The organism is Streptosporangium heterodermiicola, assembly GCF_051390675.1.
Lineage (GTDB): Bacteria > Actinomycetota > Actinomycetes > Streptosporangiales > Streptosporangiaceae > Streptosporangium.
In genome coordinates this window covers 284367-339814 of record NZ_JBPJSR010000004.1, presented here as the reverse complement: position 1 = coordinate 339814, position 55448 = coordinate 284367, and the positions used below count along the sequence as shown (strand labels likewise).

55 protein-coding genes and 1 pseudogene (2 of these 56 cut by a window edge) are annotated in these 55448 nt (G+C 70.9%); 34 read left to right on the top strand and 22 right to left on the bottom strand.

Annotated elements, in window-relative coordinates:
* From ACSC1Q_RS11475 to ACSC1Q_RS11440, 8 genes and pseudogenes are all read right to left on the bottom strand, one after another.
* Nucleotides 1-48 carry the 5' portion of a hypothetical protein gene (locus ACSC1Q_RS11475; protein ID WP_436758644.1) on the bottom strand. It extends 1218 nt beyond the left edge of the window, so only the first 48 of its 1266 coding nucleotides appear in the window; it begins with the start codon at nt 46-48; its stop codon lies off the left edge, out of view.
* 264 nt (nt 49-312) lie between these two features.
* Nucleotides 313-2895, bottom strand: coding sequence for an ATP-dependent chaperone ClpB (clpB, locus tag ACSC1Q_RS11470; protein WP_436758643.1), 2583 nt, complete (start codon nt 2893-2895; stop codon nt 313-315).
* Nucleotides 2896-3094: 199 nt separating this feature from the next.
* Nucleotides 3095-3347, bottom strand: a pseudogene (locus ACSC1Q_RS11465) (heat shock protein transcriptional repressor HspR); the annotation flags it as partial.
* A 2-nt stretch (nt 3348-3349) separates the two neighbouring features.
* Nucleotides 3350-4549, bottom strand: coding sequence for a molecular chaperone DnaJ (gene dnaJ, locus ACSC1Q_RS11460; protein ID WP_436758642.1), 1200 nt, complete (start codon nt 4547-4549; stop codon nt 3350-3352).
* Between the two features lie 34 nt (nt 4550-4583).
* Entirely contained in the window at nt 4584-5216 is a 633-nt protein-coding gene (grpE, locus tag ACSC1Q_RS11455) for a nucleotide exchange factor GrpE (protein ID WP_436758641.1), read from the bottom strand.
* 28 nt (nt 5217-5244) lie between these two features.
* The gene (dnaK, locus tag ACSC1Q_RS11450; RefSeq protein ID WP_350968936.1) at nt 5245-7122 is read right to left on the bottom strand and encodes a molecular chaperone DnaK; all 1878 of its coding nucleotides are present in this window, start codon (nt 7120-7122) and stop codon (nt 5245-5247) included.
* Between the two features lie 469 nt (nt 7123-7591).
* On the bottom strand, nt 7592-8083 hold the full coding sequence (locus ACSC1Q_RS11445; RefSeq protein WP_436758640.1) for a hypothetical protein: 492 nt from the start codon (nt 8081-8083) through the stop codon (nt 7592-7594).
* Between the two features lie 72 nt (nt 8084-8155).
* Nucleotides 8156-8386, bottom strand: a complete 231-nt coding sequence (locus ACSC1Q_RS11440) for a type II toxin-antitoxin system VapB family antitoxin (protein ID WP_436758639.1) — start codon at nt 8384-8386, stop codon at nt 8156-8158.
* Between the two features lie 127 nt (nt 8387-8513).
* On the opposite strand from ACSC1Q_RS11440, the gene proC reads away from it, so the two are divergent.
* The 8 genes from proC to ACSC1Q_RS11400 all read left to right on the top strand — a co-directional run bounded on the left by proC (nt 8514) and on the right by ACSC1Q_RS11400 (nt 16200).
* The gene (proC, locus tag ACSC1Q_RS11435; protein WP_436758638.1) at nt 8514-9308 is read left to right on the top strand and encodes a pyrroline-5-carboxylate reductase; all 795 of its coding nucleotides are present in this window, start codon (nt 8514-8516) and stop codon (nt 9306-9308) included.
* 144 nt (nt 9309-9452) lie between these two features.
* Complete coding sequence (locus ACSC1Q_RS11430) at nt 9453-10694, top strand: MFS transporter (protein ID WP_436758637.1); 1242 nt, start codon at nt 9453-9455, stop codon at nt 10692-10694.
* 262 nt (nt 10695-10956) lie between these two features.
* Complete coding sequence (locus ACSC1Q_RS11425) at nt 10957-12120, top strand: acetoin utilization protein AcuC (RefSeq protein ID WP_436758636.1); 1164 nt, start codon at nt 10957-10959, stop codon at nt 12118-12120.
* Nucleotides 12121-12259: 139 nt separating this feature from the next.
* Nucleotides 12260-13099, top strand: a complete 840-nt coding sequence (locus ACSC1Q_RS11420) for a phosphatase (protein WP_436758635.1) — start codon at nt 12260-12262, stop codon at nt 13097-13099.
* Nucleotides 13100-13421: 322 nt separating this feature from the next.
* Nucleotides 13422-13625 carry a helix-turn-helix domain-containing protein gene (locus tag ACSC1Q_RS11415; protein ID WP_012887307.1) on the top strand — a complete coding sequence of 68 codons (204 nt, stop codon included), beginning with the start codon at nt 13422-13424 and terminating at the stop codon, nt 13623-13625.
* Nucleotides 13626-13931: 306 nt separating this feature from the next.
* Nucleotides 13932-14030 (top strand): 30S ribosomal protein bS22, encoded by a 99-nt coding sequence (locus ACSC1Q_RS11410; protein WP_018654693.1) that lies wholly within the window; start codon nt 13932-13934, stop codon nt 14028-14030.
* 20 nt (nt 14031-14050) lie between these two features.
* Nucleotides 14051-15076 (top strand): NAD-dependent epimerase/dehydratase family protein, encoded by a 1026-nt coding sequence (locus ACSC1Q_RS11405; RefSeq protein WP_436758634.1) that lies wholly within the window; start codon nt 14051-14053, stop codon nt 15074-15076.
* On the top strand, nt 15073-16200 hold the full coding sequence (locus ACSC1Q_RS11400) for a lysophospholipid acyltransferase family protein (RefSeq protein WP_436758633.1): 1128 nt from the start codon (nt 15073-15075) through the stop codon (nt 16198-16200). The genes ACSC1Q_RS11405 and ACSC1Q_RS11400 overlap by 4 nt, the downstream gene beginning before the upstream one ends.
* 36 nt (nt 16201-16236) lie before the next feature.
* Here ACSC1Q_RS11400 and ACSC1Q_RS11395 read toward each other — a convergent pair whose 3' ends face one another.
* From ACSC1Q_RS11395 to ACSC1Q_RS11385, 3 genes are all read right to left on the bottom strand, one after another.
* Nucleotides 16237-17136 (bottom strand): HAD family hydrolase, encoded by a 900-nt coding sequence (locus ACSC1Q_RS11395; RefSeq protein ID WP_436758632.1) that lies wholly within the window; start codon nt 17134-17136, stop codon nt 16237-16239.
* Nucleotides 17137-17407: 271 nt separating this feature from the next.
* The gene (locus tag ACSC1Q_RS11390) at nt 17408-18091 is read right to left on the bottom strand and encodes a DUF5667 domain-containing protein (protein WP_436758631.1); all 684 of its coding nucleotides are present in this window, start codon (nt 18089-18091) and stop codon (nt 17408-17410) included.
* 157 nt (nt 18092-18248) lie between these two features.
* Nucleotides 18249-18893, bottom strand: coding sequence for a sigma-70 family RNA polymerase sigma factor (locus ACSC1Q_RS11385; protein ID WP_435291168.1), 645 nt, complete (start codon nt 18891-18893; stop codon nt 18249-18251).
* Nucleotides 18894-19095: 202 nt separating this feature from the next.
* Between ACSC1Q_RS11385 and ACSC1Q_RS11380 the strand changes: the two genes are divergently transcribed.
* Nucleotides 19096-20994: a putative quinol monooxygenase gene (locus ACSC1Q_RS11380; protein WP_436758630.1), complete on the top strand. Its 1899-nt coding sequence runs from the start codon at nt 19096-19098 to the stop codon at nt 20992-20994.
* Nucleotides 20995-21222: 228 nt separating this feature from the next.
* On the opposite strand, the gene ACSC1Q_RS11375 is transcribed toward ACSC1Q_RS11380, so the two are convergent.
* A complete protein-coding gene (locus ACSC1Q_RS11375; protein WP_436758629.1) occupies nt 21223-21480 on the bottom strand; it encodes a glutaredoxin family protein in 258 nt (85 codons plus the stop codon).
* A 294-nt stretch (nt 21481-21774) separates the two neighbouring features.
* Here ACSC1Q_RS11375 and ACSC1Q_RS11370 point away from each other — a divergent pair, with 294 nt between their 5' ends.
* The 6 genes from ACSC1Q_RS11370 (at nt 21775) to ACSC1Q_RS11345 (ending at nt 28542) form a co-directional block, all read left to right on the top strand.
* Nucleotides 21775-22482 (top strand): redox-sensing transcriptional repressor Rex, encoded by a 708-nt coding sequence (locus ACSC1Q_RS11370; RefSeq protein WP_350968948.1) that lies wholly within the window; start codon nt 21775-21777, stop codon nt 22480-22482.
* Nucleotides 22483-22534: 52 nt separating this feature from the next.
* A complete protein-coding gene (locus ACSC1Q_RS11365; protein WP_436758628.1) occupies nt 22535-23875 on the top strand; it encodes a glutamyl-tRNA reductase in 1341 nt (446 codons plus the stop codon).
* Nucleotides 23872-24792 carry a hydroxymethylbilane synthase gene (hemC, locus tag ACSC1Q_RS11360; RefSeq protein WP_436758627.1) on the top strand — a complete coding sequence of 307 codons (921 nt, stop codon included), beginning with the start codon at nt 23872-23874 and terminating at the stop codon, nt 24790-24792. The genes ACSC1Q_RS11365 and hemC overlap by 4 nt, the downstream gene beginning before the upstream one ends.
* Nucleotides 24789-26369, top strand: coding sequence for a bifunctional uroporphyrinogen-III C-methyltransferase/uroporphyrinogen-III synthase (locus tag ACSC1Q_RS11355; protein ID WP_436758626.1), 1581 nt, complete (start codon nt 24789-24791; stop codon nt 26367-26369). The genes hemC and ACSC1Q_RS11355 overlap by 4 nt, the downstream gene beginning before the upstream one ends.
* 352 nt (nt 26370-26721) lie before the next feature.
* A complete protein-coding gene (gene hemB, locus ACSC1Q_RS11350) occupies nt 26722-27708 on the top strand; it encodes a porphobilinogen synthase (protein ID WP_436758625.1) in 987 nt (328 codons plus the stop codon).
* 192 nt (nt 27709-27900) lie between these two features.
* Entirely contained in the window at nt 27901-28542 is a 642-nt protein-coding gene (locus tag ACSC1Q_RS11345) for a bifunctional DNA primase/polymerase (protein ID WP_436758624.1), read from the top strand.
* Between the two features lie 68 nt (nt 28543-28610).
* Here ACSC1Q_RS11345 and ACSC1Q_RS11340 read toward each other — a convergent pair whose 3' ends face one another.
* From ACSC1Q_RS11340 to ACSC1Q_RS11330, 3 genes are read right to left on the bottom strand one after another with little or no spacing between them, the layout of a single operon-like run.
* On the bottom strand, nt 28611-29252 hold the full coding sequence (locus tag ACSC1Q_RS11340; RefSeq protein ID WP_436758623.1) for a response regulator transcription factor: 642 nt from the start codon (nt 29250-29252) through the stop codon (nt 28611-28613).
* The gene (locus ACSC1Q_RS11335) at nt 29249-31336 is read right to left on the bottom strand and encodes a sensor histidine kinase (RefSeq protein WP_436758622.1); all 2088 of its coding nucleotides are present in this window, start codon (nt 31334-31336) and stop codon (nt 29249-29251) included. The genes ACSC1Q_RS11340 and ACSC1Q_RS11335 overlap by 4 nt, the downstream gene beginning before the upstream one ends.
* Nucleotides 31333-32574, bottom strand: coding sequence for a sensor histidine kinase (locus ACSC1Q_RS11330; RefSeq protein ID WP_436758621.1), 1242 nt, complete (start codon nt 32572-32574; stop codon nt 31333-31335). Before ACSC1Q_RS11330 ends, ACSC1Q_RS11335 begins: the two co-directional genes overlap by 4 nt.
* Nucleotides 32575-32845: 271 nt before the next feature.
* Here ACSC1Q_RS11330 and hemL point away from each other — a divergent pair, with 271 nt between their 5' ends.
* On the top strand, nt 32846-34141 hold the full coding sequence (gene hemL / locus ACSC1Q_RS11325; RefSeq protein WP_436758620.1) for a glutamate-1-semialdehyde 2,1-aminomutase: 1296 nt from the start codon (nt 32846-32848) through the stop codon (nt 34139-34141).
* Between the two features lie 10 nt (nt 34142-34151).
* Here the strand turns inward: hemL and ACSC1Q_RS11320 are convergent, their stop codons facing one another.
* Nucleotides 34152-35111 carry a helix-turn-helix transcriptional regulator gene (locus tag ACSC1Q_RS11320; RefSeq protein WP_436758619.1) on the bottom strand — a complete coding sequence of 320 codons (960 nt, stop codon included), beginning with the start codon at nt 35109-35111 and terminating at the stop codon, nt 34152-34154.
* 63 nt (nt 35112-35174) lie between these two features.
* On the opposite strand from ACSC1Q_RS11320, the gene ACSC1Q_RS11315 reads away from it, so the two are divergent.
* The gene (locus tag ACSC1Q_RS11315; protein ID WP_436758618.1) at nt 35175-36365 is read left to right on the top strand and encodes an epoxide hydrolase family protein; all 1191 of its coding nucleotides are present in this window, start codon (nt 35175-35177) and stop codon (nt 36363-36365) included.
* Between the two features lie 21 nt (nt 36366-36386).
* Here the strand turns inward: ACSC1Q_RS11315 and ACSC1Q_RS11310 are convergent, their stop codons facing one another.
* On the bottom strand, nt 36387-36983 hold the full coding sequence (locus ACSC1Q_RS11310) for a Uma2 family endonuclease (RefSeq protein ID WP_436758617.1): 597 nt from the start codon (nt 36981-36983) through the stop codon (nt 36387-36389).
* 42 nt (nt 36984-37025) lie between these two features.
* Nucleotides 37026-37943 carry an EamA family transporter gene (locus ACSC1Q_RS11305; RefSeq protein ID WP_436758616.1) on the bottom strand — a complete coding sequence of 306 codons (918 nt, stop codon included), beginning with the start codon at nt 37941-37943 and terminating at the stop codon, nt 37026-37028.
* A gap of 74 nt (nt 37944-38017) precedes the next feature.
* Here ACSC1Q_RS11305 and ACSC1Q_RS11300 point away from each other — a divergent pair, with 74 nt between their 5' ends.
* Nucleotides 38018-38953 carry a LysR family transcriptional regulator gene (locus tag ACSC1Q_RS11300; RefSeq protein WP_436758615.1) on the top strand — a complete coding sequence of 312 codons (936 nt, stop codon included), beginning with the start codon at nt 38018-38020 and terminating at the stop codon, nt 38951-38953.
* 57 nt (nt 38954-39010) lie between these two features.
* On the opposite strand, the gene ACSC1Q_RS11295 is transcribed toward ACSC1Q_RS11300, so the two are convergent.
* Nucleotides 39011-39877, bottom strand: a complete 867-nt coding sequence (locus ACSC1Q_RS11295) for an EamA family transporter (RefSeq protein WP_436758614.1) — start codon at nt 39875-39877, stop codon at nt 39011-39013.
* Between the two features lie 187 nt (nt 39878-40064).
* Between ACSC1Q_RS11295 and ACSC1Q_RS11290 the strand changes: the two genes are divergently transcribed.
* The 5 genes from ACSC1Q_RS11290 to ccsA are packed head-to-tail and all read left to right on the top strand — an operon-like array spanning nt 40065 to nt 44617.
* Entirely contained in the window at nt 40065-40703 is a 639-nt protein-coding gene (locus tag ACSC1Q_RS11290) for a histidine phosphatase family protein (RefSeq protein WP_436758613.1), read from the top strand.
* Between the two features lie 56 nt (nt 40704-40759).
* Complete coding sequence (locus ACSC1Q_RS11285; RefSeq protein ID WP_436758612.1) at nt 40760-41329, top strand: TlpA family protein disulfide reductase; 570 nt, start codon at nt 40760-40762, stop codon at nt 41327-41329.
* Between the two features lie 27 nt (nt 41330-41356).
* Nucleotides 41357-42091, top strand: coding sequence for a cytochrome c biogenesis CcdA family protein (locus ACSC1Q_RS11280; RefSeq protein ID WP_436758611.1), 735 nt, complete (start codon nt 41357-41359; stop codon nt 42089-42091).
* Nucleotides 42091-43677 (top strand): cytochrome c biogenesis protein ResB, encoded by a 1587-nt coding sequence (resB, locus tag ACSC1Q_RS11275; RefSeq protein ID WP_436758610.1) that lies wholly within the window; start codon nt 42091-42093, stop codon nt 43675-43677. Before ACSC1Q_RS11280 ends, resB begins: the two co-directional genes overlap by 1 nt.
* Nucleotides 43667-44617 carry a cytochrome c biogenesis protein CcsA gene (gene ccsA / locus ACSC1Q_RS11270; RefSeq protein WP_436758609.1) on the top strand — a complete coding sequence of 317 codons (951 nt, stop codon included), beginning with the start codon at nt 43667-43669 and terminating at the stop codon, nt 44615-44617. The genes resB and ccsA overlap by 11 nt, the downstream gene beginning before the upstream one ends.
* Nucleotides 44618-44812: 195 nt before the next feature.
* On the opposite strand, the gene ACSC1Q_RS11265 is transcribed toward ccsA, so the two are convergent.
* Entirely contained in the window at nt 44813-45112 is a 300-nt protein-coding gene (locus ACSC1Q_RS11265; RefSeq protein ID WP_436758608.1) for a PLD nuclease N-terminal domain-containing protein, read from the bottom strand.
* A gap of 113 nt (nt 45113-45225) precedes the next feature.
* Between ACSC1Q_RS11265 and ACSC1Q_RS11260 the strand changes: the two genes are divergently transcribed.
* Complete coding sequence (locus tag ACSC1Q_RS11260) at nt 45226-46062, top strand: hypothetical protein (protein WP_436758607.1); 837 nt, start codon at nt 45226-45228, stop codon at nt 46060-46062.
* Nucleotides 46063-46072: 10 nt separating this feature from the next.
* Nucleotides 46073-46312, top strand: a complete 240-nt coding sequence (locus tag ACSC1Q_RS11255) for a hypothetical protein (RefSeq protein WP_436758606.1) — start codon at nt 46073-46075, stop codon at nt 46310-46312.
* Between the two features lie 252 nt (nt 46313-46564).
* Here the strand turns inward: ACSC1Q_RS11255 and ACSC1Q_RS11250 are convergent, their stop codons facing one another.
* On the bottom strand, nt 46565-46804 hold the full coding sequence (locus ACSC1Q_RS11250) for a BldC family transcriptional regulator (RefSeq protein WP_012887349.1): 240 nt from the start codon (nt 46802-46804) through the stop codon (nt 46565-46567).
* Between the two features lie 263 nt (nt 46805-47067).
* On the opposite strand from ACSC1Q_RS11250, the gene ACSC1Q_RS11245 reads away from it, so the two are divergent.
* Nucleotides 47068-47265 carry a DUF4229 domain-containing protein gene (locus tag ACSC1Q_RS11245; RefSeq protein WP_344747318.1) on the top strand — a complete coding sequence of 66 codons (198 nt, stop codon included), beginning with the start codon at nt 47068-47070 and terminating at the stop codon, nt 47263-47265.
* Here ACSC1Q_RS11245 and ACSC1Q_RS11240 read toward each other — a convergent pair.
* Nucleotides 47249-48562 carry a hypothetical protein gene (locus tag ACSC1Q_RS11240; RefSeq protein ID WP_436758605.1) on the bottom strand — a complete coding sequence of 438 codons (1314 nt, stop codon included), beginning with the start codon at nt 48560-48562 and terminating at the stop codon, nt 47249-47251. The two genes, ACSC1Q_RS11245 and ACSC1Q_RS11240, sit on opposite strands and share 17 nt — an antisense overlap.
* A gap of 78 nt (nt 48563-48640) precedes the next feature.
* Here ACSC1Q_RS11240 and ACSC1Q_RS11235 point away from each other — a divergent pair, with 78 nt between their 5' ends.
* The 8 genes from ACSC1Q_RS11235 to nuoF form a co-directional block, all read left to right on the top strand.
* Nucleotides 48641-49366, top strand: a complete 726-nt coding sequence (locus ACSC1Q_RS11235; RefSeq protein WP_436758604.1) for a demethylmenaquinone methyltransferase — start codon at nt 48641-48643, stop codon at nt 49364-49366.
* A 160-nt stretch (nt 49367-49526) separates the two neighbouring features.
* Nucleotides 49527-50804, top strand: a complete 1278-nt coding sequence (locus tag ACSC1Q_RS11230; RefSeq protein ID WP_436758603.1) for a geranylgeranyl reductase family protein — start codon at nt 49527-49529, stop codon at nt 50802-50804.
* 121 nt (nt 50805-50925) lie between these two features.
* Nucleotides 50926-51285 carry an NADH-quinone oxidoreductase subunit A gene (locus tag ACSC1Q_RS11225; RefSeq protein ID WP_362862500.1) on the top strand — a complete coding sequence of 120 codons (360 nt, stop codon included), beginning with the start codon at nt 50926-50928 and terminating at the stop codon, nt 51283-51285.
* A gap of 2 nt (nt 51286-51287) precedes the next feature.
* Nucleotides 51288-51839, top strand: coding sequence for a NuoB/complex I 20 kDa subunit family protein (locus ACSC1Q_RS11220; RefSeq protein WP_030916695.1), 552 nt, complete (start codon nt 51288-51290; stop codon nt 51837-51839).
* The gene (locus ACSC1Q_RS11215; protein WP_436758602.1) at nt 51836-52522 is read left to right on the top strand and encodes an NADH-quinone oxidoreductase subunit C; all 687 of its coding nucleotides are present in this window, start codon (nt 51836-51838) and stop codon (nt 52520-52522) included. The genes ACSC1Q_RS11220 and ACSC1Q_RS11215 overlap by 4 nt, the downstream gene beginning before the upstream one ends.
* Entirely contained in the window at nt 52519-53889 is a 1371-nt protein-coding gene (locus ACSC1Q_RS11210; RefSeq protein WP_436758601.1) for an NADH-quinone oxidoreductase subunit D, read from the top strand. Before ACSC1Q_RS11215 ends, ACSC1Q_RS11210 begins: the two co-directional genes overlap by 4 nt.
* Nucleotides 53886-54638, top strand: a complete 753-nt coding sequence (gene nuoE / locus ACSC1Q_RS11205) for an NADH-quinone oxidoreductase subunit NuoE (protein WP_436758600.1) — start codon at nt 53886-53888, stop codon at nt 54636-54638. The genes ACSC1Q_RS11210 and nuoE overlap by 4 nt, the downstream gene beginning before the upstream one ends.
* 130 nt (nt 54639-54768) lie before the next feature.
* Nucleotides 54769-55448 carry the 5' portion of an NADH-quinone oxidoreductase subunit NuoF gene (gene nuoF / locus ACSC1Q_RS11200; RefSeq protein WP_436758599.1) on the top strand. Its footprint extends 607 nt past the window's final position, so the window shows 680 of its 1287 coding nt (coding positions 1-680); its start codon is at nt 54769-54771; its stop codon lies off the right edge, out of view.

Sequence of the window (55448 nt, the reverse complement as noted above, 5' to 3'; positions counted from 1 at the left end):
CGCGGGAGAGACCATCGTGAGACCGGCGCCGACCGTGAGCACCGCCATCGCGAGGATCCCTCGGATGTTCCGTGATGAGTTCGACATGCGCATCCCCCTGTTGCGTTCGGTAATCCGATGAAAACCGAACGTAACAGGGGGGTCTCCCTGAGGGGCGGGCTTAGCGCAACGGTGGTCAAGCCATTACCGGGCTCCGCCTGCCCACAGCCAGGGCGTTACCGGGCCTTACCGGGCCCCGCCCAGCTCGCTGCCAGGCCGTTACCGGGCATCCCCGGTCGCTGTCAGGCCGCTACCGGGCACTCCTGGCCGCTGTCAGGTCCTTACCGGGCCGATCACCAGGGAGTCGCTCGCCTCGTCGAGGTCGACCAGCACCTCGTCGCCGTCCTGGACCTCGCCGGAGAGCACCTCCTTGGCCAGCTTGTCGCCGATCGCCGACTGGACGAGGCGGCGGAGCGGGCGAGCGCCGTACAGCGGGTCGTAGCCCGTCAGCGCCAGCCAGTCGCGCGCCGCCGGGGTCACGGTCAGCGTGAGCCGCCGGTCCGCCAGGCGCCTGGCCAGGTGGACGACCTGCAGGTCCACGATCCTGGACAGCTCCTCGGTGCCGAGCGCGTCGAACTGGATGACGTCGTCGAGCCGGTTCAGGAACTCCGGCTTGAACGCGTTCCTGACCGCGGCCATCACGGCGGTCCGCTGTGCCTCCTTCGCCATGCCCGGGTCCACCAGGAACTGCGAGCCGATGTTGGAGGTGAGGATGAGGATCACGTTGCGGAAGTCGACCGTCCTGCCCTGCCCGTCGGTGAGACGGCCGTCGTCGAGCACCTGGAGCAGGATGTCGAAGACCTCGGGGTGGGCCTTCTCGACCTCGTCCAGCAGCACCACGCCGTACGGCCTGCGCCGCACGGCCTCGGTGAGCTGGCCGCCCTCCTCGTAACCGATGTAGCCGGGAGGGGCGCCCACCAGGCGCGCGACGCTGTGCTTCTCGCCGTACTCGCTCATGTCGATGCGGACCATCGCCCGCTCGTCGTCGAACAGGAAGTCCGCCAGCGCCTTGGCCAGCTCCGTCTTGCCGACGCCCGTCGGGCCGAGGAAGAGGAAGCTGCCGGTCGGCCGGTCCGGGTCGGAGATGCCCGCCCGCGCCCGCCGTACGGCGTCGGAGACCGCCTCGACCGCCTGCCGCTGGCCGATCAGCCGCCTGCCGAGCTCCTCCTCCATGCGGAGCAGCTTGGTGGTCTCGCCCTCAAGGAGCCGGCCCGCGGGGATGCCGGTCCACGAGGAGATCACCTGGGCGATGTCGTCGGAGCCGACCTCCTCCTTGACCATGGGGTCCTCGGGCTGGGCGGCCTTGCTGGCCTCGGCGAGCTCGGCCTCCAGCTTGGGCACCTCGGCGTACATCAGCCGCGAGGCGGCCTCGAAGTCGCCGTCGCGCTGCGCGCGCTCGGCGGCGCCGCGCACCTCGTCGATCTGCTTCTTCAGGTCGCCGACCCGGTTGAGCCCCGCCTTCTCCCGCTCCCAGCGGCCGACCAGGGCGTTGAGGTCCTCCTGGCGGTCGGCGAGCTCCTTGCGGAGCCGCTCCAGCCGCTGCAGGCTGCCCTCGTCGGTCTCCTTGGCGAGCGCCAGCTCCTCCATCTTCATCCGGTCGACGTTCCGCTGGAGCTGGTCGATCTCCACCGGGCGGGAGTCGATCTCCATGCGGAGCCGGGAGGCCGCCTCGTCGACGAGGTCGATCGCCTTGTCGGGCAGGAAGCGGGAGGTGATGTAGCGGTCGGAGAGCGCGGCGGCGGCGACGAGCGCGCCGTCGGAGATCTGGACCTGGTGGTGCGCCTCGTAGCGGCCCTTGAGGCCGCGCAGGATGGCGATGGTGTCCTCGACGGTGGGCTCGCCCACGTAGACCTGCTGGAAGCGCCGCTCCAGCGCCGGGTCCTTCTCGATGCGCTCGCGGTACTCGTCCAGCGTGGTCGCGCCGATCATCCGCAGCTCGCCGCGGGCCAGCATGGGCTTGAGCATGTTGCCCGCGTCCATCGCGCCCTCGGCGGCGCCCGCGCCGACCATGGTGTGCAGCTCGTCGATGAAGGTGACGACCTGGCCGTCGCTCTCCTTGATCTCCCCGAGCACCGCCTTGAGGCGCTCCTCGAACTCGCCGCGGTACTTGGCGCCGGCGACCATCGCGCTGAGGTCGAGCGCGATCAGGCGCTTGTCGCGCAGGCTGGAGGGGACGTCGCCCGCGACGATCCGCTGGGCCAGCCCCTCGACCACCGCGGTCTTGCCGACGCCGGGCTCGCCGATGAGCACCGGGTTGTTCTTGGTACGGCGGCTGAGCACCTGGATGACACGCCGGATCTCCGAGTCGCGGCCGATCACCGGGTCGAGCTTGCCCGCCCTGGCCCGCTCGGTCAGGTCGATCCCGTACTTCTCCAGCGCCTGGTAGGTGTCCTCCGGCGTCTCGCTGGTCACCCTGGCGTGCCCGCGCACCTTCTCGAAGGCGTCGAGCAGCGCGTTCGGGCTCGCGCCGTTCGCCTTGAGCAGCGTGGCGACGGGGCCGCCGTCGGTGGCGAGACCGACCAGCAGGTGCTCGGTCGAGACGTAGTCGTCCTCAAGACCGCGGGCCCGCTGGGCGGCGGTGTTCATCACGGTGAGGAGCTGCCGGGAGCTCGACGGGGCGCTGACCGTGGAGCCCTGCGCCTTCGGCAGCGCCGCGAGCTGCTTCTCCGCCTCGACGCGCAGCTGCTTCCAGTCGGCGCCGACGGCTTCGAGCAGGGGTACGGCGGTGCCGCCGGTCTGGGCGAGCAGCGCGGTGAACAGATGGGCGGGGGCGACCTCGGGATTGCCCTCGGCGGCCGCCCGCCTGATGGCGGAGGAGACCGCCGCCTGGCTCTTCTGGGTGAGCTTGTAGTCCATGCTTGTCAGGCCTCACTCGAAAGTGCTGTGTCGGATGGCGACGCCGGCCCGGCGGGTCCTCACGGGCCGGTCACAGACGCGTCCTCAAGACGTGGGACGGAGTCTCAGGCGGGGGGCAGCTGGTACTGGATGAGCGCGCGGATCATGTTCATCTCCGCGCGCAGGCGGTGGTTCTCGTCACGCAGGCGCAGGGCCTCCGTCTCAAGGACCAGGATTCGCTTGATGCCCGCGAGGTTGATGCCCTCCTCCTGGGAGAGCCGCTGGACCTCGCGGAGCATCACGATGTCGCGGGTGGAGTACAGGCGTCCGCGACCGGCCGTCCGGCCCGGACTGACCAGGCCGAGACGGTCGTACTGGCGCAGGGTCTGCGGGTGCAGGCCCGACAGCTGGGCGGCCACCGAGATCACGTAGACGGGTGTGTCGTCCGACAGATCGAAGTAGTTGGCTTCCACGGCTACTCGCTCCTGGCCAGTTCGATCAGGTCCGCCCGCGGGTCACCACCCACGGTGGCGTCGCGGAACTCCTCAAGGGCCCCCCTCGCCTTGTCCTCCAGTTGCTGCGGCACCAGGACCTCGACCGTGGCGAGCAGGTCGCCCTTGGTGCCGTCCTTGCGGGCCACGCCCCTGCCGCGCACCCGGAAGGTGCGGCCGTTCGGGGTGCCCTCGGGGATGCGCAGCGTGACCGGCAGCCCCTTCAGGATCGGCACCTTGATCTCGGCGCCCAGCGCGGCCTCGGTGAAGGTCACCGGGACGGTGACCGTCAGGTTCTCCCCCGTCCGGCCGAACACGGGGTGCGGCTTGACGTGGATCAGGACGTAGAGGTCACCGGCGGGACCGCCGTTCTCGCCGGGCGCCCCCTTGGCCTTGAGCTTGATGCGCTGGTTGTCGCCGACCCCCGCGGGGATGCGGGCCTGGATCGTGCGGGTGCTCTTGCCCCGCCCGCTCCCGTCGCACACCGGGCACGGGTCGTCCACCAGCAGGCCGCGGCCCTTGCAGTCGCGGCACGGCTCGGAGAAGGCGAAGTTTCCGAGGTTGCGGCTGGCCGCCCCGGTGCCCTCGCAGGTCGGGCAGACCCGCGGGACGGTCCCGGCCTTGGCGCCGGTGCCTCCGCATCCGGTGCACGCGGAGGAGCTGGTCAGGCGGAGCGACACCGTGGTGCCCTCCACCGCCTCGGAGAAGGAGAGCGTGACCTCGGACTCGATGTCCTGGCCGCGCCGCGCCCTCGTCGTCGCCCCCCCGGGGCGGCTCGCGCCGCCCCGGTTGAAGAGCCCGCCGAAGATGTCGCCGATGCGCTCCCCGGCACCGCTCTGCTGCTGTTGCTGGCCGGTCCCCCCGAACAGGTCTCCCAGGTCGAACGGGAAACCACCCCCGCGCTGCGCGCCCCCCGCCCCCGGGAAGCCGACACCCGACCCGAACAGCGCCCGCGCCTCGTCGTACTCCTTGCGGCGCTTGGTGTCGGAGAGGATGTCGTACGCCTCCGAGACCTCCTTGAACTTGGCGGTGCTCTCGGAGGTCGCCGAGCTTCCGGGGTTGGCGTCCGGGTGATACTTCCTGGCCAGCTTCCGGTACGCCTTCTTGATCTCATCGGCCGTAGCGGTCTTCGGCACACCAAGGACGGCGTAGTAGTCCTTCTCCAGGTAGTCCTTGGTGCTCATCTACGTTCCTTCTCAGAGATCAGATGTGGGGGTGTCAGTTGTCGTCCGCGGCGGGCTCTTCTGGCTCCGCGACCGCGACGCGCGCGGGGCGGAGCACTCGCTCGCCGATCCGGTAACCGGGCTGCAGGATCTCCACGCAGGTCGGCTCCGTGACGTCGGGGGAGTAGCTGTGCATCAGAGCCTCGTGCACCGTCGGGTCGAACGGCTCACCCTTGGCACCGAACGTGCTCAGCCCCAGCTTCCCGGTGGCCGCCTCCAGTGACTCGCTCACCTTGGCGAAGCCGCCGGTCAGCTCCCCGTGGTCACGGGCCCGGCCGATGTCGTCGAGGACCGGCAGCAGCTCGGCCAGCACGCCGGCCACCGCCTGCTCCTTGACCGCGACCCGGTCCCGCTCGACCCTCTTGCGATAGTTGGAATACTCGGCCTGAAGGCGCTGCAGGTCCGCGGTGCGCTCGGCGAGCTGGGTGGCCAGCTCGATCGAGGCCAGGTCGGCCGCGAGGGAGGACGACCTGTCGGCCGCCTGCTCCTTGTCGTTCTGGCCCGTCTGAGCCGTCTGGCCCGTGGCCTCGGCCGGGCCCGTCTCGCGTACCTGCCCCGTCTCCGGGTCTATCTTCCGGTTGTCGCGGATCACCGGCTCCTCCTCGGAACCGTTCTCGCGCGTGCTCACGCTGGTGCTCCCCTCGGCTTTCCGCCCGTCACTTGGCGCCGTTGTCGCGCTTCGGCTCGTCGTCCACGATCTCGGCCTCGACCACGTCGTCGTCGGCCTTCTGCCCGCCGTCGGCGGTGGCGTCCGCGTCGGGAGCGCCGGCCGGGGTCTCCGACCCCTGCGCCTGGGCGTAGATGGCGGATCCCATCTTCTGGCTGACCGTGGCGAGCTTCTCCGCGGAGGCGCGGATCACGGACGAGTCGGTGCCCTCCAGAGCCTTCTTGAGCTCGGTGACGGCCTCGTTGACCTCGTTCTTGATGTCGTCGGGGACCTTCTCGGCGTTCTCGCCGAGGAACTTCTCGGTCTGGTAGACGAGCGAGTCGGCGTTGTTGCGCGTCTCGGCCTCTTCGCGGCGGTTCTTGTCCTCCTCGGCGTAGGACTCGGCCTCGCGCATCATGCGCTCGATGTCGTCCTTCGGCAGCGCGGAGCCGCCGGTGATCGTCATCGTCTGCTCCTTGCCGGTGCCGAGGTCCTTGGCGGAGACGTTGACGATGCCGTTGGCGTCGATGTCGAAGGTGACCTCGATCTGCGGGATGCCGCGCGGCGCCGGGGCGATGCCGGTCAGCTCGAAGGTGGCCAGCTTCTTGTTGTACGCGGCGATCTCGCGCTCGCCCTGGTAGACCTGGATCTGCACCGACGGCTGGTTGTCCTCGGCCGTGGTGAAGACCTCGGAGCGCTTGGTCGGGATCGTGGTGTTGCGCTCGATGATCTTGGTGAAGATCCCGCCCTTGGTCTCGATGCCCAGGCTCAGCGGGGTCACGTCGAGCAGCAGGACGTCCTTGACCTCGCCCTTGAGCACGCCGGCCTGGAGGGCGGCGCCGATGGCCACGACCTCGTCCGGGTTGACGCCCTTGTTGGGCTCCTGGCCCGCGGTCAGCTCCTTGACGAGCTCGGCCACGGCGGGCATGCGGGTCGAGCCGCCGACGAGCACCACGTGGGCGATGTCGGAGACCTTGATCCCGGCGTCCTTGACGACCTGGTTGAACGGGCCCTTGCAGCGCTCAAGGAGGTCGGCGGTGATCCGCTGGAACTCGGCGCGGGTGAGCTTCTCCTCCAGGTGGAGGGGGCCCTCGGCCGAGGCGGTGATGTAGGGGAGGTTGATGGAGGTCTCCGACTGGCTGGAGAGCTCGATCTTGGCCTTCTCCGCGGCCTCGCGCAGGCGCTGCAGCGCCATCTTGTCCTTGGTCAGGTCGACGCCGTGCGCGTTCTTGAACCGGTTGGCCAGCTCGTCCACGACGCGCTGGTCCCAGTCGTCGCCACCGAGGTGGTTGTCGCCGCTGGTGGCCTTGACCTCGACGAAGCCGTGGCCGTCCTCCTGGCCGACGTCGAGCAGGGACACGTCGAAGGTGCCGCCGCCGAGGTCGAAGACGAGGATGGTCTCGTCCTTCTCCTTGTCGAGGCCGTACGCCAGCGCGGCGGCGGTGGGCTCGTTGATGATGCGCAGCACGTTCAGGCCGGCGATGGTGCCGGCCTCCTGGGTGGCCTGGCGCTGGGCGTCGTTGAAGTAGGCGGGAACGGTGATCACCGCGTCGGTGATCTTCTCGCCCAGGTAGGCTTCGGCGTCCTGCTTCAGCTTCTGCAGCACGAAGGCGCTGATCTGCTGCGGGTTGGACTTCTTGCCGTCGATCTCGACGGACCAGTTGGTGCCCATCTCGCGCTTGACCGAGCGAATCGTCCGGTCGACGTTGGTGACGGCCTGCCGCTTGGCGACCTCGCCGACGAGGACCTCGCCGTTCTTCGCGAACGCGACCACGGACGGCGTGGTCCGCGAACCCTGGGCGTTGGCGATGACGGTGGGCTCACCGCCCTCAAGAATCGAGACGACGGAGTTGGTCGTCCCCAGGTCGATACCTACCGCACGTGCCATGAGTACGTCCTTGTAGTCAAAGTTGAGTCGATGAGACTCATAGTGGAACCTCGTGTGACGTTTGTCAAACGACTTGAGTCTACTGGGCTCAACCCTCGGACGCGCGTGGGCATTCCCGGTTTCCGGGGAAACACAGCGGTGCTCTTCATCCCTCTGACGAGGGAACACGCGGGATCGTTCCCCGGAGACGACGGGAGATCACGGAGGCCGCCCGGTCACCTCTCGCGGGGGCGTACGACACCCCGGCCGCTTTGGGGACAGGTTTTCGGAACGACTCTCATGGACGGCTCCGGGAAACGGATCCCCGGAGCGGGCGAGGCGTCTCGGCCGCGGCCCGCTCCGGGGCACCCGGAGGACACCCGCCGCCCGCCGGGGGCGTACTCGTACTCCGGCGCTTACTTCGGCTACTTCGGCGTGGGCTCCGGCGTGGGCTTCTCCCGCCTTCGCCCGTTGCCGGGTGCCCGCCGCGTCAGCGGGCGCCGTCGACGACCTTGCGGGCGCCGAGGGGCTTCTTGAGCTTGACGGTCGTCACCTTCTGGATGGCGATCTCGATGCAGGCGACGTTCTGGGCCTTGCTGCTCGGGCCCTCCCAGAGGGTGACGGTCACCCGCTTGGAGGTCTGGCGCACGGTGACCCGGTCGAGCACGTTGCACGGCTCGACCCCGGACCACCAGGTGATCCGCAGGCTCCGGCCGTCCTTCGACGGCTTGGCCTTCAGCCACCTGACCTTGCGGGGGTTGTCGGTGTGGCCCTCGGGTTTCGTCGGTTTGGGGGCACCGCTCGTGGACTCGTCCCGGGGGGCCACGCCGTGGCTCGCCGGCGCGGAGGGAGCGCTCGGGGGGATGGAGGTGGCCTGACTCGCGGGGCGCGTGGGAGAGGCGGCGGTGACCGTGGCGCTGGGGTCGGTGCCGCAGCCCAGCGCCAGCAGGAGGCTTCCGGCCAGGAAAGAGGTCGCGATCATACGCATACCCCTAAGACGGATCGGGCTCCGGAGCGGTTCAGAAGACTCTGACATCGCGCTGTCGACCCTCGGTCAGACCGCGCGGCCGGGGGTCCGCTTCGCCGTCCGGCGCGCCTTCTCCGCGTCGTCGAATCCTCCCCGGGCCGCTCGGGTGGAGAGGGCCTTCAGCGCCTCGACGCGTCTGACACGCGTCACGTGTCCTCGCAGGGCGGCGTTCGCCATGTCCCGCTTCGTGGTGCTCCCCGGCATGCGTGTCGCCTTGGCGAGGGCTTCGTCGTCGAGGCCGATCCGGATGACGCTCATTCGCCCCTCCTGTGTCGGTGGCGTGTGCGCAGCCGTACCCCGTCAGCGGCCGTCACGAGAGATGATTCCCCCGGTTGGGGGCCGATAGGCTGCGGGAAGTTTCGATCCACGATTTCGAGGTGCTCATATGATCGCGATTCTTGGCACCGGCAAGATGGGTGAGGCCCTGCTGTCCGGGCTGCTCAGGGCCGGGTTCAAGCCGGGTGACGTGATCGCGACGGCTCGGCGCGCCGAGCGGGGCCGGGCCCTCGCGGAGCGGTACGGCGTGCGGGTGGCCTCAAACGCCGAGGCCGCCAAGGACGCCGACACGATCATCCTCGCGGTCAAGCCTCAGGACATGGGGTCCCTGCTCGCCGAGATCGCGGGGCACATCCCGGCCGACCGCCTGGTCGTCTCGGCGGCGGCGGGCATCACGACCTCGTTCGTCGAGTCGCGGCTCGGCGCCGAGGTCCCGGTGGTCCGGGTCATGTCCAACACGCCGGTCCTGGTCGACGAGGCGATGAGCGTGATCTCCGCGGGCGCGCACGCCTCCGAGGAGCACCTCAGGCGGGCCGAGGACCTGTTCAGCCCGGTCGGCAAGGTGCTGCGCATCCCCGAGTCGCAGCAGGACGCGGCCACGGCCCTGTCGGGCAGCGGTCCCGCCTACTTCTTCTACCTGGTCGAGGCCATGGTCGACGCGGGCATCCTGCTCGGCATGCCCCGCGCCGCCGCCCTCGACATGGTCACCCAGTCGATCGTCGGAGCGGCGATCATGCTCCGCGACTCGGGGGAGCACCCGGTGATCCTCCGCGAGGCGGTCACCTCGCCGGGCGGCACCACCATCGCGGCCATCGCTGAGCTGGAGCGGCACAGCGTCCGCGCCGCCTTCCTGGCCGCCATCGAGGCCGCCAGGGACCGGGGACGCCAGCTCGCCGAGGGCTGAGCCGAGGGCCGGCCCGGGGGCCCGAGAGCTGGGGCCGGAGGTCGAGCCGAAGGGTGGGCCGAGGACTGGGCCCACCCCCTCTATTAGGAAACTTTCCTGCGTACGGCATCATTTCCCGCGGAACTCCGGGGGAATGAGGCGATCGTGGAGCAGGCCGTATCGGCTGATGAGCGGGGGCGGGAAGAGACCGGGCCCGCTGTCTGGACGCGGAGCTTCCTGCTCTTCTTCACCGCCAGGTCCGTCTCCATGCTGGGGGCCGCGATGGTCCCGTTCGCGACGGCGGTGGGCGTGGGCGGGCTCGGCTACGGCCCCACTGGGGTGGGGCTGGCGCTGGCCGCGTGGATGGCGCCCTTCGCGGTGCTCATCCTGTTCGGCGGGGTCTTCGCCGACAGGTTCACGCCGCGCCGCATGATGATCGGCGCCGACACGGTCAGGGTGGTGAGCCAGGGGACCGCCGCGGCGCTGTTCGTCTTCGGCAGGCCGGACCTCTGGCAGATCCTCGTCATCTCCGCGATCAACGGCGTCGCCGCCGCGATGTACCAGCCCGGCGTCTCCAGCACGGTCCCGCGCGTGGCGCGGGACGTGCAGAGGGCCAACGCCACCCTGCGCGTCTCCGAGTCGATCATGTTGCTGGCCGGTCCCGGCGTCGCGGGCGCCATCGTCGGCTTCTCCGGGGTCGGCGTCGTCTTCGCGATCGACGCCGCCGGGTTCACGGTCAGCGCGGTGTGCCTGCTCCTCCTGCGCCTGCCGGTGGCCGCGGGGCCGGTCGCCGAGCGGTCGATGTGGCGCAACCTGCGCGGGGGCTGGCAGGAGTTCCGGTCCAGGACCTGGATGTGGTCGGTGATCCTGGTCTGGGCGGTCTTCGGGGTCACGCTGTTCGGCCCGATGATCCCGCTGGGCTCGGTGCTGGTCAGCGAGCGGCTCGGCGAGACCGCCTACGGGCTGGTCATGTCCGCCTCCGGCGCGGGCACCGTCGTCGGCGGCCTGGTCGCCATGCGGGTCCGCCCGGGACGGCCGCTGATGGCCGGCGCGATCGGCCTGTTCGGCTTCGCCCTGGAGCCTCTCTCCATCGCGGTGGCGTCGCCGCCCGCGGTCCTCGTGGCCGCGCACGTGATCGGTGGCGCGGGATGGGCGTTCTGGTCGGTCATGTGGGCCACGAGCATCCAGACCCAGGTCCCGGCGGAGGCGCTCAACCGGGTCACCGCGTACGAGGTCGCCGGCTCGACCCTGTTCGTTCCGATCGGCCAGGTGCTCGCGGGGCCGGTGGCCGGGGTGGTGGGCGCGCCGCAGCTGCTGATCGGGTCCTCGATCGTGGCGGTCGCCGGGTGCGCCGCCCTCCTGCTGGTCCCCGCCGTCAGGGGACTGCGCAGGGTCTCCTCCGTCTGATTCGCCCGATCCGTTTGACCTCCCTGCCAGGGGTACGGCCGTTCCAGGGGCGTTCGGGATTCCGGAGGGGGGCCGGGGCCTCTGGCGCAGCGGCTAAACGTGCCCGTTAATAGCAATAAATCGGGATATTTAACTCAGATGAAAACGGGTTCGTTCTCCGAGACGGCCGCGTAAACGCCATTCTGTACACGTGCGGTAACGTCGAGCCGGGAGCAGGAAGATCGGCCGTGACGCGCGGCGTCGCGACCAGACGGGAGTGCGCATGAGCCGGTCCGTGCGGGTTGTCTGGGACGATGCGCTCACCTCGTACGACTTCGGCCCCGGGCACCCTCTCGCGCCCGTGCGGGTCGAGCTGACCATGGCGCTGGCCAGGGAGCTCGGCGTGCTGGACCAGGTGGAGATGGGCGGTTGCGCGCCCGCCACCGACGACGAGCTGGCGCTCGTCCACGAGCGCGACTACATCGAGGCCGTCAAACGGGTCTCCGCCACCGGGCGGGCCGAGGTGGCCTACGGGATCGGCACCACGGACAACCCCGCCTTCCCCGGGGTCCACGAGGCGTCCGCGCTGATCACCGGCGCCAGCCTGGCCGCCGCCCGCGCGGTGTGGAGCGGCGAGGCCGAGCACGCGGTCAACGTCGCGGGCGGCCTGCACCACGCGATGGCCGCCGGGGCGAGCGGGTTCTGCGTCTACAACGACCCCGGCGCGGCGATCGCGTGGCTGCTGGCCCAGGGCGCGTCCAGGGTCGCCTACGTGGACGTGGACGTGCACCACGGCGACGGTGTGCAGGCGCTCTTCTACGACGATCCCAGGGTGCTCACCATCAGCCTGCACGAGAGCCCCCGCACCCTCTTCCCCGGCACGGGATTCCCCGAGGAGCGCGGCGCGGAGGGCACCGCGGTCAATGTGGCCCTGCCCGCCGGATGTGGCGACAGCGGCTGGCTCAGGGCCTTCCACGCGGTGGTCCCGCCGCTGCTGCGGGAGTTCGCCCCCGAGATCCTGGTCACCCAGCACGGCTGCGACAGCCACGCCCTCGACCCGCTGGCCAACCTCATGCTCAGCCTGGACGGCCAGCGGGCCGCGTACGCGGCGCTGCACGAGCTTGCCCACGAGACGGCGGGCGGGCGGTGGGTCGTGACCGGCGGCGGGGGGTACGAGCTGGTGCAGGTCGTGCCCCGGGCGTGGACCCACCTGATCGCGGAGGTGGCGGGCCGTCCCCTCGATCCCGGGACCGCCACCCCCGAAGCCTGGCGTACGTTCGTCAAGGAACGGACCAACCAGACGGCGCCGCTCACGCTGACCGACGGCCGGAATCCGGAATTTCGTGATTTCTCCGCCGGTTATGACCCAGCAGACCCGATCGACCGGGCCATCATGGCGACGAGGAATGCCGTCTTCCCCTTCCACGGGCTCGATCCCCTCCCGTGACACCCGGTCCGCCGGTGAACCGGACGAGGAGCGAAGCGACCCGCCAGGATGCGCCGGTGAACTGGACCGAGGAACGAAGTAGCCCGCGAGGGTGCGCCGGTGAACTGGACCGAGGAACGAAGTAGCGAGGAACGAGCGGATGAGTGACGAGGGAAGTCACCGGATTCCAGCACCCGAGCCGCGACGCGAAGCGTCGCCGGTGACTCGGGCTGAGCTTCGTGAGCACCTGGTCCGTACCCGGATCGCGGGTGACGTGGCGACCAGCCGGGAGAACAACCTGGACCACTACCGGTCGCTTTCCAACCGCGATCCGCACTACATGTTCGGGTTGACCATGGACGGCGCCTGGTCCTACCGGGACGTGCTGGAGCTGATGGCCAAGTCGGCGGGGGTCGTGGCCGATCCCGGGCACCGGGAGGGGCAGGACACCATCGACCCCGACCGCACGATCGAGGCGGTCGAGAAGATGGGCGACACGATCGCCGGGGTGCTCCGGGGGGAGAGTCCCAGGATCCTGATCGCCACCGGGCACCCCACCGGCCTGCTCACCATCCACATGGCCGTGGGCCGGATGCTCAGGGCGCGGGGCGTGACCCTGATGGCCCCGGCCGAGGGCTGGTCGTACTGGGGGAGCGGGTTCGGCCGCAGGCGCAAGATCCGCTATCTGGACGACGTCGCGATGCTCGACGACAAGGGCGCCTTCGTGCACACCCACGACCCCGCCCCGATGCGCGCCATGATCGCCGAACTGGGCGCGGACCGTCCCGATCTGGTGATCGCCGACCACGGCTGGGCCGGGGCGGCGGGCGAGGCGGGCATCCTCACGGTCGGGTTCGCCGACAGCAACGACCCCGCCCTCTTCGTCGGCGAGGCCGAGGGCAAGATCGCGGTCACCGTCCCGCTCGATGACAACGTGCTACCGAGGTATTACGAACCGCTGACGAACCACCTGGTCGAGAGGGTCGTGCGAGCCCTCTGAGGCGGGGGATGCGCAAATTAGGACATCCCTATACGGGCATTTCGCGCCTGCATTCCACGTACCTCGCCGACCGTTTGCCAACTTTTTGGTGATTGTGGGCGACTCTAATGGGAGACAGTTGGTCCGTTCCAAGATCAATGCGAGGGGCACGGTCCGGCTGCTGGCCAGCGATTTCAGCTGTTTCGCTGACGCGGGACTCCGAAGGCTGAGAAAATAGGGGGTTTGCGTGACAGGGGTCCCGACTTACGCTGACGGCAGTACACGTGCGTGAGCAATGGCACCAGTGGGGATAACCCGGATACACGTGCGGAAGAGGCGTCCGATGGGTGCAGGCGAAAGACCTCTCAGCGAGGTGAAGTTCCTGACGGTGGCAGAAGTGGCCACTGTCATGAGGGTGTCCAAGATGACTGTGTACCGACTCGTGCATTCGGGCGAGCTGCCGGCCATCCGGGTCGGTCGATCCTTCCGGGTGCCGGAGCAGGCGGTTCACGATTATCTGAGGGATGCCTACATCGAGGCAGGTTGAGGCAGGGATGGGCTCGACGCGTCGAGCCGAGCGGCCGGTGGGAACGATCCGGCCGTGAGGTGAGCCAGACGCGCTGAGCGCCCATGGTCCTGCTCCTTCCGGTCTGACCGGGGCACGATTTCCGGTATGACCGTTGTGGAGTCGGCCCCTGTCTCGTCGGGGTAGCGACGTGGTCGCCACGTCGTGAGTTCATGCGCCCGGGGTCCCCCCAGGGGCGATCTACCGTGGATCGCCGGTAGTCTGTTGTGCCGGTGTGCTCTCGCGCACCGGTTCGACATTCTCGGCTACCAGCTACCTGGGGGTCCCGTGGGCTCTGTGATCAAGAAGCGCCGTAAGCGCATGGCGAAGAAGAAGCACCGCAAGCTTCTCAAGAAGACCCGCATCCAGCGGCGTAACAAGAAGTAGCGCGGATCTGCGAGGCGCCGATGACCCACACCGTGCTTGTCACCGGGGTCTCGCGCCACATCGGCGCCCGAGTGGCGAGCGTTCTCGCGGATGACCCGGACATCGATCGGGTCATCGGAGTGGATACGGTGCCGCCGCCCTCGCTCTCACGTGATGGCGGCGTACCTCTCGGCCGGACGGAGTTCGTCCGCGTCGACCTGCGCAGCCCCGACATCGCCCAGGTGATCGCGGCCGCCGACATCGACACAGTCGTTCACATGAGTCTGGTGAGCGCTCCTCCCAGGAGCGGCGGCCGCGCGCTCATGAAGGAGCACAACGTCATCGGCACCATGCAGTTGCTCGGTGCCTGTCAGCGGTCCGCGACGGTCCGCCGGGTCGTCACGCGCTCTACCACCGCCGTCTACGGTTCCTCCCCGCACGACCCCGCGGTCTTCACCGAGGACGCCGAGCCGGGAGAGCCGCCGAGCCGTGGCTACGCCAAGGACGCCTCCGAGGTGGAGGGCTATGTCCGGGGCTTCGCCAGGCGGCGCCGCGACGTGGCCGTGTCGACGCTCAGGTTCGCCAACTTCATGGGGCCCGGCGTCGACTCACCGCTGACGCGTTACTTCACCCAGCCCGTCCTGCCGACCGTGCTCGGGTTCGACCCGCGGCTGCAGTTCGTCCACGAGGACGACGCGGTCGAGGTGCTGCGGCGGATGGCGATGGAGGACCACCCGGGCACGTTCAACGTGGCCGGAGACGGCGTGCTGCTCCTGTCGCAGTGCGCGCGCAGGGCGGGCCTGCTCCCGATGCCCGTCCCCTCTCCCGTCTTCCGCTTCATGGGCGACCTCGCCCGGAGCGCGGGACTGGTCGGATTCTCCCCCGAGCAACTCCGCCTGATGTGCCACGGACGCGTGGTCGACGGCACCGCGCTGTCCACGGAGCTCGGCTGGAGGCCGAAGTTCTCCACCGCCGCCGCCTTCGAGGACTTCGTCCGCGCGCGCGACCTGGCCGGAGGCCTTCCCGCCGCCCTGGTGGACATGGTGTCCCGGCCGGTGACGGGGTGAGCGATACGGTCGCCGGGAGCGAGGACGCCGAGGTGATTCCCATCACCAGGACCCGCGCCTCCCGCGAGCACCGGCACCTCCCCGACCCGTCCGACGCGCCTCCCGACACGTCCGGCGGCCCCTCCTCGGAAGCGTCCGATACGTCCGGCGCCCCTCTCTCGGAGACGTCCGACACGTTCGGCGACCCCTTCCCCGAAGCGTCCGATCAGCTCGCCTCCGACGACGAGTGGCCTCTCCCCGGGCCTACCGGGCTTCCCGGGCCGCCGGGCGGTGAGGAAGGCGACGATCACCGGCTGGCCGGGCTGCTCGCCTTCCTGCGCCGCCGGGCGACCGGAGACTACGAGGTCGACGAGTTCGGGTTCGACGCGGAGCTCACCGACAGGGTGCTGCTGGAGCTGATCCGCCCGCTGTACCGCCACTGGTTCCGTACCGAGACCGTGGGCACGCACAACGTGCCCGGCGACTCCGGAGCCCTGATCGTGTCCAACCACTCCGGCACCCTCCCGCTCGACGGGCTCATGCTGCAGGTGGCCCTGTACGACGACCACCCCGCACGTCGCGCGCTCCGTCTTCTGGGGGCCGACCTGGTCTACCGGCTCCCGGTGCTCGGCCACCTGTCCCGCAAGACCGGCCACACCCTCGCCTGCCGCGAGGACGCCGACCGGCTGCTCCGCAAGGGCGAGGTCGTCGGCGTCTTCCCCGAGGGTTTCAAGGGGGTCGGCAAGCCGTTCTCCGACCGCTACCGGCTGCAGCGCTTCGGCCGGGGCGGCTTCGTCGCCTCCGCCATCCGCGCGGGCGTGCCGATCGTGCCCTGCGCCATCGTGGGCGCGGAGGAGATCTATCCCAAGATCGGTGACCTGCGGCTCCTGGCCAGGGTGCTCGGTCTTCCCTACCTGCCGGTCACGCCGCTGTTCCCCTGGCTCGGGCCCCTCGGGCTGGTCCCGCTCCCGTCCAAGTGGATGATCGGCTTCGGCGAGCCGATCCGCACCGACGAGCTCGACCCCGCCGACGCCGACGACCCCATGCTGGTCTTCAACCTCACCGACCAGGTGAGGGAGGTCGTCCAGCAGCAGCTCGACGAGCTCCGCCTCAGGCGCGGGCACGCCTTCCCGCCCTTCTTCTGATCCTCCGGGGCTTTCCGCGTACCGCGGGCGGAGGGGTCAGCGGCCGGAGCGGTAGTGGCGGCGCAGGGCGACGGCGGCGGCGATGCCGCCCGCGACGGCCCCGGCACCCGCCGCGATGGGCAGGCCGATCATGGTCGCCTTGCGTCCCGTACGGAAGTCCTTGATGTCCCAGCTGTTCTGCCGGGCGAACTCGCGCAGCTCGGCGTCCGGGTTGATCGCGGTGGCGCGGCCGACGAGGGAGAGCAGGGGCAGGTCGTTGGCCGAGTCGCTGTAGGCGGCACAGCGGGACAGGTCGAGCCCCTCCCTGCGGGCCAGGGCCCTGACGGCCTCCGCCTTGGCGGGGCCGTGGAGCAGGTCGCCTACCAGGCGGCCGGTGTAGACGCCGTTCGCGGTCTCGGCGACGGTGCCGAGCGCGCCGGTGAGGCCGAGGCGCTGGGCGATCACCCGGGCCAGCTCCACCGGGGTCGCGGTGACCAGCCAGACCCGCTGGCCCGCGTCGAGGTGCGCCTGCGCGATGGCGCGGGTGCCCGCCCAGATGCGGTCCGCCATCACCTCGTCGTAGATCTCCTCACCGAGCCGGACGATCTCCTCGACCTTGCTGCCCGCGACGAACGCCAGCGCGGTCTCCCTGGCCTCGTCGATGTGCGCGGGGTTCTCGTCGCCGCGGATCCGGAAGACCAGCTGTCCGATCGCGAACCTGAACAGATCCTTGCTGGTGAACAGGCCCCGGGAGGCGAGGCCGCGGGCGAAGTGGTAGATGGAGGCGCCGCGCATCATGGTGTTGTCGACGTCGAAGAAGGCGGCGGCCACCGGGTCGGGCTCGGCCATCGGCATCGCCACGGCGGCCGCGGCGGCGACCTCGCCCGCCGCGACCTCCCCGACCGTCGCCCGCCTGGCCGTCTCCGCTTCGTCCCGCCGTCGTAGTAGCCGCCTCATAGCACCTCAGCTTAACCGGGACGGGGGGATGAGATCGGTAACGTCGGTATGAGTCGGATGTGACGTCTTGGTGTCGTACGACATCCCGCGAGCCCGGCGGGGCCGGGGGTTCGGGTTCCGTTGTCGCGGTCCAGGGCGGGAGGGCGGTCCGAGGCTGTGAGGGCGGGGTCCATACCGGACCGGTTACCCGGGTTTCGAGACGGTAGGACGGGGCCCGTACGGACTGTTACCCGGGTTTCGAGGCGGCGGGACAGGTCCCGTACCGGAGCGGCTAGCCGGGTGGGGCCAGGCCCTCGATGTAGTTGAGGTAGACGTGGGCCTTGCGCTGGTTCTCCGCGCCCATCTTGGGGATCATCCCGGCGATCTGGGTGCGCTGTTTCTGGACGAAGCGCTTGAGCTCCTTGGCGCTCGCCGAGTCGCGGCGCCGCATCTGCCGCAGGGAGGTCACCGCGGAGCGCGTGGTGTCCGCCATGGCCTGGAGGGTCTCCCCGATCACCTCCTCGCGTTCGCCCTCACCCTCGCCCCCGCCGGAGCCCAGGAGTTCCTTGACCTCGCGGGCGCGGGTCTCGGCGTAGCCGAAGGAGCGGTCGGCCCGCTCGGCGTCGTCGCTGCTCAGGTGGAACAACGTTCTCTCGGCGGCGCGCTTGAGCGGGTAGAAGGTGTCGCCGGGCATGGACCGGTAGGTCCACATGCCGGACACCACCATCGCGGCCACCATGGCGACGCTCAGCAACTGCGGGAGCAGCCCCGCCCGGGACCTGCGCCGGGAGTGGCGGGGGCCCGCCGGCCGCTGGTCGGGGACGTCCTCCCCGGCGGGGGGCCGCGTGAGCCGCTCGCGGAGTTTGGCGTCGAACTCGGGTCTGGGGGTGGCCGTCATGCGGGCGCCGAGCCGTGACACGCGGTCCTGAATGCGCGCCTGCGACCTCCGCGAGAATCCGGGCAGCCACTTCCCCATGAACGCTCCCTGCCGCCCCCAGCTCATGATCCATCGGTGTCACTTGCCTAACGACGACTCGGCACGGCAGGTTACGCGCTGAGCCACATCGGCATGGGAACATTGTTTCGGGCACGGCGGCCGCGGCCGGGAGCCGGCGGGCCGAGGACGGCCGGTCTCAGCTGAGGTCCGAGGGCAGCGCGCGGGCCAGGGCGCGGATCGCGCGAAACTGGAGTGCCTTGATGGCGCCGCTCTTCTTGCCCATGATGAGCGCGGTCTCCGCCAGCGACATGCCGTGCAGGAAGCGCAGCACCACGCACTCCTGCTGCTCGGGGCCGAGGTCTCGGACGGCGGTGAGCACCCGGTCGCTGATCATTGCGGTGACGACGGCGTTCTCCGGGATGTGCGGGCCGTCGAGCGGTGTGTCGATCACCTCGGCCGTCGTCACCTCAAGACGATACCTGCCGGACTTGAAGTGATCGGTGATCAGGTTCCTCGCGATGGTCACGAGCCAGGCCCCGAAATCACGCCCTTGCCACGTGAAGTCCGTGATCCGGCGGAGTGCGCGGAGAAAGGTCTCGCTCGTGAGATCCTCGGCCAGCGGGTGTGAGCCGACCCGGAAGTAGACGTAGCGATAGACCAGGGTGAGGTAACGATCATAGAGCGTGCCAAAAGCATCCGAGTCTCCGGTTTTGGCACGCAAAACGAGCCTCCGGAGTTCTTCGGAGGCATCCTCACGCACGGTGAGGTCACTACTGCGGACGGGCTGGGCTACCCCGGCTGTCGTGGGGAGGTGCCCGGCGAGCGGCCACGTTTCAGGCATCCGGTATCCCTGAGGGGAGGGGGTACGGCGTGCTCGATCACTCTAGAAATGAACGGGTAATTCCACAATCCACTTTGAAGCGTCGTGACTGGGGGTAATCGCCGGATACGGTGTGGGGTCGGTCGTTCCAGACCGGCACCGGGAGCCAACCGAGGGTTCGGCTACCGGTTGGGGGGTAATGTCCGGCAGCATTGGAGACACCATGGAAGTCCTCGTCGCTGTCATCGCCTTCGCCGGTGCATTGCTCGCAGCCATCGCCACCGGTGCTCTCGTCAGTCGCCTCCGCAGTGAGCCCAAGGGCTGGCTGATCGCCTGGAGCATCACGACGGCGTCTCTCTCCGTCTCACTCGGAGTAATCGCCACCGGGTACCTGATCGGATTCGGGACAAGCACGTTCCGTATTTATCAACTGACCGGATCCATGCTGGCGCCCCTGTGGCTCGCCGTCGGGGTCATCCAGTTGCTGGCCCGCAAGAGCACGGCCAGGTTCTCCTCCTGGCTCCTGGGGATCGCCCTCACCGTCATCGCCACGGTGATCCTGGCGATCGACCCGGTGCTGCAGGAGAAGGACTTCTCCAAGGTCCTCCCGCTGGGCGGTCGTCACTGGAATCTGCCCCCGGCCTACCTGCTCGGGGCCGTCCATGTGATCGTCGTGCTCGTGCTGCTGGGCGGGCTGGTGCTCGCGGTCCTGCGCTGGCGCGGCGGCGACGACTACGACGCCGACAACATGCACGCGCTCCTGGTGCTCGGCCCCACCGGCCTCGCCCTCGTCGGAGCCGTCAGCTTCGCGGTGCCCGGGATGTTCACCGCGCTCCTGCTCTTCGTCACCGCCGCCGCGGTCTGGTACGCCATGCTCCGCCCGCTCGCGCCCTACGAGGACGACGACGAGGACGCCGACGACGCGGACGACGAGTGGGAGGGGCGTCCCCCGCAGCCGCGCCGCCCCGAGTACCAGCCCCGCGACGTGCAGGTCGCCGGTCGCCGCGTCACCCCGGAGGGTCCCCCCACCCGCGCCCTGGCCGAGGAGACACCCCGCCGTTCGGGCCTCGGTGACCTCGTGGCCGAGTACCGGGCGGGTGAGCAGGACGTCGACTACGCTGCGCGCATGCGGCAGCAGCAACCCTCCCAGCCCCCCCAGCCCGACGACAGGTTCGGCGGCCCCGCCACGGGGATGTTCATGGCGGGCGAGTACGGCATGCCGCCCGCCGACCAGCCGCCCGGCGGTGATCCCGGCAGGCGCGGCGGTGATCCCGGCAGGCAGCCGCCGCCGGTCACCGGCCAGTTCGGCATGCAGGGCGTGCCCGGTCCCGCGACCGGTGAGTACAACATCCCGGCCCACGAGTTCGGCAGGCACGGCGCCCCCGGTTCCGGCAGGCCGGGAGGCCCGGGGCCGGGCACCGGCGAGTTCGGCAGGCCGGGGGGCACGGGAGAGTTCGGCAGGCCCGGGGGCCCCGGCACCGGCGAGTTCGGCAGGTCGGGTGAGTTCGGCAGGCCCGCGGGTCCCGGCACCGGCGAGTTCGGCATGCCGGGCGTGCCCGGTCCCGGCAGGCCGGGCAGCCTCCAGCCGATGCCCGCCGACCAGGCCTTCGGCGGCGCCCCCTCCCCGGGCGCCGAGCAGGGGCGCGGAGGTTCCCGGGGCTACGACCGGGGAGGACCCCAGGGCTACGACCAGGCGTTCGGCTCCGCCCCCTCGACCGGGGCCATGTATCCGGGCGGGCCGGGGATGCCTGGCGGAGCCGGTGATCCGCTGGGCGGCCCGAACCGCCCCTCGCCGAGCATCTTCGGCCTGCTGACCGTCTTCACCCTGCTCGACGGCACCGGCGAGAGGTTCGACCGGCTCGCGGAGGAGACCGTCGAGGCGGTGCGCCGCTCCGAGCCTGACACGCTCGTCTACACCTGCCACTCGGTGAAGTCGGCGCCCCTCCAGCGCATCGTCTACGAGCTCTACCGGGACGACGTCGCGTACGGCGACCACCAGCGCCGGCCCCACACCCAGCGCTTCGTCACCGAGCGCCAGACGATGGTGCTCGCCACCAATGTGATCGAACTCACGGTGAACGCCGCGAAGGTGATGCCGCTCCCGACCGCCTTCAGGTCGTGAGCGTCGCGAGCGCCGCGGGCGCGGCGCGGGTGGACTCCCGGCCGGTCACCCGCGAGTAGCCGCGGGCGGGGGGCGTTCAGCCGCCGAACACGGGCGGGGAGCGTCACAAGGCGCCGAACACGGGCGGGGACGGTCAGGCGCCGGAACACGGGTGGGGGAGCGTCCTCAGGCGTCGAGCGCGGGCGGGGGCGTTCCAAGGGGCGTCGCGAGCACGCGAAGGGAGAGTCCTCAGGCGGCGGGAGCGCCGAGGGCGGCGCGCAGGCGGTTCTCGTCGACGCGCCAGAAGTCGTGCTGCACCCCGTCGACGAGGGTGACCGGGATCATCTCCCAGTAGCGGGCCTGGTCCTCCTCGGAGGCCGTGATGTCGCGTTCCTCCCACGGGACGCCGAGGTCCGCGGCGACCCGCTCGATCACCGCCCGCGCGTCGTCGCACAGGTGGCAACCGGGTTTGCCGAGCAGGGTGATGCGATGGTCTCGCGGTGACATGACCGCCACGGTAGCCGAATCGCGGCGGCCCGCCGGTCCTCGCGGCGAGGGACGAAAATCCGGTCCCGCGACTGGGAGAACCCGGCGGCGACGGGGCTCGCACCCGCCGGAGGCGCAGGTCCAGGGCCTGGTGAGGGGGCCGGAGGAGGGACCGGAGGGGGACGCGGCCAAGATTGTGAACACTCACTTTGTGCACCGGTTCACAAAAGGACTAACCTGAATGACAGTGGTTTCACCTCGTCATCCGTCGCGTCCGGGCCGCGCCGGCCGCCTGTCCCCCTGGAGTTCCGGCACGTGATCCGCCGTCTGTCCCAAGCCCGCGAACGCGGCATCCCCGAGGCGACCGTCGCCCGGCTGCCGCTCTATCTGCGAGCGCTGAACGGCATGGCCGAGCGTGGCCTGGCGACCGTGAGCTCGGAGGACCTCGCCGTCGCGGCGGGCGTCAACTCGGCCAAACTCCGCAAGGATCTCTCCCACCTGGGCTCGTACGGCACCCGCGGGGTCGGCTACGACGTCGAGTACCTCATCTACCAGATCTCCCGTGAGCTGGGCCTCACCCAGGACTGGGCCGTCGCCATCGTCGGAGTGGGTAACCTCGGGCGTGCGCTCGCCAATTACGGCGGGTTCGTCTCCCGCGGGTTCAGGGTCGCGGCGCTGCTCGACGCCGACCCCGAAGTGGTGGGCGACCACATCGCGGGATTGAATGTGGAGCACATCGACGAGCTGGAAGCCGTGATAAGACGGCGGGGAGTGTCGATCGTGGTGCTCGCGACACCGGCCCTGGCGGCCCAGCAGGTGGCCGACCGGGTCGTCGCCGTAGGAGTGACCAGCATCCTGAACTTCGCCCCCGTCGTCCTTTCCGTGCCGGAAGGCGTTGATATCCGTAAGGTCGACCTGTCGATTGAATTGCAGATCTTGGCGTTCCACGAGCAGCGCAAGGCGGATCGGATGAGTGGGGGGCCCGCGATGGCCGAGGAGTGGCCCGAGGCGGTGGACTTGTGAAGAGGCACGGCGCACGAGCCGCCCGGAGCGACCGGAAGACGGGAGAGGGCCGATGAGCGTTCTCGTCGTCGGCCTGAGTCACCGGACGGCACCGGTGGCCCTGCTGGAGCGGGTCTCCGTCTCCGGTGACTCGCTGGTCAAGCTGCTCCAGGACATCCAGCAGGACGTCCACGTCGCCGAGACCATGGTCGTCTCGACGTGCAACCGGGTCGAGATCTACGCCGAGGTCGACCGGTTCCACGCCGCGGTGACCTCGCTCTCCCGGCTGCTCAGCACCCACTCCGGCGTTCCCATGGAGCAGCTGACCTCCCACCTCTACGTGCACTACGAGGACCGGGCCGTCGAGCACCTGTTCTCGGTCGGCTCCGGCCTCGACTCGATGGTCGTGGGAGAGGGGCAGATCCTCGGCCAGGTGCGTTCGGCGCTCAGGCTCGCCCAAGAGGAGGGCACCCTCGGCCCGACGCTCAACGAGCTCGTCCAGCAGTCGCTGCGGGTGGGCAAGCGCTCCCACACCGAGACCGGCATCGACCGGGCGGGCGCCTCCCTCGTCGGGGTGGGGCTCACCCTCGCCGAGCGCGCCCTCGGCCCCCTCCGGGGGAAGCGGGCCCTGGTGGTGGGCGCGGGCTCGATGAGCGCCCTGTCGGCCGCGACCCTGCAGCGGGCGGGCGTCACCGACATCGTGGTGGTCAACCGGACCCACGACCGCGCCGTACGGCTGGCGCAGACGGTCGGCGGCAGGGCCGCCGGGCTCGGTGACCTGGCGGCCGAGCTGGCGGAGGCCGATCTGGTCATCTCCTGCACCGGCGCCACCGACGTGGTCATCACGGCCGACATGGTGACCCCCCGCGAGACGTTCCTGCTGGACCTGGCCCTGCCGCACGACATCGACCCCGCCGTGCGGCGGCTGCCCGGGGTGACGCTGGTCGACCTGGAGTCCATGCAGGAGAGCGAGGCCGACGCCGGCACCGACGACGGCGGCCGCGCCGAGGCGGTCACCGCCGTGCGCGGCATCGTCGCCGAGGAGGTCACCGCCTACCTGTCGGCCGAGCGCGCCGCCCGCGTCACGCCGACCGTGGTGGCGCTGCGGAGCAAGGCGGCCCAGGTGGTCGAGGCGGAGCTCGGGCGGCTCGTCGCGCGGGTCCCCGATCTTGAGGGTCGGGTGAAGGACGAGGTCAGCCAGACCGTCAGGCGGGTGGTCGACAAGCTGCTCCACGAGCCCACCGTGCGTGTCAAGCAGCTGGCGGAGTCCCCGGCGGGCGATCATTACGCCGAAGCGTTGCGTGAGCTGTTCAATCTTGACCCGAAGGTGCCCGAAGCGGTGAGGCGCATCGAGACGATCGACGCCGAGCCGGGTAAGAACACCGAGCCGAGCAAGAAGGAGGCAGGCCTGTGAGCAGCGTTTCTCCTCCGCTCCGGCTGGGCACCAGGCGGAGCGTCATGGCGACGACGCAGTCGGGCCTGGTGGCCGCTCGCCTCACCGAGCTGACCGGCGTGGCCGTCGAGCTGGTCGGCGTCACCACCTTCGGCGACGTGACCAAGGCCGACCTCACGCAGCTCGGCGGCACGGGGGTCTTCGTCAGCGCGCTGCGCGACAAGCTGATCGAGGGCGAGATCGACCTGGCGGTGCACTCGCTGAAGGACCTTCCCACCACGCCCGACCCGCGCGTGGTCATCGCGGCGATCCCGCCGCGCGACGACCCCAGGGACGCCCTGGTGAGCGTCGCCAAGCTGGCAGACCTGCCGCCCGGCGCGAAGATCGGCACGGGCTCCCCGCGCCGGATCGCCCAGCTCCGGATGATCCGTCCTGATCTTGACTACGTGCCGATCCGCGGCAACGCCGACACCCGCATCGGCAAGGTGACCTCCGGCCAGCTGCAGGGCGTCGTGCTCGCCGCGGCCGGGCTCGGCCGGTTGGGCCGCGACTCCGAGATCTCCCAGGTCTTCGAGGTCGAGGAGATGCTGCCCGCCCCCGGCCAGGGGGCGCTCGCCGTGGAGTGCCGCTCCGGCCACGCCGACCTGATCGAGCTGCTCGGCGTGCTCGACGACGCCCGCACCCGGGCCGCGGTCACCGCCGAGCGCGCGGTGCTCAACGCCCTGGAGGCGGGGTGCGCCGCCCCGGTGGGCGCGTACTCGGCCGAGAACGGGCCCGATCTGATCCTTACCGCCGCCGTCGTCGCCGTCGACGGCAGGCGCGCGGTGCGCAAGTCCACCGCCGGAAGCTCTTCCGCGCCCACGGATCTCGGCCGCGACCTCGCGGCCGAGATGATCGCGGAAGGGGCCGGCACGTTGATAGGGGAGCGAGCACATTGAGCTCCGGAAGTACCACCTTCGAGCGCCCGTCCGGGTTCGTCGCCTTCGTCGGCGCCGGCCCCGGGGACGAGGGCCTGCTCACGCTGCGTGGCGCCGACCTGCTTGCCAAGGCGGACGTCGTCATCCTCGACCGGGAGGCGTACGGCCCGCTGCTGCGCCACTGCCGCGAGGACGTCGAGATCGTCGACGTGGCCGAGGACGGCGCCGTCTCGCTGAAGGCCGTCAAGACCGCCAAGGGCGGCAGCGGCGTCGTGCGGCTGTGCGCGGGCGACCCGATGTTCTTCTCCTCGATCACCGAGGAGGTCGCGGCCTGCGCCAAGGCGGAGGTGGACTTCGAGATCGTGCCCGGCGTGCCGCCGGCGACGGCGGTGCTCACCTACGCGGGGATCCCCGCCGCGGTGTCGGTGCCCGAGTTCCGGGTCGTGGACGCGACCCAGATCGACGACTGGTCCGCGTACGCCACGGGGTTGGGCACCCTGGTGATCTACAACGGCGTCGCCGAGGCCGTCCCGATCGGCAAGGCGCTGATCGCGGCGGGCCGTCCCGACTCGACGCCCGTGGCGGTGAGCGGCGCGGGCACCACCACCGAGCAGCACACCGTGGTGACCACGCTGGGCAGGCTCGCGCCCGACCTCAAGCACGCGGGGATGACCGAGCCCGCGCTGATCGTGGTCGGCGAGGCCGTCGGCATGCGTGACCGGCTGTCGTGGTTCGAGACCAAGCCGCTGTTCGGCTGGCGGGTGCTCGTGCCCAGGACCAAGGAGCAGTCGGCCAGCCTGGTCGAGCAGCTGCGCTCGTACGGCGCGGTGCCCGAGGAGGTCCCCACGATCTCCGTCGAGCCGCCGCGCACCCCGCAGCAGATGGACCGCGCGATCAAGGGCCTGGTCACCGGCCGCTACGAGTGGGTCGCCTTCACCAGCGCGAACGCGGTCAAGGCCGTGCGCGAGAAGTTCGAGGAGTACGGCCTGGACGCCCGCGCGTTCGCCGGGCTCAAGGTCGCGGCCGTGGGCGACAGCACGGCGCGGGCGCTGGTGAGCTTCGGGGTCAAGCCCGACCTGATGCCGTCCGGCGAGCAGTCGTCGGAGGGCCTGCTGGCCGAGTGGCCCCCGTACGACTCGATGCTCGACCCGATCAACCGGGTGCTGCTGCCGCGCGCCGACATCGCGACCGAGACGCTGGTGGCCGGGCTGACCGAGCTGGGCTGGGAGTGCGACGACGTGACCGCCTACCGGACCGTCCGCGCCGCGCCGCCGCCCGCCCCGACCCGCGAGGCCATCAAGGGCGGCGGTTTCGACGCGGTGCTGTTCACCTCGTCGAGCACCGTCCGCAACCTGGTGGGCATCGCGGGCAAGCCGCACAACGTCACGGTCATCGCGGTGATCGGCCCGCAGACCGCCAAGACCGCCGAGGAGTTCGGGCTGCGCGTCGACGTGATGGCCGACAAGCCCTCGGCTTCCGCCCTCGCGGCGGCGCTGGCGGAGTATGGTGCCAAGCAGCGGCAGGCCGCCGTCGTGGCGGGGGACACCCCCCGCAGGCCCTCGCAGACCCGGCGAGGGGCCCGGCGCCGCGCGAAGTAACCTTGAAGCGCGCCGAGTAATCTTGGAAGTGGCGCCCGCCCGCGCACGACGGGCGGGCAGGCCGCGTCCGTCTCGTGTCAGCCTCGCGTTCGACTCGTGTCCGACTCGCGTTCGACGGCCCCGGGCGAGCGCCGCGAGGCATGATCGTCGCCGTGAGAATCGGCGTCGCGACCGGCACCCTGTCGCGCCGGAAGGATCGGCGTCGCGTGGCGTCGGGAGGACCGGCGGCGTCGCGGTCGGCACCGCGTCACGTCGATCGGCACCGCGCCGCGCCGAGCGGCGAGCCAGGAACACACACCGAAGCTCCTCCGGCCCGCGGATCCCCTACCGGCCGGGGAGAGGGGGAGACAGCATGACGGCCCAGTTCCCTGTCGCGCGCCCGCGCAGGCTCCGTCGTACGGCATCGATGCGCAGGATGGTGGCCGGGACCCGGCTGCACCCGGCGGAGCTGGTGCTGCCGATGTTCGTGAAGGAGGGCATCGCCGAGCCGAACCCGATCGGCTCGATGCCCGGGGTGTTCCAGCACACCCGCGACTCGCTGCGCAAGGCCGCCCACGAGGCCGCCGAGGCCGGGGTCGGCGGGCTGATCCTGTTCGGCGTCCCCGAGGTGAAGGACGGCAGGGGATCGGCGGGCGACGATCCCGAGGGGATCGTCCAGCTGGCCGTGGCCGACCTGATCGCCGACGTCGGTGACGCGATGGTCGTGATGGCCGACACCTGCCTGGACGAGTTCACCGACCACGGGCACTGCGGCATCCTGACGCCGGAGGGGGAGGTCGACAACGACGCCACCCTGGAGCGCTACGCGGCAATCGCGGTGGCCCAGGCTCGGGCCGGGGCGCAGGTCATCGCGCCGAGCGGCATGATGGACGGCCAGGTCGCGGCGATCAGGGCGGCCCTGGACGGCGACGGCTTCGAGCAGATCCCGATCCTCGCGTACTCGGCCAAGTACGCCTCGGCGTTCTACGGCCCGTTCCGCGAGGCGGCCGAGTGCGCTCCCCGGTTCGGCGACCGTAACGCCTACCAGCAGGACCCGGCGGGGCCGATCGGCGAGGCGCTGCGCGAGGTGCGGCTGGACCTCGACGAGGGCGCCGACGCCGTCATGGTCAAGCCCGCGCTGGCCTACCTCGACATCCTGCGCCAGGTGCGCGACGCCGTGGACGTCCCGGTGGCGGCGTACCAGGTCAGCGGTGAGTACGCGATGGTCGAGGCCGCGGCGGCGAACGGCTGGATCGACAGGGACCGGGCGATCATGGAGTCGCTGGTCGCGATCCGCAGGGCCGGGGCCGACATGATCCTCACCTACTGGGCGACCGAGGTGGCCGCGAAACTGAGATGAGATCGACGGCGCGTGCCGAGAACTGGAGGTTCGTCGCTTGATGGAGAAGCGTGTGCGTTAGAGTGCGATAACCGGTGCGGATGTGTCCCAGGTGGCGTAGACCCTGGGTATTTGACGTTCTTCACTGACCAGAGTGGGACAGGTCGATCGCATCCGGGTGGCACGCGGGATGCGCGGACGACGGAGGACACAATGGTCGGGGTACCGATGGTTCGTCGAAGTAGGCGGCATGCTCATCCGAAGCAGATGATCAACTCCGTGCTGGAGTACGCCGCCCTCGGCTGGGCGAGCTGTCCCGGCGCGAGGCCGCTGAAGGGCGGTTCGCGCTCCTGCTCCTGCGACCGGATCGGCTGTCCCGACCCGGGAGCCCACCCGCTCTCGCGGGCCTGGCAGATGCAGGCCACCACCGACCCCACCCTGCTCACCAACTGGTGGCGGTACGAGCCCGAGGCGAACGTGGTCCTGCCCACGGGACGGGTGTTCGACGTCTTCGACGTACCGCTCGCCGCGGGGCGCACCACCCTCGCGAACATGGACTCCGCCGGAGCAACCTCGGGCCCGGTCGCCGTCAACGGCGACCGGGCCCTGTTCTATGTGGCCACCAGGAACGCCTCCGACGACGAGGACGAGTGGTGGACCTGCGCCCTCGACTTCGGCCCTTCCAGCATCGACGAGATGCCGGGCCTGCGCTGGCACTGCCGCGACAGCTACGTCCTCGCCCCGCCCTCGCTGCTGCCGACCGGCGGGGCCGGCTCGTGGCTGCGCCCGCCCGACGGGCGCCCGCTGCCCGACCCGCTCCGCGTCCTCGACTGGCTCGCCGACACCTGCGAGTGAGCCGGGCCGTGCCGGCCGGAACGCCGTCCGCCCGTCACGAGGAGCCGCCCGTCACGAGGAGCCGTCTGTTACGCAGAGCCGCCCAGACCGGCCTCGCGGGCCCGGACGATCGCCTGGGCGCGGTCGGCCACCTGGAGCTTCATGAAGATGTTGGAGACGTGGTTGCGCACCGTCTTGCCGGACAGGAAGAGGATCCCGGCGATCTCGCCGTTGCCCCGGCCCTGGGCGACCAGTTCGAGCACCTCCCGCTCCCGCTCGGTGAGCTCGGGGAAGGCGGTCCGTGACGGATCGGGCATGCCGGTGAAGTAGGCCAGGACGCGACGGGCGATCTCGGGGCCGTAGATGGCCTCCCCGGCGGCGACGGCGCGCACGGCGCGGCCGATCTCCTCGGCACCGGCCTCCTTGAGCAGGTAACCGCGCGCCCCGGCGCGCATGGCGGCGAACACCGAGTCGTCGTCGCGGAACATGGTCAGCACCAGCACCCCGATCCGCGGGCTGGTCCTGATGATCGTCCTGGTCGACTCGACGCCGTTGCCGCCGGGCATCTGCAGGTCCATCACGACCACGTCCGGCTGGAGCTCGGCGGCCAGCGCCACGGCCTCCCGGCCGCCGGACGCCTCCCCGACGACCTCGATGTCCATGGCCGCGAGCAGGCCGCGCAGGCCCTGCCGGAAGACCGGGTGGTCGTCCACGATCAGTACGGTGATCACTCGGTCTCCTCCACCGGCAACCTGGCGGTCACCTCCGTACCGCCGCCGGGGCCGCGGCCGATCACGCACGAGCCTCCCACCTCGGCGGCCCGCTCGCGCATCGAGGTCAGCCCGACGCCCACGACCGGGTTCTCCGGCAGGCCGATCCCGTCGTCGGCGACCTCCACGCGCAGCTCGCCAGGCAGGCGGCGCAGCCGGATGAGGACGGTGGCCGTGCCCGCGTGCCGCCGGGCGTTGGTGAGCGCCTCCTGGGCGATGCGGTAGGCGGCGACCTCGACGGCCGCGGGCAGGTCGCCCAGCGGGCCGTCCGCCGTCACCGCCGTCTCGCCCGCGGTCGCCCGCAGCGCGCCCTCCAGGCCCAGGTCGTCCAGCGCGGGCGGGCGCAGGCCGTACACCAGCTCGCGGACCGACGCGATCGTGGCGATCATCTCCTCGCGGATCTGGACCAGCAGTTTCTCCACGGCCCGAGGGTCGGTGTCGAGGTGCCTGCGCGCCCTGTCGAGGGTGAACGTGACGTTGGTCAGCGCCGGGCCGAGCCCGTCGTGCAGTTCCCTGCCCAGCCTGCGGCGCTCCTCGTCGCGGGTGGACCGGATGCGCTCCCGGGAGCGGTGCAGGTCGGCGGTGAGCCGTACGGCGTGCGCCAGCTCGGCGAGGTGCCTGGCGAGCACCGCCATCGGCTCGCGGCCCGGCCGGGCCCCGGACACGAGCAGGGTGCCGACCCGCTCCGCGTGCCAGAACAGCGGCACCTCCAGCGCCCCGGGCCGCGGCTCCCCGTACGTGAACACGCGCTCCGCCCCGGCCCGGCCGGCGCGGACCTCGACGCCGACCCCGGTGGCCCCCAGCGCCTCGCGGATCACGGCCACGGCCTCGTCGAGGGCCGCCGCCGGATCCCGCGCCCCCTGTCCGGTACGGCCCAGCAGGCCGACGACCCGGTAGGGGTCGCGCTCGACGGCGAACATCCTGTCCACCATCCCCTGCAGCCGGATCCGCAACGGGTGGAAGACCCCGCCCACGGCCAGCGCCGCGACCAGCCCGACGCCCTGGCCCAGGTCGCTGGCGAGGGCACCGGCCATCCAGATCAGCCCGAAGTAGACCCCTCCGGTGACCGCGACGAGGGAGCCGTAGACCAGCGCGCGGTTGAGCACGACGTCGATGCCGTAGAGGCGGTAGCGCAGCACCGCCGCGATGATCGACAGGGGTAACCCGGCCATGAAGACGGTCTCCAGGGCGATCAGCAGCCAGGAACCGGTCACCGCCTTGACGATCCAGAAGACCAGGTACACCGCGAGCGCGCCGACGTACCAGGCGATCTGGCGCCGTAGCTCGATGTCGCCCGCCCGGTAACGGAAGGCCAGCGACAGCAGGCCGAGCGCGGTGAGCACCATCATCGGGCCGCCGATGTACGACTCCACGGCCGGTGAGGCCTCGCGCAGCGCCTCGACGCCGAAGGGGTTCGGGATCGGGAGCTGGCTCTCGAACTCGGGATCCGGGGCGAGGCCGAGGAACAGCGAGTGCCCGGCCATGAGGGCCAGGTTGGCGTACAGGACCGGCCGCCAGCGCCGGGAGGGCAGCCTGCCGTCGGGGAACAGCAGCGGCAGCAGCGAGATGAACACGGGAACGTGCCACAACCACAGCCACATCGACAGCCACGCGAGGTAGGGGGTGATCCCTCCGGGGTCGGTGAGATAGAGCCAGTGGGCGCCGCTGTAGACCAGGTAGTAAAAACCGCCGACGATCCCGCAGGTCCACAGCAGCCAGGGGACGAGCAGTCCCGGCCGGCGGGTGATGAGGAACGCGCCGGCGGCCGGGAACAGGATGACGGTCGGGTCCAGGGTGATGAAGCGATCGGTCCAGGTCGAGGCGCTCAGCTCGGCCAGCCGGATCGCCAGGAGGTTGCACGCGGGCGCCAGCACCGCGCCGGTCCAGACGAGGACGGCGAGTGCCTTTCCTCGCCGTCCTCGCGTGACGTCTCCGTGCGCGGAGGTCGCGGGGCCGGCGGAGTGCGTGTTCATGGCGTCCGCGTTCACGGTCTCCGTGTTCATGGTCTCCGTGTTCATGGTCTCCGCGTTCACCGGGGAGGTCATGCCGTCTCCGTTCCGAGGGGGAGCCTGGCGGCGACCTCCGTGCCGCCGCCGGGGCGTGGCCCGATCGTGCACGAGCCGCCCGCCTCGGCCGCCCGCTCGCGCATGGAGAGCAGGCCCACGCCGCCGCGGACCCGTTCCGGCAGGCCGATCCCGTCGTCGGCGACCGACAGCCGCAGCTCGGCCCCGGTGACCGCGGGCCCGGCGTGCTCCTCTCCCGGCCGGACCACCTCGACCCGTACCAGGGCGGTGGTGGCCTGGGCGTGACGGCGGACGTTGGTGAGCGCCTCCTGGGCGATCCGGTAGGCCGCCACCTCTACCGCCGGCGGGATGTCGCCCAGCGGGCCGGCCGGCGCGACGTCCACCCGCGGCCCCGGCGCGTCGGCCAGCGAGCGCAGCGCGTCGGCCAGGCCGAGATCGTTCAGCGCGGGCGGGCGCAGGCCGTAGACCAGGTCCCTGACGTCGACGATCGCGGTGCCCATCTGGTCGCGTACGCGGACCAGCAGCTCCTCGACGGCCTCGGGGTCCCGCTCCAGCCGGAGCCTGGCCTCGTCCACGGTCATCGCCAGGCTGGCCAGCGTCGGTCCCAGGCCGTCGTGCAGGTCGCGGCGGAGCCTGCGCCGTTCCTCCTCCCGGCCGGTGAGGATGTGCTCCCTGGAGCGTCGCAGGTCGGCGGTGAGCCGTACGGCGTGCGCCAGCTCGGCCAGGTGCCTGGCCAGCACGTTCAGCAGGTCAGGTGAGGGGGCGGGACCGCTGCTGAACAGCCGCCCGACCGGTTCGCCGTGCCAGACCAGCGGGGTCTCGACCGGCCGCTCCCCCAGCTCGCCGTCCCTTACGGTCCCGCCGTGCGCCTCGACGGCCACGCCGTCGGCGCGGAGAGCCTGGCGGACCAGGACCGCGGCGGTGGCCAGCCCCTCGGCGGGGTCGACGGACTCCTGCAGGGTACGGCTCAGCCGGTCGGCCACCCGGTAGGGATCGCGCTCGACCCGGAGCAGCCGGTCCACCGCCCGCTGCAGGCGGAGCCTCGCCGGGTGGAAGACCGCGCCCACGGCGAGTGCCGCGACGAGCCCGGCCACCGGGTCCTGGCCGCCGGACAGCGCGCCGGTCAGCCAGGTCAGGCCGGAGTAGACACCGCCCGCGAGCACCGCCAGGGCGCCGTAGACGAGGATGCCGTTGATCACGACGTGGACGCCGGACGGCCGGGACTCCGGCCGCCGGGCAGGGGGTGTCGTCACTGCCACGCTCGAAGGATCTCCCACGGGATGTCCCGTTGTCCCGGGGCAGATGTCCCGTTCTGGAATCCGGGTCGGACGTCGTGTTTCCGGGAGGACGCGGATGTCCCGTTCAGGGAGGACGCGGTGTGCCCGGGAGGGGGCGGCGGAGATCCGGTCATCGTCCCGGGAGCCCTCGGCCCGCGGGCGAATCCGGTCGTGCCCGTCACCTCGCCGACGATCACTTCCCAGCTCCCCGGTGACGGCGGGGGCCCGTCTTCCGGTGACTACGCTGGAGGGCGTGAGCCGTACTGATAACTCCGAGGCCCTGTTCGCCCGCGCACGCGAGATCGTCCCCGGGGGCGTCAACTCCCCGGTCCGAGCCTTCGGCGCCGTCGGCGGGACGCCGCGCTTCATGACCTCGGGGCAGGGCCCCTACATCACCGACGTCGACGGCAACCGCTACGTCGACCTGGTCTGCTCGTGGGGGCCGATGATCCTCGGCCACCGGCACCCCTCCGTGATCGAGGCCCTGCGGGAGGCGCTGCGCGACGGCACCTCGTTCGGCACGGCGACACCCGGCGAGGTCGAGCTCGCCGAGGAGATCGTCGCCCGGGTGGAGCCGGTGGAGAAGGTCCGCCTGGTCAGCTCCGGTACCGAGGCCACCATGTCCGCCGTGCGGCTGGCCCGCGGGTTCACCGGACGGTCCAAGATCGTGAAGTTCGCGGGCTGCTACCACGGCCACGTCGACGCCCTCCTCGCCTCGGCCGGTTCCGGCGTGGTGACCTTCGGCCTGCCCGACACCCCCGGCGTGACCGGCGCCTCGGCCGCCGACACCGTGGTGCTGCCGTACAACTCGGTCGAGGCGGTCACGGAGGCGTTCCGGACCTTCGGCTCCGACATCGCGTGCGTGATCACCGAGGCGTGCCCGGCCAACATGGGCGTCGTCCCGCCGCTCGACGGGTTCAACGCCACGCTGCGCGAGCTGTGCACCGCGCACGGCGCGCTGCTGATCGTCGACGAGGTGCTCACCGGTTTCCGGGTGTCGGAGTCCGGCTGGTACGGGCTCGACCCGGTCGACGCGGACCTCATGACCTTCGGCAAGGTCATGGGCGGTGGCCTGCCCGCCGCCGCGTTCGGCGGGCGCGCCGACGTGATGGCCCACCTCGCGCCGGAGGGGCCGGTCTACCAGGCGGGCACCCTGTCGGGAAACCCGCTGGCCTGCGCGGCCGGTCTGGCGACCCTGCGCGCCTGCGACGAGGGGGTCTACGACCGGGTCGACGCCGCGGCGCTGGTCATCGGCCGCGCCGCCGCCGACGCCCTGGCCGCGGCCGGGGTGCCGCACCGCCTGCAGCGCGCCGGGAGCCTGTTCTCCATCTTCTTCACCGACGAGCGGGTCACCGACTTCGCCACCGCCCAGAGGCAGGACACCGGCGCCTACCGGGCGTTCTTCCACGCGATGCTCGACCAGGGCGTCTACCTGCCGCCGTCGGCGTACGAGGCGTGGTTCCTGTCCTCCGCCCACGACGACGAGGCCCTCTCCCGCATCGCCGACGCCCTTCCGGTCGCCGCGAAGGCCGCCGCCCAGGCCGGCTGACCCGTTCCGGTCACGGGCGGTCGCGTGTCGCCCGTCCGTACCGTCCGATCAGCGTGCCGAGGTGGGCGGAGAACTCGGGGGAGTCGACGACGTCGAAGTCCACGTCGAGCATGCCCAGATAGAGGGTGAGCATCTGGAGGGTGTCGGCCCCGGCCTCGATCACGCACGTGTGCTCGTCGACGGCCTCCAGCAGCACGGAGGGCGGTAGCCGCTCGGCGACGGTCCCGGCCGGGGCGTGCAGCCGCACCCGTGCCCGGTACCGCCACAGCGCCGCCCCCACACCGCGCCGCACGTAGGCGACGACGTCGCCGCCGGGCGGTTCCCTGGGCGCGAAGCGCGGACCGGCCGGGGTGCGCGGCCGGATCCGGTCGACACGGAACGTGCGCCAGTCGCGCCGCTCGACGTCCCAGGCGACGAGATACCAGCGGCGGCTCATGTGGACCAGACGGTACGGCTCGGCCAGCCGCCGCGTCGCCGTGCCGTCATGACCGGTGTAGTCGAACCGCAGGCTCTCACGGTCGCGGCACGCTCCCGCGAGGGTGGTGAGCACCTCGGCGTCCACGGTCGGCCCGCCGCCCTGGACCGCCACCACGGCGGTCTGCAGGGCGTCCACGCGACGCCGCAGCCGGGAGGGCAGGACCTGGTCCAGCTTGGCGAGGGCGCGCAGCGACGCCTCCTCGATCCCGGCGACCGTGCCCCCGGCGGCCGTACGCAGGCCCACCGCGACGGCGACCGCCTCCTCGTCGTCGAGCAGCAGCGGCGGCAGGGCGGCTCCGGCGCCGAGGCGGTAGCCACCCGCCGCCCCCGGGGTCGCGTGCACGGGATAGCCCAGGCCGCGCAGCCGCTCGACGTCGTTGCGCACGGTGCGGGTGGTCACCCCGAGCCGTTCGGCGAGCTGCGGGCCGGTCCAGTCTCGCGGGGTCTGCAGCAGCGAGAGCAGACGGAGCAGGCGGGCCGATGTCTCCAACATGTCTCTCATCGTGCCCGACAATGCGGAACGAAACCTTCCGCATTGGTGCTTAAAGTCCCCGTCATGAGCAACGACACGGGAATCCGCCCGTTCCACATCGACATCCCCCAGGCCGACCTCGACGACCTCCGGGACCGGCTCGCCCGCACCCGCTGGCCCCGGGAACTGCCGGACACCGGCTGGAGCCGGGGCGTCCCGCTCGACTACCTGAAGGACCTCGCCGCCTACTGGGCCGGCGGGTTCGACTGGCGCGCGCAGGAGGCGAGGCTCAACGCGTTCCCGCAGTTCGTGACGACGATCGACGGCCAGGACATCCACTTCCTGCACGTCCGCTCCCCCGAGCCGGACGCGCGGCCGCTGCTCCTCACCCACGGCTGGCCCAGCTCGCCGTACGAGTTCCTGGAGGTGATCGGCCCGCTCACCGACCCCCGCGCGCACGGCGGCGACCCGGCCGACGCCTTCCACGTCGTGGTCCCCTCGCTTCCGGGGTACGGCTTCTCCACGCCCGTACAGGAGCAGGGGTGGGGGAACCTCTTCCGTGTCGCCCAGGCGTGGGCGGAGCTGATGAGCCGTCTGGGCTACGGCCGCTACGCGGTGCACGGCACCGACGTCGGCACGGGGGTGGCGGGGATGCTCGCCATGATCGACGCGGGACGGGTGGCCGGTACGCACCTGAGCGGGACGCTGGCGGCGATGCCGTTCGGGCCCTCGGTCACGCTCGACGGCCTGTCCGGGGCCGACAGGGCGCGCGGCGAGCGGTTCAACGCCTTCCAGGCCGACGGGCTCGGCTATCTGCACCTGCAGGCGACCCGCCCGCAGACGCTCGCCTACTCCCTGAACGACTCGCCGGTCGGGCAGCTCGCCTGGATCGCCGAGAAGTTCGCCGAGTGGACCGACCCGGCGGCGAAGCTGCCCGAGGAGGCCGTCGGCCGCGACCGGTTGCTCACCTGCGTCAGCCTCTTCTGGTTCACCGGCGCGGGCGCCTCCTCGGCCCACGCCGTCTACGAGGGGATGCGGGCCTACCGTGAGATGGCCGCCCGGCAGACGGGTGACCACCCCGGCGGGCGGCAGGCCCCGGCCCCGCCCACGGGCGTCGCGGTGTTCGCCGCCGACACCACGATCCGGAGCGTGATGGACCCCACCGGCTCGATCGAGCACTGGTCGGAGTTCGGGAGAGGCGGCCACTTCCCGGCGATGGAGACCCCCGACCTGCTCACCGGGGACCTCCGCGCCTTCTTCCGCCATCACCGCTGACACCTGAGAGATGCCGCGCGCCTACCTGGGCAGGTCGCCGAGGTCGACGGTGATCGGGAAGGGCACCGGGACGGTCAGCCGGTCGTGGTGGATGCCGGTGAGGGCGTACGCGTTGGTGGCGGGGTCGAGTTCGTAGACGTAGACCACGGGGGAGCCGTCGTCGTTCTCCACCCGCCAGAAGTGCGCGATGCCCGCCTCGGCGTAACGGGACGGCTTGGTCTTGCGGTCGCGATCCTCGGACTCGGGGGAGACCACCTCGACGGCGAGGTGCACCTCGCCGGGGGTGTAAAACGTCCGGTCGTCGTCATCGGCCGCCTTCGCGTCGACGACCACGACGTCGGGGCGGGGACGCATCCGGTGGCCGAGCTTGACGTCCATCTGGAGCACGGCCGCGACGTGCTCGGGGGCCTGGGCGTTTAGGACCACGCGAAGGCCGAACAGCACACGCTCGTGGAAGCGTTTCTGAAGGGACATGAAGACGAGGGCTCCATCGATGAGCTCGACGTGCTTGAAGAAGCCGGGTTCGCCGTTGGGTCCCTCCGCCGGAAGGTTGTCGAGGTCGTCGGCGGTCCATCCCCACGGGGGCGGGGAGGGCCAGTAGTCGAGTGCGGCGCTCACGTCGGTCACCGTAACATCGTCTTCGTCACTCAGTGTGTTCATTCAGATCATATCCGTTGCCCTCGTTCTATTTTCTCCCGTTTCGGAGGGAACGGAAGGAGCGGACACCGAAGAAGGGAGGGAACGGGCGCGGGTGCTCGCGTAGAGGACGCCGGAGATGATCAGGGCGGCGGCGGCGAGTTTCGCGGGGGAGATCGGCTCTCCGGTGAACAGGGCGGCCGAGGACATGCCGAAGACCGGGACGAGCAGGGCGGACGGGGCGACCACCGAGGCGTCGTAGCGCTGGAGCAGGAAACCCCAGACGCCGAAGCCGCCGAGAGTGGAGACCAGTGCCACGTAGATCACCGACAGGCTGCCCTCCACCGAGAACTCCAGGTGGGGAACCCCCTCCACCAGCAGGGCCAGGATCATCATGGGGACGGTCGCGACCGCGCAGATCCAGACCATGAAGCGGAACGAGTTGGGCGGCGCGGCGTTCCTGACCGCGATGTTGCCCGCGCTCCAGAAGAACGCCGCGCCGACGACCAGGAAGAACGCGCCGATGGGGCCGCCGGTGCCCAGGTCGGCGGCGATCAGTGCCAGACCGGCGAACGCGACCGCCATGCCGATGATCCGCCGCCGGGTGAGCCGCTCCCCCAGCAGGGCGACCGCCAGGACGGCGGTGAAGACCGCCTGGATCTGCACGACGAGCGAGGTCAGCCCGGCGGGCATGCCCGCCCGCATGCCCATCAGCAGCAGGGCGTACTGGCCGATGCCGAGCGTGGCCCCGGCCACGAGCACCTTCCGCCAGGGCACCCCGGGGCCGCCGACGAGCAGTACGGCGGGGAAGGCGGCCAGCAGGAAGCGCAGCGCCACGTAGAGCAGCGGGGGGAAGTGCCGGAGCCCCACTTCCATGACCACGAAGTTGAAGCCCCATACGGCGGCGAGGCCGACGGCGAGGAGGAGGTGCCGAGTACGCATCCACCAATCGTCGTTTCCAACGATATTTCAGCACAAGTGAGACTTTCTGGCCGGTGCCGTTTAGGATTGCTTACATGTTGGATCTCAACCGGCTCAAGGCCCTGCACGCGGTCTCCGTCTACGGCTCCGTGGGCGCCGCGGCCGAGGCGCTCATGGTGACCCCCTCCGCGGTCTCCCAGCAGCTGGCCAAGCTGGAGCGGGAGACCGGCGCGACCCTGCTGGAGCGCAACGGGCGCGGGGTGCGGCTCACCGACGCGGCCGGGCTGCTCGCCGACCACGCCGAGCGCATCCTCGCGCTGGTCGAGACGGCGGAGGCCGACTTCGAGGCGCTGCGCGGTGAGGTCGTGGGGCGGCTGAGCATCGGCGCCTTCCCCACGGCGGCCCGCGGCCTGATGCCCGCCGCGCTCTCCCTGCTGCGCAGGCGCCACCCCGACCTGCGCCTCCAGCTCATGGAACGCGAGCCGGAGCGGCAGATCCGCGAGGTGGCCAGGGGGGAGCTCGACCTCGCGGTGATCCAGGACTGGATGAACCGCCCGGTGGCGATCCCCGAGGGGCTGTCCAGGGCCACGCTCTTCGACGACATCGCCGACGCGATCCTGCCCGCGTCCCACCCGCTGGCGGACCGTCCCGAGATCGAGCTCGCCGAGCTGTCCGGGGAGCAGTGGATCAGCTCCGCGCCAGGCACGGTCTGCCACGACTGGCTCGTCCACACGCTGCGCTCGGCCGAGCTGGAGCCGGACATCACCTGCATGACGGACGAGTACCCGACCCAGATGGCCCTCGTCGCGGCGGAGCAGGGATGCGCGATCATTCCCCGGCTGGGCCGCGACTTCGTCCCGCCGGGGGTGCGGGTCGTCCCGATCCGGTCGCGCCCGACGCGCAGGATCTACGCGCTCTGGCGCAGCGACGCCGCCCGCCGCCCGGCCATCCGCGCCGCGGTCGAGGCCCTGAAGGCCGTCTCCGCCGACTTCCGCGGACCCGTGTCCGAGCCCGCCCGAACCGCTGGCTGAGGGCGATCGTCAACACGCCCGACTTCCGCGGACCCGTGTCCGAGCCCGCCCGAACCGCTAGCTGAGGGCGATCGTCACCACGCCGCCGACGATGACGCAGGCCGCCAGCAGGCGCCGGGTCAGGTCGCCCTCGGCCAGCAGCCTGCCGCCGAGCACCACCGCCACGAGCACGCTGACTTCCCGTACCGGCGCCACCGCGCTGATCGGCGAGAACGTGTACGCGGTCAGCGCCAGGAGGTAGGAGAGGGGCATCAGCACCGCCGCGCCCAGCACCCGGGTCCGGTGCTCGTGCCAGACGGGCAGGACCAGGCCCCTGCGGCGGGCACCGAGCGCCGGAGCGGTCAGGACCAGGGCGCGGCCGAGGTCGCCGCCGTAGTTGAGCAGGATCGGCGCGACCGCGAAGACGCTCACGACCTGCTTGTCCCAGACGGTGTACGCCGCGATGAACACCCCGGTGGCCAGCCCGAACCCGATCCCGCTCAGGTCCCGGCGGCTGGGACGCCGCGCCGCGCCGAGCAGGAGGACGCCCACCCCGACCAGTAGGATCCCGGCGACGCCGACGGGTCCCGGCCGCTCGCCCAGGAACGAGACGGCGACCAGGCTGGCCAGCAGCGGCCCGGTGCCGCGGGCGATCGGGTAGACCATCGACAGGTCGCCGTGCCGGTAGCCGCGCTGGAGCAGCATGAAGTAGCCCAGGTGCAGCGTGGTGCTCGCGGCGATCACCCCGAGGCCGGCCCAGGAGGGGCCGGTGCCGCCGAGGAGGAGATAGCCCGCCGCGACCGGGGTCCAGACCAGTGTGGAGGCGGCGGCCACCATCCAGACGAAGACGACGCCGTCGGCCTCGGCCGCCTGCTTGCTCATCAGGTTCCAGCAGGCGTGGGCGACGGCGGAGGAGAGGACGAGGGCGAGCGCGAGGGGGCTCACGGAGGTGACCTTATGAGAGGAGGACGAGCGCGAGGGGGCTCACGGGGGGGACCCTACGGGGAGAGGAGGAGGGGCGAGCCCGGGGGCTCACGCGGGTGACCCCATCCTGCCCCATCCCGTCCCACCCGACCCGAGTGGCCCACCTGCCCGGCCACCAACCCGTACCTGTCGGTAGGCTGGCGGCACCATGGCTGAGACGACCGTCGTTCACCTCCTGCGCCACGGAGAGGTGCACAACCCCGCTAACGTCCTGTACGGCAGGCTTCCCGACTACCACCTCTCCGACAACGGCCGCCAGATGGCCGAGACGGTGGCGAAGACGGTCGCCGGACGTGACGTCACCGCGCTGTTCTCCTCGCCGCTGGAGCGGGCCCAGGAGACGGCGTCCCCGTTCGCCGAGACCTTCCACCTGGACGTCACGGTCGACGAGCGGCTCATCGAGGCCGAGAACATCTTCGAGGGCCTCTCCCTCGGCAGGGGCGACACCCTCTTCCGCAACCCGCGCTTCTACCGCTACCTGTGGAACCCGCTCCGCCCCTCCTGGGGGGAGCGCTACACCCACCTGGTCAGCCGGATGAGGGCCGCGATCGACGCCGCCCGCGACGCGGCGCGCGGCCATGAGGCGATCATGGTCAGCCACCAGCTCCCGATCTGGACCATCAGGCTCGCCGCCGAGGGCAGGCGCCTGCCGCACGACCCGCGCCGCAGGCAGTGCGGCCTCGCCAGCCTCACGAGCTTCTCCTTCGACGGAAACCGCCTGATCGGCGTCGGATACAGCGAGCCCGCGGCGTCACTCGTCAAACGCCCCACTGTGCCGGGCGCCTGACCCCGCCGGTACAGTGATTGCTCTACCGGTTGTAGTACAGGGAGCCTCCGTCACCCATGCGCGCACAATCCTTCGCCGTCGCCGCGCTGCTGATCGCCGTGGCCGGATGCGCCGGAAACCAGGGATCGCAGCCGCAGAGCGGCGACACCCGCTTCGTGGCCGGCGACGGCAAGATCACCCTGTTCCAGGCCGCCGACCGCAAGGTCGCCCCGCAGGTCCAGGGGGAGACCCTCGACGGGGGCACCGCGAGCCTCGCGGCCCACAAGGGCAAGATCGTGGTGCTCAACTTCTGGGCCTCCTGGTGCGCGCCCTGCCGGGCCGAGGCGCCGGTGCTCAAGGACATCTCCGCCAAGACGAAGGCCGACGGCGTGGAGTTCCTCGGCGTCGACTTCAAGGACCGCAGGGCCGACGCGCTCGCGTTCGAACGCAGCCACCAGTCCGGTTACCCGAGCATCTTCGACCAGCCGGGCAAGGTCGCGCTCTCCTTCCAGGGCACGGTCCCGCCCGCGGCCATCCCCTCCACCCTGATCATCGACCGTCAGGGCCGGATCGCCGCCAGGGCCCTCGGCGCGGTCAAGTACACCGACCTCCTCGACGCGGTGACCAAGGTCGGCGATGAGCGATAACGGCTCCTGGCGACGGCCGGGCCCGCGATGAGCGCCGACCTCGTGGGCACCGTCGCGAGCGGCTCCCTGGCGCTGGCGCTGCCGATCGCGGTCGCGGCCGGGCTGGTGTCGTTCATGTCCCCGTGCGTGCTGCCGCTGGTCCCCGGCTACCTGTCGTACGTGACCGGCATGAGCGCCGACCCCAGGCGAGGGCGCATGGTCGCGGGCATCGTGCTGTTCGTCCTGGGCTTCTCCTTCGTGTTCGTGGCCGGGGGAGCGCTCTTCGGCGGCCTCGGCGCGGCCCTGTTCGGCAACGCCGGGATCATCACGCGGGTGCTGGGCGCCCTCACGATCGTGCTCGGCCTGGCCTTCATGGGTGTGATCCCGGGGCTGCAGCGTGACTTCCGCGTCCACCGGCTCCCGGCCGCCGGCCTGGCCGGGGCACCCCTGCTCGGCCTGGTGTTCGGCCTGGGCTGGACCCCCTGCATCGGCCCCACCCTCGGGGTCGTGCTCACCCTCGGCCTGAACGAGGGCAGCGCCGGTCGCGGCGCGATCCTCGCCTTCGCGTACGCGCTCGGCCTCGGCCTGCCGTTCGTGGTGGCCGGGCTGGCGTACAGCAGGGCGCTGAAGACGTTCAAGGCGGTACGCCGGCACTCGCGGCTGATCACGCGGGCGGGCGGCGTCATGCTCGTCGTCGTCGGGGTGCTGCTCGTCACCGGGCTCTGGGAGCAGCTCGTCGCGATGACCCAGGGCTGGGTCGGCGGATTCGAGCCGGTGATCTGATGGTGTCCGTCGACCCGAGGACGGGGGAGCGAAAGGTGAGCGAGGCGCGGCGGCCTGCGGGTCTCGGGGTCGTGGGGTGGGCGCGCTGGTTCTGGCGGACGCTCACCTCGATGCGGACCGCGCTCATCCTGCTGTTCCTGTTCGCCCTGGGCTCCATCCCCGGCTCGATCTGGCCGCAGCGCGGCGTCTCCGACGCCAAGGTCTTCCAGTACTTCGAGGACAGCCCCCAGCTGGCCGGGTGGCTGGACCGGTTCTGGCTGTTCGACGTGTTCAGGGCGCCCTGGTTCGCCGCGATCTACCTCCTGCTGTTCGTGTCCCTGATCGGCTGCGTGCTCCCCCGCACCGCGACCCACCTGCGGGAGCTGCGCAGGAAGCCGCCCGTGGCGCCGCGCAACCTGAGCAGGCTGCCGCAGCACGCGTCCTTCGAGGCCGGCCTCACCGTCGAGGAGGCGGCCAAGAGGCTGCGCGCCAGGCGGTTCCGGGTGACCACGGGGCCCGATTGGGTCGCCGGGGAGAAGGGCTACCTGCGCGAGACAGGCAACCTGCTCTTCCACGTGGCCCTGCTCGGCCTGCTGGTCGCGGTCGGGGCCGGGGCGCTGTACGGCTACCGGGGCAACGTGCTGGTCGTGGAGGGCGAGGGGTTCGCCAACACGGTCGCCGCCTACGACCGCTACATGCCGGGCCCCCAGGTGAACGCCGAGTCGCTGGAGCCGTTCTCCTTCACCGTCGACGACTTCCAGGCGACCTACATCGCGAAGGGCGAGAAGGCGGGCCAGGCCCTCGACTACGAGGCCAGGCTCAAGGTCGAGGACGCCCCGGGCGCCGCCCCGCGCGACTACGTGCTGAAGGTCAACGAGCCGCTGGACGTCAACGGCACGCTGAGCTACCTGATCGACCACGGCTACGCCCCGACCTTCAGGATCACCGACGGCAAGGGCGAGGTCGCCTTCGACGGTCCGGTGCCCTGCCTGGTCGTCCAGCCCGCCACCTTCACCTCCGAGTGCGTGATCAAGGTGCCGGACGCGAGGCCCGAGCAGCTCGGCATCCTCGTCGGCTTCCTGCCGACGACCGTCCCGATGGGCGCCGAGTGGGTCTCGGTCTTCCCCGGCGCCGCCAACCCCACCGCCCAGGTGTACGGCGCCTTCGCCGGTGACCTGGGCCTGAAGGACGGCCGGCCGCAGTCGGTCTACGAGCTCGACCCGGCGAGCCTGAAGAAGATGAAACCGCTGGTCATGAAGGCCGACCCGCTCGCGGTCGGCAAGAAGCTCACGTTCCCGAACGGCGCGGGCTCGATCGAGTTCACCGGCGTCAGGGAGTGGATCGCCCTGCAGATCACCCACGACCCGGGCCGGATGCCCGCGCTCGTGGCCTCGGTCCTCGCCGTCGCCGGTCTCGTCCTCACCCTGACCGTCCGCCGCCGCAGGGTGTGGGTACGGATCCACGAGGGCGGCGAGGTCGAGGCGGGCGGCCTCACGCGCACCGAGGGCGGCGATTTCGGCGAGGAGTTCGCCGAGATCGTCTCCGCTTTGAACCCAGGAGTTTCGCACCCGGGAGTTCCCGATTCAGGAGTGAAGGATGTCCGCTGAGGTCGACGCCGGCCTCGCCACGTTGAGCGACCAGCTCATCCTGGCGACGGTGCTGCTCTACGTCTCCGCAATGATCGCTTACGCCCTCGACCTGGCCTTCGGCCGGACCGCGGTGGCCCAGGCCCGCGCGGAACGACCCGTTCCGGCCACCGTCGGCGGGGGCGCCGCCCCGGCCGGCCCCGCCGGGGATGTTCCCGCCGAGAAGGCGCCGCCCGCCTGGGCGGTGTGGGCGGGCCCGGTGGCCGTCGGGCTGAGCTGGCTCGGCTGGGCCGCCAACCTCGCCTCCCTCCTCACCCGCGGCCTGGCCGTGGACCGGTGGCCGTGGGGCAACATGTACGAGTTCGTGGTCGCGATGTGCTTCGCGGCGGTGAGCGCGTTCCTGTTCATGCAGCTCCGCTACCCGATCCGCTTCCTGGGCGCGTTCGTCACGGTCGCCGCCGCGCTGGGCCTCGGTTTCGCCGTACGGTACCTGCACGTGCAGGCCGGTCCCGTGGTGCCCGCCCTGAACTCGTACTGGGTCGCGATCCACGTGTCCGCGGCGATCGTCGCCAGCGGGCTGTTCATCGTGGCCGGGGTCTCCGGCATCCTCTACCTGGTCAGGAAGGACACCGCGGTCCGGCTGCCGTCCCGGCAGGACCTGGAGCGGGTCGCGCACCGGGCCATCGTGATCGGCTTCCCGATCTGGACCTTCGCCGTCATCGCCGGCGCGCTCTGGGCCGACAAGGCCTGGGGCCGTTACTGGGGCTGGGACCCCAAGGAGATCTGGGCGTTCATCACCTGGATCGCCTACGCCGCCTACCTGCACGCCAGGGCCACCGCGGGCTGGAAGGGAAAGGCGGCCATGATCGTGCAGCTCGTCGCCTTCGCCTGCCTGCTGTTCAACCTGGTAGGAGTGAACATTTTCCTCGGCGGGCTGCACTCCTACGCCGAGGTTCCCTGAGTTCCCGGCCGATTCTCGGCATCGAGATGATTCTCGATGCCGAGATTTCCCCGGGCCGAATTTTCACACCGGAATTTTCCGGCTAATTCCCGTGCCGTGGTTCACGCTGATTTCACGCCTGATTCCCGGCGGGTTTCCGCGCGGAATTCCCGGTGGGCCGGCCGGTGGATCACAGTGGATCACGGCGGATAGGGATCAGTCGTCGTCGCGCAGGCGGCGTTCGAGGTCCTTGAGGAAGTCGGGGTCGTCGTCGGGGCCCTTCGGGGCCTCGCCGCGCGGCGGCCTCTCCTCGGCCAGGAGCGAGCGGGGCGCCGTGGGGCCGGTCGGCCGGCCGAGCAGCAGCCAGAAGGCGCCTCCGGCGATCGGCATCAGCACCACGATGACCACCCAGAGGAGCTTGGGCAGGTTCCTGGACTCCTCGTCCGGCGTGGTGATGACGTCGAACAGGCAGTAGAGCCAGAAGGCGAGTATCGCCAGACCGACAAGCAGGGGCATGCCCGAACTGTAAGCCATCGTGGGACCTGCTGCGGTCCGGCTCCGCGTTACGGATGACTGGCAAGGCTCCTACCCCGTACCGTGGACCCGTTGCCACTTCCCCAGGGGGTGTGATGGCACATTCGGGCGACAAGGGCCGCCATCGACGGCGGTGGTGGCAGCGAGGTCCGGCCACGCGTGCGGAGAGTGCCGTCAGGGAGGCTCCGCGTGAGGTCCCCCGCGAGGCCGAGCGCAGGGTCGGGACGGTCACGGCCCCGGTGGCCGACCGGCCGCAGTACACCTGGAAGGACTTCGAGCTCGACGACGAGAGTCCCCGGGCCCAGCCCAACTCCCCCGACACCCCGGACCTGGGTGACGGCCTGCGCCACTGCGGGCGCCTGGAGCGCATCCTGCACCGCCAGTGGGACTCGCGGCGGGAGACACCGTCCCCCGAGGTCGTACGGGCGGTGGAGAGCCTGGCGAGGCTGCCCGACGTGCTGAAGGACAAGCTGGCCGAGGGCCTCGACGGCATCTACGTCGGCGAGGGCGGGGTGCCCGACCTCGACGACATGGGCTACCTGCGCGGCGCGCCGCTCCCCTCGGGCCGGGCGACCTGGGACGTGTGCGCGGGGGCGTACGGCGACCGCAAGATCGTGGTGGGGGACCGGCCCTCGCCGACCCCCGACGTGATGATGCACGAGGTCGGGCACGCCCTGGACGACGTGGACGCCCCCCACGGTGACTGGGTCTCCGACTCCCCGGAGTTCGCCGCCCTCTACGCCCAGTGCGTTCCCGCGCTGGCCTCGGGGTTCCACCTGCAGTCGGGCGACCTGGGCCGCAAGGAGTTCTTCGCCGACGCCTTCGCCGCGATCGTCTCCCGGCAGCGCCCCGCGCTGGTCGACATGCTGGGCGGCGACACGCGGATGGCGCTCAACGTCATGTTGTTCTTCAACCGGCGCTACGGAATCTAGGTGATCTGGGATGTACGTCATCAGACTCGCTGACGGGACCCTGCGCGTGCCGCAGACCCTGGCCAGCGATGACGGGCGCCTGATCGGCAATGCCTACGTGGAGGTCCCTCCGGGGGATCCCGACTACGACCGCTGGCTGGCCGAGTCGCTCACCGAGGAGGAGTGGGCCGAGCGGCGGCGGCGGTGGCTGGAGGAGAACGACGAGCTGGAGCGGGAGTTCCTGGCCTTCAAGGCCGAGCAGGAGACCTAGCGGGAGATCTAAGGGGCCGCGCTCGTTCTGCCGGGCGGGAGATCTGAGGGCCTGAGCCCGCACGGGGTCGGGGGCCGGAGCGCGCCGGGGGGTTCCGGGTGCGGAACGCGGCGGCGGGCCCGGCGGGGCGGGTGGCCCGGTGACGGGGGAGGTCACCGTCCGTGTCGTGCCGTACTTCACACGACTCCACGGTGACCCTGCGGCTTCCGGGTAAGGCGCGCAGGATCACCGATGGTGTGACGTCCTAAGTCGTCAGACGCGCGGGGACTCGCCTGCCGGCCGTTCGGCCGTCAAGACGTCCTCTCCACGCAGAAGGGCGTGCACTTCCGACTCGCGGAAACGCCGGTGCCCTCCGGGGGTACGGATGCTGCTGATGCGGCCTGCCGCGGCCCAGCGTGTAACCGTCTTTGGGTCGACCCGGAAGAGGGCGGCAACCTCTCCGGGCGTCAGCAGACGCTCGCTGCTACTCTCCACAATCTCTCCCCCTCGCATCCCGCTTCCTGCCAGCGGGCGGACAGGTAACCAGTGTGCCGAGCGAAGCCTGATTTATCCGTGGTTTTCAACAAAGATCACGGGTTGTTATCTACTGCCTGCCCGATTGTTATATGATAGAGCCTTTTTGGGACTCTCGTGGGTGTTTCTTTACGAAACAGATCTCTTGGGAAGACTAGCAGCGCTCGCAGTAGATGCGAAGAGTTACCCGTGCAACCACCGCGATCGCGACCGCGGAGACAGGGTGACGTAGCCTTGACACCGTGCGCCCCGTCATCGTTTACACCGCGTCCCGGGCCGGTCTGCTGGCCGTGACTCTGGGAGTGCTCTATATCCTCGGCCTGCGCGAGCCCCTGGGCCTGCTGATCGTCGCATTCCTGATCAGCGGTGTGGCCAGTTACGTCCTGCTCTCGAAGCAGAGAGACGCGATGAGCGAGCGAATCACTAAGAATCGGGAGTGATCGGCAACGGGAACATGCCGACTCGGGCATGGTACTCGTGACCAAGGCGAGTTGTGTCACTACCAACCAGTAATCCGCCGGGGTGCGCGAGGAATGCCTTGATCCCGATTCCGCGGTCCCGTGTCGGGTTCCATGCCAGTGCCCTGCCGGTGATCGGGTGGATGGCGCCGATCCCCGGCCGCGCCACCGCCCCGGGGCCCGCCGAGTCATGGCCTGACGGATTGTCCAGCCAGCGCTGGTGCCCGCCGACGTAGACGGCCGGGCCGGTCGCCGCCACCGCGTACAGCGAGTCACCGCCGGTGTGGTTCACCCACGTCGGCCGCACCGGGCCGGTCCCGGACCGGGCGCCGGTCTCGAACCGGGCGGCGGTGTCGCACATCCTCGCCTGGCCCCCGGGCCCGCCGGTCGTGACGACGGCGAGATAGCTCCCGTCGGGGGCGAAGTCCAGGCCCCGCACGTAGCCCGGGAAGTCGGCCATGCACCGCCCCCGGTAGGCGTCGGTCCGCCACGGCGAGACCGCGGCCGGTGAGGCGGCGAGGCCCGGGGCGGAGGCGTCCGGCGCGGTGACGGTGATCAGGCCGAGCTGGGCCCTCGGCAGGCCGCCGAGGGTGGTGAAGTCGCCGCCGACCGCGAGCCTGCCGGGGCCGAGGGAGATCGCGTGGACCCTCGTCCTGCCTCCCCTGGGCGCGCCCGGCTCGATCGCGAAGGACGGGTCGGCCTCGCCGGTGACGGCGTCGATCCTGGCCAGCGCCGTACGGGCGGCGGAGCCGACGTGGGTGAAGTCGCCGCCCGCGTAGAGGTGCCGGCCGAGCCTGGCCAGGCTGGTGACCGTGCCGCCGCGGACCTGGGCGCCGAAGCGGGGGGCCGGGGAGCCGTCGGAGAGCCGGAGCAGGGCCAGGCCCCGCGTCGGCGCGCCGCCGGTCTTGGTGAACCGCCCGCCCGCGTAGACGGTGCCGTGGACCCCCGCCGCCAGGGCCTGGACCGGGCGGTCGAGGCGCGGCGCGAAGCCGGGGAGGATCCGGCCGGTGGCCAGGTCGTAGGCGAAGAGGTTGGTGCGCGGCAGCACTCTCGCCACCCCCGCGCTCCCGGCCTCGCGCACCTCGCCGAACGAGCCGCCGACCACCACCGTGCCGTCCACCAGCGCGATGGCGTTGACGATCCCGTCGAGCACGTGGGGAGTGGTGTTCACCGGATCGGCCGAGACGACCCCGCTGTGCTTCGTGGTGCCGGCGGCGGCGATCCCGGGGGGAACCAGGGTCAGGACCGCGACCAGCGCGTAAGTGGCTCTGGCAAACATTCGACAATTTTTAGCATGCTCTGGGTAATGGAATGACTACTTTCCGTGGATTATCGGGGCGGGCCTAGGGTGGGAGTCATGACGCGCGCTTCTCTGGACAAGCAGCCGCACGAGGTCGCCGCGATGTTCGATCGCACGGCCAGGCGGTACGACCTTGTCAACGACGTTATCTCCCTGGGCCAGGTCCGGCTGTGGCGCAAGGCCACCGCGGCGGCCGTCGACGCGGGCCCCGGTGAGCTCGTCCTCGACCTCGGCGCGGGCACCGGTACGTCCACCGACGCGTTCACCACCCTGGGCGCCCGCGCCGTCGCCTCCGACTTCTCGCTCGGCATGCTGAGCACCGGGGTGCGGCGCAGGGGCGGCTCGGGGATCTCCGGGGGCGGGGTGCGGAACGTCAGCTTCGTCGCGGGCGACGCGCTGCGGCTGCCCTTCGCCGACGGCGTCTTCGACGCGGTGACGATCTCCACGGCGCTGCGCAACGTGCACGACACCGGGCAGGCGCTGCGGGAGATGCACCGGGTGGCCAGGCCGGGCGCGCGGCTGGTGATCCTGGAGTTCTCGCACCCGACGCCCAGGTCGTTCGACCTCGTATACTCGCAGTACCTGATGAAGCTGATGCCGCGGGCCGCGAAGCTCTTCGGTTCGAATGACGACTCCTACGAGTATCTGGCGGAGTCGATCAGGGCCTGGCCGGACCAGGCGGGGTTGGCGAAGATCATTCAGGGAGCGGGCTGGGAACGGGTCGCCTGGCGCAACCTGAGCCTCGGGATCGTGGCCCTGCACCGCGCGTACAAGCCCGCGTAGCGCCCCCCGTGGAAGATTGGCGACGAGGGCAACACCCGCCTGACACTTTGCCCCGCAAAGGCGTTAGACTTCGGCCCGACAAGTTTGTGAAGCCCTTCACAAAGGAACGAAAGGCCCCTTACCCCGAGGCCCCCACAGCGTGTAGGACAGGACAGGTCCCGTGACCGTGCCAGCCGCCACACAGCGGAAAGTCGCTGAGGCTGACGCCGACGTCATCGTCGTCGGCGCCGGGCCCGCCGGTTCGACAACCGCATTCCACCTCGCGCAGGCCGGGCTCGACGTCCTGCTGCTCGAGAAGACCACCTTCCCCCGCGAGAAGGTCTGCGGCGACGGGCTGACGCCCCGAGCGGTCAAGCAGCTCATCGCGATGGGGATCGACATCGACGCCCCCGGCTGGGTCCGCAACAAGGGCCTGCGCGTGGTCGGCGGCGGGATGCGCTTCGAGCTCGACTGGCCGGAGCTGTCGAGCTTCCCCGACTTCGGCCTGGTGCGCACCCGCCAGGACTTCGACGAGATCCTGGCCGCCAACGCGGTCAAGGCGGGCGTCCGCCTGCTGCAGGGGGTGAACGTCACCGCCCCGGTCCTCGACGACCGCAGCGGGCACATCGTCGGCGTGACCGCCAAGCGCGACGGCGAGGAGGTCACCTACCGCTCCCGGCTGGTGGTCGCCGCCGACGGCAACTCCACCCGCGTCTCCCTGGCGATGGGGCTGCACAAGCGCGAGGACCGCCCGATGGGCGTCGCGGTGCGGACCTATTTCGAGAGCCCCCGCCACGACGACGACTACCTGGAGACCTGGCTGGAGCTGTGGGACGGCGACACCCTGCTGCCCGGCTACGGCTGGATCTTCGGCGTCGGCGACGGCACCTCCAACGTGGGCCTGGGGCTGCTGAACACCAGCGAGTCCTTCAAGGGCATGGACTACCGCGACCTGCTCAAGCGCTGGGTGAAGGGCATGCCCCCCGAGTGGGGCTACGTCGAGGAGAACATGACGGCCCCCATCAGGGGCGCCGCGCTGCCGATGGCCTTCAACCGCCAGCCGCACTACACGCGGGGCCTGGTGCTGGTGGGCGACGCCGGCGGGATGATCAACCCGTTCAACGGCGAGGGCATCGCGTACGCGATGGAGACCGGCCACATCGCCGCCGAGACGATCGTCCAGGCGCTCGGCAGGGTCACCCCCGCGCAGCGGGAGCGCGTGCTGCGCGCCTACCCTCAGACGTTGAAGGACGCATACGGTGGTTACTTCACCCTCGGCAGGGGATTCGTGGAGCTGATCGGGCACCGCGGCGTGATGAACTTCGCGACGCGTCACGCGCTGCCGCACCCCCACCTGATGCGGTTCGCGCTCAAGCTCCTTGCTAATCTCACCGACCGGCGGGGTGACGCGTCAGACCGCATCATCAACGCCCTGTCGAAGGTGGCGCCACCGGCATGAGAGCGACGAGGGCCGGACACCTGGAACCGGGGGCGATGATCGCCCTGCCTAGACTTTCGAAATACACCACAACGCAGAGCTACGCGCCGGCGCGCGTGGAGATTGGAGAGGAGGCGTAGCGATGGAGTTGTACGCACCCATCCTGGTGCTCGCCGTTCTCGCGGCGGGATTCGCGATCTTCTCGGTGACGATCGCCCCCTTCACCGGTCCCAAGCGCTGGAACCGCGCGAAACTCGACGCCTACGAATGCGGGATCGAGCCGACGCCCCAGCCCGTGGGCGGAGGCCGTTTCCCGCTGAAGTACATGGTCACCGCGATGCTGTTCATCGTGTTCGACATCGAGATCATCTTCCTTTATCCGTGGGCGGTCGCCTTCGACCAGCTCGGGATGTTCGGGTTGATCGAGATGCTGCTGTTCATCGTCACCGTGCTCGTGGCCTACGCGTACGTGTGGCGCCGCAAGGGTCTGGACTGGGACTAGATATGGGTCTTGAAGAGAAACTTCCGAGCGGGTTCATGCTCAGCACGGTCGAGCAGGTCGCGGGCTGGGCGCGCAAGAACTCCGTCTGGCCGGCGACGTTCGGCCTCGCCTGCTGCGCCATCGAGCTGATGTCCACCGGCGGACCCAAGCACGACCTGGCGCGCTTCGGCATGGAGCGCGCCTCGGCGTCTCCGCGCCAGGCCGACCTGATGATCGTCGCGGGACGGCTGTCGCAGAAGATGGCCCCGGTGCTGCGCCAGATCTACGACCAGATGGCCGAGCCCAAGTGGGTCATCGCGATGGGCGTCTGCGCCTCCAGCGGCGGCATGTTCAACAACTACGCGATCGTCCAGGGCGTCGACCACGTCGTGCCCGTCGACATCTACCTCCCCGGCTGCCCGCCGAGGCCCGAGATGCTCATCGACGCGATCGTCAAGCTGCACGACAAGATCCAGAACACGAAGTTCGGCGCGCACCGTGCCAAGCAGATCGACGAGCTCGAACTGCAGGCCCTGCGGACGCTGCCGCTGATCGACCAGGGGACCGCCAAATGACGAGCGAACCCGCTGACAACCTCCCCGAGGTGCCGGAGGAGCCGGTCGCGCACCTGGGCATGTTCGGCGCCTCGGGCACCGGCGACACCTCCGGCTACGGCCGCCTCGTCGTGCGGCGCAAGCCCGAGCTGTCCAGCGCCCGCCCGTACGGCGGCTACTTCGACACCGTCGCCGACGAGCTGGAGCGCGCCCTCGGCGGCGATCTCGGCGACGCCATCGAGCGCGTGGTGGTCGACCGGGGCGAGCTCACCTTCCACGTCAGGCGCGAGCGCCTGCTCGACGTGGTCAAGGTGCTGCGCGACGACCCCGCCCTGCGCTTCGAGCTCTCGCTCGGCGTCTCCGGCGTGCACTATCCCCACCTGGCGGGCCAGGAGCTGCGCGCGGTGATCCACCTGTGCTCGATCACCCACAACCGCCGCCTGCGCGTCGAGGTCTCCTGCCCCGACGACGACCGGCACATCCCCTCCACGGTCTCGGTCTACCCGACGCACGACTGGCACGAGCGCGAGACCTGGGACTTCTTCGGCATCGTCTTCGACGGGCACCCGGCGCTGACCCGCATCATGATGCCCGACGACTGGGACGGTCACCCCCAGCGCAAGGACTACCCGCTCGGCGGCATCCCGGTCGAGTACCGCGGCGCCGAGATCCCCGCGCCGGACCAGAGGAGGTCCTACACATGAGCGTCCCCTACCAGGAGACGAAGGAGACCATCGGGTCCCCGTACGACGACCCGTACGACGAGGCCACCGAGGGCAAGGTCTACACCGTCTCGGGCAACGACTGGACCGAGCTCGTCGAGACCCTCTCCGGCCAGCAGGACCAGCAGCTCGTCATCAACATGGGCCCCCAGCACCCGTCCACGCACGGGGTGCTCCGCCTGGTCCTGAACCTCGACGGCGAGACGGTCACCGAGGCCCGCACGGTCATCGGCTACCTGCACACCGGCATCGAGAAGAACCTCGAATACCGGACGTGGACGCAGGGCACCACGTTCGTCACCCGGATGGACTACCTGGCGCCGATCTTCAACGAGACCGCCTACTGCATGGGCGTCGAGCGGCTGCTGGGCATCACCGACCGGATCCCCGAGCGGGCCCAGGCCATCCGCGTGATGATGATGGAGCTCACCCGGATCTCCTCGCACATGGTGGCGATCGGCACCTTCGGCATGGAGCTGGGCGCGACCACGCCGTTCCTCTTCGGGTCCCGCGAGCGCGAGATGGTGCTCGACGTGATGGAGTACATCACCGGCCTGCGGATGAACATGGCCTACGTCCGGCCGGGCGGCGTCTCGGTCGACCTGCCCGCGGGCGCCGTCGACAAGGTCGGCGAGCTGCTCAAGATCATGCCGGGGCGCATCAAGGACATGCGCAAGATGCTCGACGCCAACCCGGTCTACCTGGCCCGCACCAAGGACGTCGCCTACCTCGACCTCACCGGCTGCATGGCGCTGGGCGTCACCGGCCCGATGCTGCGGGCCGCCGGCCTGCCCTGGGACCTGCGCAAGTCGCAGCCCTACTGCGGCTACGAGACCTACGAGTTCGACGTCCCGACGGAGAAGACCGCCGACGTCTACGGCCGCTACCTGGTACGGGTGGCCGAGATGGAGGAGTCGCTCAAGATCATCGAGCAGGCGCTCGACCGCCTCTCCGGGCCGCTCAAGAACGACCGCGTGATGATCGACGACAAGAAGATCGGCTGGCCCGCGCAGCTCGCGCTCGGCCCCGACGGCCTGGGCAACTCGCCCGACCACATCGCGCACATCATGAGCGGCTCCATGGAGGCGCTGATCCACCACTTCAAGCTGGTGACCGAGGGTTTCCGGGTCCCGGCCGGGCAGGCGTACGCCTCGGTCGAGTCGCCCCGCGGCGAGCTCGGCGCCCACGTGGTCAGCGACGGCGGGACCCGCCCCTACCGCGTACACTTCCGCGACCCGTCCTTCACGAACCTGCAGGCCATGCCCGCGACGTGCGAGGGCGGCATGGTCGCCGACGTCATCTCGGCGGTGGCCTCGATCGACCCGGTGATGGGAGGTGTCGACCGATGAGCGCGACCACGGGCCCGGCCGACGGCAGGGCAGGCGCGACGAGCGGCGAGGCCGCCCTCCCGGGCGGCGAGGAGGTGAGCGCGACCGTGACCAAGGGGTACGCGCCGGAGGTGCGCGAGCGCCTGGAGCGCGACGCCAAGGAGATCATCGGCCGCTACCCGAAGCCGCGGTCGGCCCTGCTGCCCCTGCTGCACCTGGTGCAGTCGGAGGACGGCTACGTCTCCGACGACGGCCACGAGTTCTGCGCCGAGATGCTCGGCCTGAGCAAGGCCGAGGTCGTGGGCGTCTCCACCTTCTACACCATGTACAAGCGCAGGCCGATGGGCCAGTACCACGTGGGCGTGTGCATCAACACGCTCTGCGCGGTGATGGGCGGCGACCAGATCTGGGACGAGCTGTCGGAGCACGCCGGCGTCGGCCACGACGAGACGACCCCCGACGGCAAGGTCTCGCTGGAGCGGCTGGAGTGCAACGCCGCCTGCGACTTCGCCCCGGTGATGATGGTCAACTGGGAGTTCTTCGACAACCAGACCCCGGCTTCGGCCAAGCAGCTCGTCGACGACCTCAGGGACGGCAAGGAGCTCTCCCCGACCCGGGGACCGAAGAAGCTCTGCACGTTCAAGGAGGCCTCGCGGGTGCTCGCGGGCCTGCCCGACGGCCTGGCCGGCGACGGCCCCTCGGCGAACGGCGCCTCCCTGGAGGGCCTCAGGATCGCCAAGGCCAAGGGATGGAAGGCTCCGGAGGCGTGAGCGTGCCACGGAGCGGAGCCACCACGAGCGGGCGCGTCGGCCAGACCGGCGCGTGCGGGTGTAACGAGCGTGCCGGCAGGCACGGCGCGGCCTCGTCACGGAGCGACGGGCTGCCAGGCGAGGAGACGAAGTGACCACTCTCACCCCGGTTCTGACCGCGAACTGGGACCAGCCCAACTCCTTCACCCTGGAGGGCTACGGCGACTACTCGGCGGCCAAGAAGGCGCTGGGCATGGACCCCGACGCCGTCATCCAGGCCGTCAAGGACTCCGGCCTGCGCGGCCGGGGCGGCGCGGGCTTCCCCACCGGCATGAAGTGGGGCTTCATCCCCCAGGGGGACGGCAAGCCGCACTATCTGGTGGTCAACGCCGACGAGTCCGAGCCCGGCACGTGCAAGGACATCCCGCTGATGATGGCGAACCCGCACTCGCTGGTCGAGGGCGTCATCATCACCGCGTACGCGATCCGGGCCAACCACGCCTTCATCTACGTGCGCGGCGAGGTGCTGCACGTCGTGCGCCGCCTGCAGGCCGCCGTGGCCGAGGCGTACGCCAAGGGCTATCTCGGCACCGGCCTGTTCGGCTCCGGCTTCGACCTGGAGCTGGTCGTGCACAGCGGGGCCGGCGCCTACATCTGTGGCGAGGAGACGGCGCTGCTCGACTCGCTGGAGGGCTATCGCGGCCAACCTCGGCTCAAGCCCCCCTTCCCCGCCGTGGCGGGCCTGTACGCCTCGCCGACCGTCGTCAACAACGTCGAGTCGGTCGCGAGTGTTCCCTCCATCATCGGCAACGGCGCCGACTGGTTCGCCGG

Coding starts and splice junctions, on each gene's coding strand:
- dnaJ (WP_436758642.1), bottom strand. CDS start 4,549: ATGAGCACCAAGGACTACCTGGAGAAGGACTACTACGCCGTCCTTGGT.
- ACSC1Q_RS11280 (WP_436758611.1), top strand. CDS start 41,357: ATGAGCGCCGACCTCGTGGGCACCGTCGCGAGCGGCTCCCTGGCGCTG.
- ACSC1Q_RS11265 (WP_436758608.1), bottom strand. CDS start 45,112: ATGCCCCTGCTTGTCGGTCTGGCGATACTCGCCTTCTGGCTCTACTGC.
- ACSC1Q_RS11260 (WP_436758607.1), top strand. CDS start 45,226: ATGGCACATTCGGGCGACAAGGGCCGCCATCGACGGCGGTGGTGGCAG.
- ACSC1Q_RS11320 (WP_436758619.1), bottom strand. CDS start 35,111: ATGTTGGAGACATCGGCCCGCCTGCTCCGTCTGCTCTCGCTGCTGCAG.
- ACSC1Q_RS11255 (WP_436758606.1), top strand. CDS start 46,073: ATGTACGTCATCAGACTCGCTGACGGGACCCTGCGCGTGCCGCAGACC.
- clpB (WP_436758643.1), bottom strand. CDS start 2,895: ATGGACTACAAGCTCACCCAGAAGAGCCAGGCGGCGGTCTCCTCCGCC.
- ACSC1Q_RS11380 (WP_436758630.1), top strand. CDS start 19,096: ATGGAAGTCCTCGTCGCTGTCATCGCCTTCGCCGGTGCATTGCTCGCA.
- ACSC1Q_RS11235 (WP_436758604.1), top strand. CDS start 48,641: ATGACGCGCGCTTCTCTGGACAAGCAGCCGCACGAGGTCGCCGCGATG.
- resB (WP_436758610.1), top strand. CDS start 42,091: ATGGTGTCCGTCGACCCGAGGACGGGGGAGCGAAAGGTGAGCGAGGCG.
- ACSC1Q_RS11405 (WP_436758634.1), top strand. CDS start 14,051: ATGACCCACACCGTGCTTGTCACCGGGGTCTCGCGCCACATCGGCGCC.
- ACSC1Q_RS11210 (WP_436758601.1), top strand. CDS start 52,519: ATGAGCGTCCCCTACCAGGAGACGAAGGAGACCATCGGGTCCCCGTAC.
- hemB (WP_436758625.1), top strand. CDS start 26,722: ATGACGGCCCAGTTCCCTGTCGCGCGCCCGCGCAGGCTCCGTCGTACG.
- ACSC1Q_RS11240 (WP_436758605.1), bottom strand. CDS start 48,562: ATGTTTGCCAGAGCCACTTACGCGCTGGTCGCGGTCCTGACCCTGGTT.
- ACSC1Q_RS11225 (WP_362862500.1), top strand. CDS start 50,926: ATGGAGTTGTACGCACCCATCCTGGTGCTCGCCGTTCTCGCGGCGGGA.
- ACSC1Q_RS11250 (WP_012887349.1), bottom strand. CDS start 46,804: ATGCGAGGGGGAGAGATTGTGGAGAGTAGCAGCGAGCGTCTGCTGACG.
- dnaK (WP_350968936.1), bottom strand. CDS start 7,122: ATGGCACGTGCGGTAGGTATCGACCTGGGGACGACCAACTCCGTCGTC.
- ACSC1Q_RS11420 (WP_436758635.1), top strand. CDS start 12,260: ATGAGTGACGAGGGAAGTCACCGGATTCCAGCACCCGAGCCGCGACGC.
- ACSC1Q_RS11315 (WP_436758618.1), top strand. CDS start 35,175: ATGAGCAACGACACGGGAATCCGCCCGTTCCACATCGACATCCCCCAG.
- ACSC1Q_RS11375 (WP_436758629.1), bottom strand. CDS start 21,480: ATGTCACCGCGAGACCATCGCATCACCCTGCTCGGCAAACCCGGTTGC.
- proC (WP_436758638.1), top strand. CDS start 8,514: ATGATCGCGATTCTTGGCACCGGCAAGATGGGTGAGGCCCTGCTGTCC.
- ccsA (WP_436758609.1), top strand. CDS start 43,667: ATGTCCGCTGAGGTCGACGCCGGCCTCGCCACGTTGAGCGACCAGCTC.
- ACSC1Q_RS11385 (WP_435291168.1), bottom strand. CDS start 18,893: ATGCCTGAAACGTGGCCGCTCGCCGGGCACCTCCCCACGACAGCCGGG.
- ACSC1Q_RS11440 (WP_436758639.1), bottom strand. CDS start 8,386: ATGAGCGTCATCCGGATCGGCCTCGACGACGAAGCCCTCGCCAAGGCG.
- ACSC1Q_RS11305 (WP_436758616.1), bottom strand. CDS start 37,943: ATGCGTACTCGGCACCTCCTCCTCGCCGTCGGCCTCGCCGCCGTATGG.
- ACSC1Q_RS11415 (WP_012887307.1), top strand. CDS start 13,422: ATGGGTGCAGGCGAAAGACCTCTCAGCGAGGTGAAGTTCCTGACGGTG.
- ACSC1Q_RS11220 (WP_030916695.1), top strand. CDS start 51,288: ATGGGTCTTGAAGAGAAACTTCCGAGCGGGTTCATGCTCAGCACGGTC.
- nuoE (WP_436758600.1), top strand. CDS start 53,886: ATGAGCGCGACCACGGGCCCGGCCGACGGCAGGGCAGGCGCGACGAGC.
- ACSC1Q_RS11390 (WP_436758631.1), bottom strand. CDS start 18,091: ATGGGGAAGTGGCTGCCCGGATTCTCGCGGAGGTCGCAGGCGCGCATT.
- ACSC1Q_RS11445 (WP_436758640.1), bottom strand. CDS start 8,083: ATGATCGCGACCTCTTTCCTGGCCGGAAGCCTCCTGCTGGCGCTGGGC.
- ACSC1Q_RS11395 (WP_436758632.1), bottom strand. CDS start 17,136: ATGAGGCGGCTACTACGACGGCGGGACGAAGCGGAGACGGCCAGGCGG.
- ACSC1Q_RS11345 (WP_436758624.1), top strand. CDS start 27,901: ATGGTCGGGGTACCGATGGTTCGTCGAAGTAGGCGGCATGCTCATCCG.
- ACSC1Q_RS11290 (WP_436758613.1), top strand. CDS start 40,065: ATGGCTGAGACGACCGTCGTTCACCTCCTGCGCCACGGAGAGGTGCAC.
- ACSC1Q_RS11425 (WP_436758636.1), top strand. CDS start 10,957: ATGAGCCGGTCCGTGCGGGTTGTCTGGGACGATGCGCTCACCTCGTAC.
- ACSC1Q_RS11365 (WP_436758628.1), top strand. CDS start 22,535: ATGAGCGTTCTCGTCGTCGGCCTGAGTCACCGGACGGCACCGGTGGCC.
- ACSC1Q_RS11285 (WP_436758612.1), top strand. CDS start 40,760: ATGCGCGCACAATCCTTCGCCGTCGCCGCGCTGCTGATCGCCGTGGCC.
- ACSC1Q_RS11215 (WP_436758602.1), top strand. CDS start 51,836: ATGACGAGCGAACCCGCTGACAACCTCCCCGAGGTGCCGGAGGAGCCG.
- ACSC1Q_RS11300 (WP_436758615.1), top strand. CDS start 38,018: ATGTTGGATCTCAACCGGCTCAAGGCCCTGCACGCGGTCTCCGTCTAC.
- ACSC1Q_RS11335 (WP_436758622.1), bottom strand. CDS start 31,336: ATGACCTCCCCGGTGAACGCGGAGACCATGAACACGGAGACCATGAAC.